Below are 56,282 nucleotides of genomic sequence, written 5' to 3'. Positions count from 1 at the left end.
ATTCCACCAGGATTCGCCCATGGATTCGTGGTGCTGAGCGAGTCAGCCGATTTTCTCTACAAGACCACCGATTACTACGCCCCATCAGCCGAACGCTGCATTCGCTGGGACGATCCGGAACTGGCGATCGACTGGGAACTGCAGGGCGCGCCGATCCTGTCCGCCAAGGATCAGGCCGGCAGCGCCCTTCGCGAGGCCGACCTGTTCCCATGAATTCCTCCTTGCGCATCCTGATCATCGGCCAGAACGGCCAGGTCTCCCAGGCCTTGCAAAAGCGCCTCGCGGCCGTGGGCGAATTGATCGTGCTGGGCAGTAGCCAGCTCGACATGGCGCGCACGGATGACATCCGCGCGCCTATCGATGCATTGCGGCCCGACCTGATCATCAATGCCGCCGCCCACACCGCCGTCGACCAGGCCGAAAGCGAAGCGGAGCGGGCGTTTGCCATCAACGCCACGGCACCGGGCGTGCTCGCCCGGGCGGCGCTTGGGCTGGGCGTTCCACTGTTTCACTACTCCACCGACTATGTCTTTGACGGTCGCAAGCCCGAGCCCTACACCGAAGACGATGCGCCCAACCCCCTGAGCGTCTACGGTCGCAGCAAACTGGCGGGCGAAGAGGTCATCCGCGAGGCTGGCGGGCAGCATCTGATCCTGCGCACCAGTTGGGTGTATTCCAATGCGGGGCGTAACTTCCTGCTGACCATGCAACGCCTGCTCCAAGAAAAACCCCACCTGCGGGTGGTGGCCGATCAGATCGGCGCACCGACCTGGGCCGGTACCATTGCCGACAGCACCGCAAAGTTGATAGAGCGCTGGCAGGCCGGACAGTGCGGAGCCTGGGGCACTTATCATCTGACGGCCCAGGGCCAGACGTCATGGTTCGGCTTCGCCCAGGCCATCGGTGAAAACCTGGTGGAGCAGCACAAACCTTGCGCCGTGCTTGAGCCAATCCCCTCCAGCGAGTACCCGACACCGGCACCGCGCCCGCTGAATTCGCGACTCGATTGCACGCGCCTGCTCCGGGAATGGGGCGTGAGCCAGCCAGGCTGGCGAAGCGCTTTGCGACAGTGCCTTGCCGGACAAGCCTAGGCATAATGCGCCTGTAACCACAGGCGCATCCTGCTCATGAATTCCACCCTCCCCCGCAGACCCCGTTGGCGCAGCCTGGCCTTGCTCGCATTGTGCCTGGCGCCTTTGCTGTGGCCGCTGGAGCATCTGGCCGAGCGATATTACCGCAGCGAGCTGGCCGGACAGAATCGCCAGACGCTCGATCTTTACGTCGCGAACCTGCTGGGCACCCTGCATCGCTACGAAGTGCTGCCGCAGATTCTCGGTGAACTGCCGGCCCTGCGCTCGGCCCTGTCGGCACCGGACGATGGCGTCACCCAGGGCAACGCCAACCGGCTGCTGAAAAACATCAGCGCCCAGACCGGCGCCGAAGTCATGTACTTGATGGACACCACGGGCAAGACCCTGGCGGCGTCGAACTGGGACAAGCACGACAGCTTCGTCGGCCGCAATTTCGCTTTTCGCCCTTACTACATCGAAGCCATGGCCGGGCGCCTGGGACGCTTCTTCGGCCTGGGCACCACATCGGGCAAACGCGGTTATTTCTTTGCCGCCGCCGTCCGCGACCGTGAGAAAGTCATCGGCGTGCTGGTGGTCAAGGTTGACCTGGACCACACCGAAAGCCTCTGGGGCAAGACGCCGGAGCAACTGCTGGTGACTGACCCCAATGGCGTGGTCATCCTCACCTCGCGCCAGGAATGGCGCTTCCGCTCGACCCGCCCCTTGAGCGATGCGGAAAGCAAGGCGATCAGCGCGATACAACCCTACCCGACACGCGACCCCAAGCCGCTGAACCTCGACGCCAGCGCCTGGCTGCCCCAGACCCAGACCATCGAAGAAACAGGCTGGAGCGTCAGCATCCTCGCCCCGCGCACCCTGATCGATCGTCCGGTGCGCACGGTGGTGATCATCGGCGGCGCAGCGCTCCTGGTCTTGATGCTGTTGCTCGGCCTGATGATGCAGCGCAGGCGCCATTACTTGGACCGCATCGCCTTCGAGGCCAAGGCTCGCCACGAACTGGAAGGCCGGGTCGCGGAACGCACCAGCGACCTTGAAGGCCTTAACCGGCGCCTAAAGCAGGAGGTCCTGGAGCGCGAGCACGCCCAGCAGGAACTGGTCCGGGCCCAGGATGACCTGGTCCAGGCCGGCAAGCTGTCGGCACTCGGCACCATGTCGGCCAGCATCAGCCATGAACTCAACCAGCCGTTGGCGGCGATTCGAAGCTATGCCGAAAACGCCGAGGTATTGCTCGACCACCAGCGCACCGAGGACGCCCGTGGCAACCTCAGGCTGATCAACGAACTGACCGGGCGCATGGCGTCGATCATTGCCCACTTGCGCGCCTTCGCCCGTCGCGACCGCCATGCGCCAGAAAGTGTCGCCTTGCAACCGGCGCTGGACGATGCCTTGGCGTTACTCGCCAAACGGCGGCGGAGCATGGAAGTGGAACTGATCCGCGACCTGCCGGCCGCCACACTGTGGGTCGAGGCCGGCGAAACGCGCTTGCGCCAGGTGCTGGGTAACCTTCTGGCAAACGCCCTGGATGCGCTGACCGAAAAAGGCCCGCCACGTAAACTCTGGCTCAGTGCCCAGGCGACCGAAACCGGCGTCAACCTGTACATCCGCGATAACGGCCCGGGGTTTTGCATGGAAGCCCTCGGCCGCGCCGGCGAGCCGTTCTACACCACCAAGACCCGTACCCAGGGGCTTGGCCTGGGGCTGGCGATCTGCGACACCCTGATGCGCGCCTTTGGCGGCGAGCTGTTGTTCGCCAACCACAAGGAAGGCGGCGCCCTGATCACCCTGAAGCTGCGCGCGGGCGCGCCCGGGGTAAGCCTGCAACCCTCCGAGGACCGTAGTGTATGACCATCGACAACCAGATTGAGGTGGTGCTGATCGACGACGATCCCCATCTGCGTCAGGCCTTGAGCCAGACCCTCGACCTGGCCGGGCTGAAAATCCTGCCCCTGGGCGAGGCCAATGGCCTGGCCGGGCAATTGCCCCGCGACTGGCCGGGTGTGGTGGTCAGCGACATTCGCATGCCGGGCATGGACGGACTTGAGCTATTGAGCCAACTGCACGCCCAGGACCCAGAGCTGCCGGTGCTGCTGATCACCGGTCATGGCGACGTGCCGCTCGCCGTGCAGGCCATGCGTGCTGGCGCGTACGACTTCCTGGAGAAACCGTTCGCCAGCGATCATCTGCTCGACAGCGTTCGCCGAGCCCTGGCCTTGCGCCGCCTGGTCCTGGACAACCGCAGCCTGCGGCTGGCCCTGAGCGACCGTCACGAACTCAGCGCCCGGCTGGTGGGCCAGTCATCGCCCATGTTGCGCCTGCGCGAGCAGATCGGCGCCTTGGCAGCGACCCGCGCCGATGTGCTGATCCTCGGTGAAACCGGCGCCGGCAAGGAAGTGGTGGCCCGCGCCCTGCACGACCTCTCCAGCCGGCGCAACGGGCCATTCGTGGCCATCAATGCCGGCGCCTTGGCTGAGTCGGTGGTGGAGAGCGAATTGTTCGGCCACGAACCCGGCGCCTTTACCGGCGCGCAGAAACGCCGCATCGGCAAATTCGAGTTCGCCAACGGTGGCACGTTGTTCCTCGATGAAATCGAAAGCATGAGCCTGGACGTACAGGTCAAGTTGCTTCGCCTGCTGCAAGAACGCGTGGTGGAACGGCTGGGTGGCAATCAGCAGATCCCGCTGGATATCCGCATCATTGCCGCGACCAAGGAAGACCTGCGCCAGGCCGCCGATCAGGGGCGGTTCCGCGCCGACTTGTATTACCGCCTGAACGTCGCGCCACTGCGCATACCACCGTTACGCGAACGAGGTGAAGACGTGTTGTTGCTGTTCCAATATTTCGCCGACGAGGCCAGCGCCCGCCACGGCCTGCCGCCCCACGAGCTGCAACCGGCCCATCGGGCGCTGCTGCTGCGCCATGGCTGGCCGGGCAACGTGCGCGAGTTGCAGAACGCCGCCGAACGTTTCGCCTTGGGCCTGGAATTGGCCCTGGATAACAGCGCGCCGGAAAGTCATCCGGGCACGCCGGTGGAAGTGGTCAGCGGCGGCTTGAGCGAGCAGGTGGAGAACTTCGAAAAGACCCTGATTGCCGCCGAGCTGGCCCGCCCACACAGTTCGGTACGCAGCCTTGCCGAAGCATTGGGCATCCCGCGCAAGACCCTGCACGACAAGCTGCGCAAGCATGGGCTGGCCTTCGATAGCAGCCATGGCCCGGCCGAAGAGTCTGATTGAATGCCCGCCCATCTTCCCTTTCAAGCAAGAGGCCCAGCATGAACCGCGACAGCACCTACCTGGAATCGATTCTGCACCGGGACATCCCGTTGACGCGGGACATGGGCCTGAAAGTGCTCGATTGGCAGGGCCGGCGACTGCGCCTGTTCCTGCCCCTCGAGGCCAACGTCAACCACAAGAGCACCATGTTCGGCGGCAGTCTGTACTGCGGCGCGGTACTGGGCGGCTGGGGCTGGCTGCACCTGGCCTTGCGCGAGGAAGGGATCGAGGACGGACACATCGTGATTCAGGAGGGGCAGATCAGCTATCCGCTGCCGGTCACCCGGGATGCGCACGTCGTCTGCGAAGCGCCTGATGAAAAAACCTGGAAGCGCTTCCTGGCCACGTATCGGCGCTACGGACGGGCACGGCTGGCCCTGCAGACTCAGGTGTTGAACGTGGACAGCGAGGACGTGGCGGTGCAATTCGAAGGGCAGTACGTGCTGCACCGTTGAGCCAGGTAGCCAGATTCTCTGTGGCGAGGGGATTTATCCCCGCTGGGTTGCGAAGCGACCCCAACAGCGGCTAACGCGTTTTGACTGGTGTATCGGCAGCAGCCCAGCGGGGATAAATCCCCTCGCCACAAGTGGTATCCGATCCTAGGCGCGGGCAAGCTCCAACAACTTCCCACGCCAAGCCGCCTTCGCCGGCAAAGCCAGGAACGAAGCATTCAACAGCGACGCCCGTGGCGGATAGCAGAACGGTTCGCCGCCCAGGTCCAACACCTCGCCCCCGGCACCTTCCAACACACCCTGGGCGGCGGCGGTGTCCCACTGGGACGTTGGCGCCAACCGTGGATAGCAATCCGCCGCACCTTCGGCCAGCAGGCAGAACTTCAACGAACTGCCGATATTGGTCAATTGCAAGGCGCCAAGGCTCTCGCTCAAGCCGGCCAACAAGCGCTCCTGCTCCGCACTGGTGTGGCGGCGGCTGGCGACGACGGTAAACACTTCCCCTGGCGCCAATACGTTACGCACGGCGATGGGCAAAGGCTCGGCATTTTTATCGCCACGCCAGGCGCCAAGCCCAGCGCCGCCGACATAAAAGCGCCCGTTGGTAGGCATCGAAACCACGCCGAACACCACCCGCCCCTCTTCGACCAAGGCGATGTTGACGGTGAACTCTTCGCTGCCGGAAATGAATTCCTTGGTGCCATCCAGCGGGTCCACCAGCCACCAGCGTTTCCAGGTCGCGCGCACGCTTTGTGCAATATTGGCGTCCTCTTCGGAAAGGATCGGGATATCCGGCGCCAGCGCAGTCAATCCAGCGACGATGACATCGTGAGCGGCCATGTCGGCGGCGGTGACGGGTGATTCGTCAGCCTTTTGCACGACTTCCACATTGGCTCGCCAGAATGGCAGGATCGCCGCGCCGGCCTTGAGCGCCAGCTCGATCACCGGGGCGATCAGGGGATGTGGGTAATTCATGGCAGGTAGGCTCCACGCTGGGTCAGCAGGTCGCGAGCCAGATACAGCGCCGCCAGCGCCCGGCCTTCGGTGAATTGTGGATTCTGCGCCAGGGCCCAGAGCTCGCCCAGGTTGACCTTCTCGACGCGCATCGCCTCGGGCTCGTCGCCCTCCAACCGTTCTTCATACAGATCGGTCGCCAACACTACTTGGATTTTCTGGCTCATGTAGCCAGGCGACAATGACAGCTCGGTCAAGTGCTCCAGTTGTCGCGCGCCAAAACCGGCCTCTTCCTTGAGCTCCCGTTCAGCCGCCGCCAGCACGTCCTCCCCGGGCTCGATCAGACCTTTGGGCAGGGACAGCTCGTAGGCATCGGTACCGCCGCAGTACTCTTCCACCAAGACCGCGTGGTCGGCGTCGAGCATCGCCACGATCATCACCGCGCCGTAGCCTGCGCCCTTGCTCGCCAGCCGCTCATAGGTGCGTTCCACACCGTTGGAAAAACGCAATTGCAATTCTTCAACGCAAAACAGGCGGCTGGTGGCGACGATCCGTCGGTCGAGTATGGTGGGCTTCTGGCGCATAAACGGCTCCCTGGGCGATAGCGGGCTACTATACCCGGCCTATCCTGATTGTTTGTGTCGGATATCTGATTACCGCTGGAGAAGTTTGATGGCTTTATTGCCCTGGCACGAGATCGACACGGTGCTGTTGGACATGGACGGCACCTTGCTGGACCTGCATTACGACAACCATTTCTGGCTGGAGCACCTGCCCCAGCGCTACGCCGAACTGCATGGCGTCAGCCGCGCGATGGCCGAGATGGAGCTGCAACCGCTGTTCGAACGCAACGCCGGCCAGTTGCAGTGGTATTGCCTGGACTTCTGGAGCGAGGAACTGAAACTGCCGGTGCGCGAGTTGAAGCTGGAAACCGCGCACTTGATCGCGTTGCGCCCGGACGCCGATACGTTCCTGGCGGCGATCCAAAGGGCCGGCAAACGGGTCGTGATGATCACCAATGCCCACCGAGATTCGTTGTCGTTGAAACTGGAGCGTATCGAACTGGCTCCATATTTCGAGCGCTTGATCAGTTCCCACGACTACGGTTTCCCCAAGGAGAACCCGCAGTTCTGGGATGCCTTGCAAGCCGACCTGGATTTCGACCCGGCCCGCAGCCTGTTTATCGACGACACCCTGCCGGTATTGCGCAGCGCCCGGGACTTTGGCGTCGGCCATCTGCTGGCGGTCAGCGAACCAGACAGCCGCAAGGGGCCGAAGGATACGGGGGAGTTTGAGGCGGTCGGGGATTATCGGGACTTGATTGCCGGACTTTGAACCGCACCGCCTTCATCGCGAGCAAGCTCGCTCCCACAGGGACATGTGGTCAACTGTGGGAGCGAGCTTGCTCGCGATGAAGACACTGCAAGTCTGAAGATTACTCAGGGATACGCAGCACCTGCCCCGGGTAGATCTTGTCCGGGTGTTTCAGCATCGGCTTGTTGGCTTCGAAAATCTTGTTGTACTTGTTCGCATCGCCATAGACCCGCTTGGAAATGGCACTCAAGGTGTCGCCCTTCTCAACGGTGACGAACCTGGCCGCCGCCGCAACCGGCCCGGTGACCGTGATCTGGTCATCCACGCCGCTGATACCGGCAACGTTGCCCAGGGCCAAAAGGATTTTTTCCTTTTCCTCCTGCGTCGCGGCTTCGCCCGTGGCAATGACCTTTTCGCCTTCGACTTTTATCTGGATCCTGGAAGTATCTATACCTGTCAGGGCATCTTGTACGTGCTTGGTCAGCGCCTCGCTGTTGGCTTCGGCCTTGTCGGGCGTCAGCCCATCAAGAATTTTTTCACCGGCATCTTTTAAAAAACTGAAAAGGCTCATGGTTGTCTCTCCCTGGGTTCAAATGTCCAGACGCAAAGCCTAGACCAAGCCCACCGAACCCGCTCCCCAACCGACCGATGACCCCGCCACGCGCAAGCGCTAGAATCCCAACCTTCAAGCGCCCTGGAGCGAAGATGGACATCAAGCAGCTGAAATTTCTCATTGCGCTCGACGAAACCCGTCACTTCGGCCAGGCCGCCGCTCGTTGTCACATCACCCAACCCACCCTGTCGATGCGCTTGCGCAGCCTGGAAGAAGAGCTTGGCCTGCCACTGGTCAACCGCGGCCAGCGCTTCGAGGGTTTTACCGCGCCAGGTGAACGGGTGCTGGCCTGGGCTCGCACGGTGCTGGCCGCCTACGACGGGCTTCAGGCCGAAGCGGCGGCCTGCCGGGGCAATCTGGTGGGCACGCTGCGCCTGGGCGTGGTGCCGCTGTCAAACTTCGATCCGCTGTCGATGATGCAGCGCCTGCACGCCGACCACCCCAGCCTGCGTTTCGAATTGTCGTCCCTGAGCTCCGAGCAGATTCTCGAACAGTTGGCGAACAACCGCATCGACCTGGGCATTTCCTACCTGGAACGCCTGGACAACGATCGTTTCGAGGCGCTGCCGTTCAGCCATACCCGCATGGGCCTGCTTTACGACCAGCGGTTTTTCTTTTTCGATGAACAACCGCTGAGCTGGGAAGCGCTGGTCGAATTGCCCTTGGGCATGCTCACCAGCGGCATGCATTTTCGCCAGTCCATCGACCACAACTTCCACAGTCGGGGATTATCACCCCAGCCGCTGTTGCAGACCGACGCCGTGCATCAGCTGCTACAAGCCGTTCACGGCGGGCTGTGTTGCGCGGTGGTGCCATTGGAGGGCGGCCTGCACGACATGGCCGAAGACCTGCGGATCCAGCCCATCGAAGGAGCGCAGTCACTCGTCCCGCTCGGCCTGATCATGCGTCGCGGCGCCCCGCGTTCGGCGCTGGCGGAGGCTTGTTTCGCGCTTTATCAGAAATCAACAAGCATCTCTTGATCGACGTCATCTATTGGAAGATCAGTAATAGCGATTAGACGTGGCAGATTGCCGCATTTAGTCTTAACACTATTCCTACTTTCAGTGATGCCCATGAACGACAAGCCTCCGGTCTGTCCAACGCCTGACGTGGAACCCTCCACGCCAGCCGCCAGCCAGAGCTATCGCTACTGCAACCTGGACCACTCCGACTCGGACAGCACCGCGCTGGCCGAGGAAGTGGCGTTGGCCATTGCCTATAACGGCATCAGCCAGGCTGTCATGTTGGTCACGCCCACTGATCTCGAAGATTTTATCGTCGGTTTCAGCCTCGGCAGCGGCATCATCGAAGACCCCGCGGATATTTATGATTTGCAACTGAGCGGTGCCGGTTCGGCGCAATATGCCCAGGTCACCATCGCCAATCGCGCCTTCTGGAATCTCAAGCAGCAACGCCGGCAGATGGCCGGCACCAGTGGTTGCGGACTGTGTGGCGTGGAAGCCGTGGAACAGGCGCTACCCGACCTCAAGGCGCTGCCCGGGGCGCCGCTACCACCGGCGCCATGGCTCGATGGCCTGCGCCAACGCATCAGCCAGTTCCAGCCCCTGGGCCAGCACTGCGGCGCGGTCCATGCGGCATTGTTCATGAATGCTCAGGGCGAGCTGCTGCTGGGCCGCGAAGACATTGGCCGACACAACGCCCTCGATAAACTGATCGGTGCGTTGATCCGGCAACAAATCCCGGTAGCCGGCGGCTTGGCGATTGTCACCAGCCGTTGCAGCCTCGAATTGATCCAGAAAGTCCTGCGTGCGGGCATCCAGACCTTGGTCAGCCTGTCGTCGCCCACGGGCCTCGCCGTGCAGTGGGCCCGCCAACACAACCTCAACCTCATCCACCTGCCGCAGAAAAGTGCGCCGCGGGTCTATAGCCCTGCGATGGAGAAACAAGCGTGAGCAACTATCAACAAGCCAACCAGAAACCCGCACCGCGCTACAAGCCCTACAAGGGCCCGGCCGGTGGATGGGGGGCGCTGATCAGCGTTGCCCAGGCCTGGCTGACCAGCGATAACGCGCTGAAGAACATCCGCATGATGCTCAAGACCAACCAGAACGGCGGCTTCGACTGCCCCGGCTGCGCCTGGGGTGATTCGCCGGAAAGCGGCATGGTCAAGTTCTGTGAGAACGGCGCCAAGGCCGTGAACTGGGAAGCGACCAAGCGTCGTGTCGACGCGGCTTTTTTCGCCAAGCACAGCGTGACGTCGTTGCTGGAGCAGAGCGATTACTGGCTTGAATACCAGGGGCGCCTGACGGAGCCGATGAGCTACGACGCCGAAACCGACCGCTACAAGCCCATCAGTTGGGACGCGGCATTCGCACTGATCAGCAAGCATCTGAACGGACTGTCCAGCCCGAACCAGGCGGAGTTCTACACGTCGGGCCGGGCCAGCAACGAAGCGGCCTACCTGTATCAACTGTTCGTGCGTGCCTTCGGCACCAACAACTTTCCCGATTGCTCGAACATGTGTCATGAAGCCAGTGGCGTGGCCCTGTCCCAGAGCGTGGGCGTGGGCAAAGGCACGGTCACTTTCGACGATTTCGAACATGCCGACGCGATTTTCGTCTGGGGCCAGAACCCCGGCACCAACCATCCACGGATGCTCGAGCCGCTGCGCGAAGCCGTCAAACGTGGCGCCCAGGTGGTGTGTATCAACCCGCTGAAAGAGCGCGGCCTGGAACGCTTCCAGCATCCACAGCATCCGCTGGAAATGCTCACCAACGGTGATAAACCGACCAACACCGCCTATTTCCGCCCGGCCCTGGGCGGTGACATGGCTGTGCTGCGGGGCATGGCGAAATTCCTGTTGCAATGGGAACGGGACGCGCAGAACAGCGGCGGCCCTGCGGTGTTCGACCATGGGTTTCTCAACGAACACAGCGCCAACGTCCTGGAATACCTGGCAGTCGTCGATGAAACCCCGTGGGAGCAGATCGTCGAGCAATCCGGCCTGACCCTGGCCGAGATCGAGCAATCCGCGCGTATGTACGCCAAGGCCAACAACGTGATCATGTGCTGGGCAATGGGCATTACCCAGCACCGCCATTCGGTGGCGACGATCCAGGAAATCGCCAACCTGATGATGCTGCGTGGCAACATCGGCAAGCCAGGCGCAGGGCTCTGCCCGGTTCGTGGCCACAGTAACGTGCAAGGCGACCGGACCATGGGAATCAACGAGCGTCCGCCCGTTGCGTTCCTCGACACCCTGGAGCGGCGCTTCCAGTTCAAGGTACCGCGTGAAAACGGCCACAACGTGGTCGAGGCGATCCACGCCATGGCCGAAGGCCGGGCAAAAGTGTTCGTCGCCCTGGGCGGCAACTTCGCCCAGGCCACGCCAGACAGCCACCGGACCTTCCAGGCCTTGGGCAACTGCGACCTGACCGTCCAGATCAGCACCAAGCTCAACCGCAGCCACCTGGCCCACGGGAAGGAAGCGCTCATCTTGCCGTGCCTGGGGCGTACCGACATCGACCTGCAAGCGGAAGGCTCCCAAGCGGTGACCGTGGAAGACTCCTTCAGCATGGTCCACGCCTCCAATGGCCAACTGCAGCCGCTGTCGAACCAGATGCGCTCCGAGCCCTGGATCATCGCCGGCATCGCCGCCGCCACGCTGGGCAGCCGCCCAGTGGATTGGAACTGGCTCGTGGCCGACTACAGCCGCATTCGCGACTTGATCGCCGAGACTGTCCCTGGCTTCAAGGATTTCAACGAAAAACTCAAGAACCCCGGCGGTTTCTACCTGGGCAACAGCGCCGGTGCCCGTCGCTGGAATACCCCTTCGGGCCGGGCCAACTTCAAGCCCAACCGGCTGCCGACGGACCTGATTCATGAGCGCACCCGCGCGACAGGCCAACTGCCGGACCTGATCCTGCAATCGATGCGTTCACACGATCAGTACAACACCACGATCTATGGGTTGGATGACCGTTATCGCGGCGTCAAAGGCCAACGCGACGTGCTGTTCGTGAACGAAGCGGACATCATCCGCCTGGGCTTCAAGCCAGGACAAAAAGCCGACATCGTTTCGCTCTGGGATGATGGCCGTGAGCGTCGGGTCAAAGGTTTTACCTTGCTGGCCTTCGACATCCCCGCCGGGCAGGCCGCCGCCTATTACCCGGAAGTGAATCCTTTGGTGCCGCTGGAAAGCACTGGCGACGGCAGCTTTACCCCAACCTCGAAGTTCGTGGCGATCCGCCTCGAAGCCGCGAGCGAAAACGGGTTGATCCTGGCCAAGTCGGCCTGATACAGCCTTTTGGATCATGATAGCCCTGTGGCGAGGGGTGCGACGTTTCGCTAAATCCCCTCGCCACGAAACACTTTCTTGCAGACACAAAAAAGGCCGTTTTCCTAGGAAAACGGCCTGTCTGAAGTAGCTAAAGACCGGCGAAATTCGGTTAAGTTCCAGCCTAAAAACAATAACTTAGAGAATTGTGCACAAGTCGTGTTACTCGTCGGATTTCGATTGTAACCAAGCGAAGCCAGCCTCAGGATCGCGCCGTCATCCCTTTGAGGCTCCTCTATGAAGTTCTCCTCCATTCTCTTGTTGTCCCTTGGCCTGATCAGTGGCGTCGCGTCTGCCGGCGGTACCGCCGAAGCAGGTGTAGGCGGCGCATTGGGCGGGGTTTTGGGTTCGGTCGTCGGCCAGTCCCTGGGCGGCAACACCGGCTCCACTATCGGCGCAGCCCTTGGCGGCGCGGGCGGTAGCGCAGTCGGTGCAGACAGACACAGCCGCGGCGAAGCGGCGATCGGCGGCGCGCTGGGCGCAGCCGGTGGTAACGTGGTTGGCCGCAGCGTAGGCGGCACCACCGGTAGCCTGATCGGTGCCGCAGCGGGCGGTGGCGCCGGTGGCGCACTGGGCAACTACATGGGCAAGGACGACGATGACGACCGTTATGAAGGTCGCCGCGGTGATCGCCGCTACTATCGTGACGGGCACCCGGGTCGCGGCCATGCCTACGGGCATCGCAAGAAGCATCACCGCTACTACCGCGACTAACGGCTGACTTTTCTACCAGCCGGTAAAAGATCGCAGCCTTCGGCCGTTCTCTTCAGAGACTGACCGGAGGTTGCGATTTTTCGTTTCAGGCCACTAACCGTTCCAACGCTGCGCGTAATCGATCAGGAATCGCCACGGGCCGATTCGATGCCCGATCCACGAAAACATGCACGAAGCGTCCCGCCGCGCAGGCTTCGTCCTCGTCCACCTTGAACACCGCCAGCTCGTACTGCACCGAACTGTTGCCCAGTTTGCCGACCCGCAGGCCAACCTCGATCCGGTCTGGAAAAGCGATCGAGGCAAAGTAATCGCAGGCCGAACTCACTACGAAGCCCACCACTTCTCCTTCGTCGATATCCAACCCGCCGGTTTCGATCAGGTAGGTGTTCACGGCCGTATCGAAAAAGCTGTAGTAGGTGACGTTATTGACGTGACCGTACACATCGTTGTCGTGCCAGCGCGTGGTAATGGGCTGGAAGTGCAAGTATTCCGTGCGTTGGGGCATCAGTTGTCCTTGGGTAATCCGGTTTTGGAACGCAGGGCAAGGCTCGGCATTATCGCTGGGAGAATCCTTTGCCTTGCGCAGCCAGCTCGCCGATCAAACGGGCGGGTTTCCATTGGTCGCCCTGCTTGGTTTCAAGCGCCAACAAGCGCGCATGGATGTCGTCAAGCCCTTGCTGGTCAGCCCAGGCCATCGGGCCGCCCTTGTCTGCGGGGAAGCCATATCCGTTGAGGTAAACCAGATCGATGTCGTGAGACGACTCGGCGATGCCTTCCTGGAGGATCTTCGCACCTTCGTTGACCAGGGCCAGCAAGCAGCGCTCGAGGATCTCCTCGGTACCAATGTCACGCCGCTGGAAACCCAGCCCCTCGCTGACCCGCTGCACCAGCGCATCGACCTCGACATCGTGTTCAGCCTGGCGACTGCCTGGCTCATAGTGATAGTACCCGTTGCCGCTCTTCTGGCCGAACCGGCCCAACTCGCACAGGCGGTTGTCCACTTGCACCTCGGGCGCGTCCTGGCCCTGGCCCGCCAGTTCCCGGGCACGCCATTCCAGATCGATCCCGACCACGTCGTACATGCGAAACGGCCCCATGGCGAAGCCGAAGCCTTGCAGCGCCGCATCGACCTGATGGGGGAGCGCCCCCTCCAAAAGCATCTTGCGCGCCTCCAGCACGTAGGGATGCAGCATCCGGTTGCCAATGAACCCATGACAATTACCCGATACCACGCTTACCTTGCCCATGCGTTTGCCCAACGCCAGCGCTGCGTCCAGCACCGCTTTCGACGTCTGTGCGCCGCGGACGATTTCCAGCAGTTTCATGATGTGCGCAGGGCTGAAGAAATGCAGGCCCAGCACCTGGGTTGGCCGACGCGTGGCGGCGGCAATGGCATCGATGTCCAACGCCGAAGTGTTGCTTGCCAGCAGCGCCTCGGGTTTGAGCATGCCGTCTAGCTCGCGGAATATCTTTTGCTTGAGTTCCAGATTCTCGTAGACCGCTTCGATTACGAGGTCCACATTGCGGATCGCCGCGTAGTCATCCGCCCTCGTTACCCGGGCGATCCGCGCGTCGGCTTCGCTTTGTTCGAGTCGGCCCTGGCGTACGTTATGGGCATAAGTCTCGGCCACCGTGGCCAAGGCCTGCTCAAGCATTTGCGGGTTGTTATCGACCCATTGCACAGTGACGCCGGCGTTGGCCAGGCACATCACGATGCCACGGCCCATGGTGCCTGCACCGACCACGGCGGCGCGCTGGATATCGAAGGTTGTCTGGCTCATGTTTGCTCTCTTGTCGGCGATCCAAGGACAGCCATCACCATAGCCAGCCACTGACTTTTTTTGAAATTTATTCGTGTGATGCCGGGCATTCAGCGGATGGATGCAGCTCAGAGGTAAATGAGCACAGTCACGGGCCGGGTCATTCGGTTGACGTTAGATAAAAATCAAGCTCTGCGGGAAAAGCCAACGACGCCAAGCGCCCAATTTCGATAATTTGTGTCTTGGAAAGCTTGAAATCAGCGCCGATATAATCGGTGTTGTCAGTCCAAAGCATCAATGGCATCAAGTCCTTTATAGACAGGTTGATGCTCTGTTCAAATACCAATTCGTCCTTGCCTGGATAAAATCCCAACACAGCAAAATTCATGGCTCTACCTCTCTCGCTGTATACGCTTTTTTCGGGAGCGTTATCGCTTTGCCACGAAGCGATCCAGGCGCTTTGATGTCTCGTCTCCGGTCATTAGACGCGTTAAGGTGCGCCGTCGATCCATGAATCGGCTGCATCGGACCAGCAAAAGACAGGATTCCCTTTGCTCATTAGACAAGGAGAAAAATCATGTTGAGCAAACTGACGTTACCTACCGTCCTGATCACAAGCTTCTTGCTAGGCGGTTGCATGAGGCTATCTGAAGTGCCACCGATGCTTGCCGGGGTCGAAAAGCCGGCCGTAATTGCCTCGACCTCGTGATCTTACGCTCACCACTCATCTCGATAGTCAAAAGATACTTGATAGTCGTACCTCGACAAATCCAGATAATGTTTGAAATGTGGCTGGAGGATTCCAACCCATTCGCCGACGACATCAAGATTTCCGTTATTAATATTATTCCCCGAAGGAATATTGAGTTCATCCAGAATCTCGGTGTCGCTTCCGAAATCCTTTGAATACTCTTTCTCGACCAATAGCTCGGATACTTTATCAAACCACCTCAGCCTAATTTTCAAACCCATGGCGTCCTCATAAATACTTCTTGATGTTACGTTTCGGATTTCGTTTTTTCTTTTGCTCACCCGTAAGGTGATCGAATGCACCGAGATGGCCCCCATCGCTTGAACGATACACTTCTAACTCGGCGTGGCTAGAGTCCCACTCGTAAATTCTCCTGCCCTTAGCATCAATCCAACGCTCCCGGAAACCGCCGCCACCTTGACGGGGAGTCTTTGCTTTAACTTCAGTAAGACCAGCGAAGCCTGAAATTTCGTTTGTCTGAGGTGCGTGATGATACTTATGCGCTGGCTCCGGCAACCCTTTGCGCCGAACATTCAAAACTACATATAACGGCGAAACCCCAGCCCCCACCGGAAACACAAGAATGAAATCCTTGTACTCCGGTGGATAGATCGGATTGACGATGATGCTGTCCGCCATGGGCGTCGGCGGGAAGATCCAGATGCGCGGCGCCTGTGGCGCAGCTTCCAACGCTGGAATGCCCAACGTCGCGGAAGGGTCCACTGCCGGCGTCCAGATCAACTCGACCCCGTCGCCGAAGTCTGCCACTTGCTGCTCGCCGCGGGCCTGGAATGTCACCACCGGGATCATCTCCCAGTCGCGTCTTGACTGGGTGTTGTAGCCGTAACCTTTAAGCGTCCCGTCGGGCTGGGTTTCGACATGTAGGCGAACCCGGCTGCGCGCTTGTTCAAGGGACCTTAGTTGCTCTTCGGTGTACAGCGAACCGTCGCCCAGGTTCGAGGGCATCAGCAGCCCCACCAATCCCACCAGTGCGCCTGCCGCTACCGGCGCCGTGATCGCCGCGCCGGCGCCAAGGGAGGCCAAGCCGGTTCCACCCAGTGCCAGCGTGCCAACACTTGCGGGTAATGCTCCGCTGATCGTCTTCAGCGGTACACAGCCTGACGCGTCAACCTCACGGCCGCCCAACAATGTGAAGGCGCCATAAGCGCTCAGCAGTTCCGTCGGGATGTAACCGGTTGGATTGTGATAATCGATGATTGCATCGGGCAGTTCGCAAGATTTGGTGAACACACAGCCCTTGATGCGCGGGGCTTCCTTCTGATGTATCTGGCTCAGCCGTTGGGTCATGTACGCCTCTTGCCGAGCGAGCATGTCCTCATGGGCTTTATAATCGGCGTCTCGTTTTGCCAGCTCGTCCGGGGTCATGTCCCGCAGGACTCTGTGGCGCCAGTCATCACCTCGGTACTCCCAGACTTGGGGAATATCGCCTTTTCCTTTCGCCATGCTTCGTCCTTGCTCGGTCAGCGCCAACTCAATGCAAGCGGCGCGGAGAACCTTACCGAGTAAGCGGGGCAATGCTCACCAGACGATTCCGAGCATGACGTGAGACTTTTCTTCTTTTTGAGAAACGATTTCGCCCTAAACTTGCCAACCGTACAGCCCTGCCATTCCTACCAGTCGGATCCCCCAACATGCACTTCGCCCCAGACTTCCCCGACGATGCCGTCATGCGCCAACTCATGGAATTGCTCCACGAAGAGATCGGCCTGCCGGAACGCAAGACCCTTCGGCTGGAAACCGCGATCAATCACGATCTAGGCTGCGACGGCGCGGATGCGCGGCATTTGATGGAAACATTGGAAGAGCGGTTCGCCGTCGAGCTCATCGACTATGACGCCTATCGCTATTTCCAACCGGAAGGATTCGATGTATTTCAAAAGCGCAGGGCCAAGGGGCGCGCAAACAAGATGCCGCTGACCATCGGCATGCTGTACAAGGCAATCAAGGTGCAGCGATGGGATACGCAGGCATTGGAAGAAAACTAGTCGCGCACAAAAAAGCCGCCCTTGAAGAGCGGCTTTTTCATCTATCAACCAAGCCTTACAGCTGCGGACCTGCCGCCTTGATCGCGTCGCTCACTTCGAACTTCTTGAAGTTCTCGATGAACAGCCCGGCCAATGCCTTGGCGGCTTCGTCGTAGGCGGCTTTGTCGGCCCAGGTGTTGCGTGGGTTCAACAGGCCAGTCTCGACGCCTGGAACAGCCAGCGGCACGTCCAGGTTGATGATGTCCAGGTGTTCGGTTTCAGCACCGATCAGCGCGCCGCTCTGGATGGCTGCGATCACCGCACGGGTGGTCGGGATGTTGAAGCGCTTGCCGACGCCGTAGCCGCCGCCGGTCCAGCCGGTGTTGACCAGGTAGACCTTGGAGCCGAAGCCACGGATGCGCTTGATCAGCAGCTCTGCGTATTCACCGGCTGGACGCGGGAAGAACGGCGCGCCGAAGCAAGTGGAGAAGGTCGACTTGATGCCGCTGCCCGAGCCCATTTCGGTCGAGCCCACCAGTGCGGTGTAGCCGGACAGGAAGTGGTAGGCAGCTTGTTCTTCGCTGAGGATCGACACGGGCGGCAGTACGCCGGTCAGGTCGCAGGTCAGGAAGATCACGGCGTTTGGCTCGCCACCGAGGTTCTTCGGTGCGCGTTTTTCGATCAGCTCACGCGGGTAGGCGGCGCGGCTGTTCTGGGTCAGGCTGTCGTCGGCGTAGTCGGCTTTCTTGGTGACCGGGTCCAGGACGACGTTCTCCAACACGGCGCCGTGCTGGATGGCTTTCCAGATGACCGGCTCGTTCTTCTCGGACAGGTCGATGCACTTGGCGTAGCAACCGCCTTCGATGTTGAAGACCACGCCTACGCCCCAGCCGTGTTCGTCGTCACCGATCAGGTAGCGGCTTTCGTCGGCGGACAGGGTGGTCTTGCCGGTGCCCGACAGACCGAAGAACAGGGTCACATCGCCCTCTTCGCCCATGTTGGCGGCGCAGTGCATCGGCAGCACGTCAACGGCTGGCAACAGGAAGTTCTGCACGGAGAACAGGGCTTTCTTCATCTCACCGGCGTAGCGCATGCCGGCGATCAGCACTTTCTTGGCCGCGAAGTTGATGATCACGGTGCCGTCGGAGTTGGTGCCGTCACGCTCAGGCTCGCAGACGAAGTTCGGCGCGTTGAGGATCTGCCACTCGTCCTTGCCGCCGGCGTTGTACTGCTCGGGGTTGATGAACAGGCAGCGGCCGAACAGGTTGTGCCACGCGGTCTCGGTGGTCATCTTGACCGGCAGGTAGTGCGCAGGATCGGAACCTACATGCACGTGGGAAACAAAACGCTCGCGCTCGCCCAAGTAGGCTGCGACGCGGTTCCACAGGGCGTCGAACTTGTCGGCCGGGAACTTGCGGTTGATCGGGCCCCATGCAATGGCGTGCTGGGTGGTTGGCTCTTCCACGATGAAACGGTCGACTGGCGAGCGACCGGTACGATGACCGGTACGTACAACCAGCGCGCCAGTATCGGCAAGCTCGCCTTCACCGCGATTCAGGGCTTCTTTGACCAGATCATCGACACTCAGATCGGTGTACACGGCGTTATTGGCTTGCGTCATGAGATTCCCCGTCGGCCCGTGGCCGAGTGCTCCAAACGTTTTGTAGTAGGAAGTCGCGCACTACTACCCGAAAAAAGTGGGCCGGATTATGCCAGAAAAGCCCAAAAAAAGTAGGGCCCTCCCGTCAGTACGGCGTAAATCCGGCGTTTGCCAGGAGATTTACCTGCGCTGAACCGATTTAGTGACGAGTATCTGACGGTGTGTCGACACCCGCACCGGCGAACAATTGGGCAATGTCCGCGGCATCGAACAGGTAGCGCTCATTGCAAAACTGGCAATCGATTTCAATGGCGCCGCCATGTTCGATCACCAGTTGCTGTGCATCTTCCAGACCCAGACTGACCAGCGCATTGCCGGAACGTTCACGGGAGCAACTGCATTTGAAGCGCAACGGCTGGCCATCGAACAAGCGAACCTGCTCTTCGTGGTACAGGCGATGCAGGACGGTTTCGTTGTCCAGGCCCAGCAATTCATCAGCGCTCAAGGTGCTGGCCAGAGCGGTGACGTGCTGCCAGCTGGCGTCGCGCTCTTCCGGATCACGGATGCGGTCGGCAGGCAGTTGCTGCAGCAGCAATCCACGGGCGCGCCGCCCGTCGGCATAGAGCCAGAAGCGGGTGTTGGTCTGCTGGGACATGACGAAGTAATTGGTGAAGCACTCGGCCAGGGTCGCGCCGTCGAGATCGACGATGCCCTGATAGCGCTTGCCGTGGCTCGGGTCGACCGTCAGGGCCAGCACGCCGTTGGGCATCAGGTCGGCCAAGGTTGCGTCGGGCGCGATCTGCTCCGCGTGATAACGGGCCAGGCCACGGATCTCTCGCTCGCTGGAGCATTCGATCATCAGCAGAGGCACCGGACCTTCGGAGCGCGCCTGGAGGATCAGCAAGCCATCGAATTTCAAGGTACCCACCAGCAGCGCCGCGGCGGCCATCAACTCGCCGAGCAATTGCGCGACCGGCTCCGGGTAGGCGTGCTTGGCAAGGACTTCGGCGTAGCTACGCTCCAACGCCACCAGCTCGCCACGGGCGTCGCTGTCATCGAAGATGAAACGTTGGGTGTAGTCGGTATCCGGTAAATCAGTCATAGGGTCTGGTATCTGAGGTGATGGCAATTGATGACAGGCATTTTATGGGCATTCAGGGTGGGTTCCAAGCAAGCCATGATTTTGCTTTGTGGGAAGACTGAGCATCTATCTGCATGTGCAGCGCTGTTGTGGCGAGGGAGCTTGCTCCCGCTCGGTTGCGTAGCGACCGCAAGATTCTGGGGCCGCTACGCCCGAGGCGTCGGACCGGCCCAGCGGGAGCAAGCTCCCTCGCCACGGGTTACCGGTGTGGCCGATGCTTTACTCGCTGTTGCTGCCATGAAACTTGAACAGGTCCCGACGCTGCTTCTTGCTCGGCTTGCCGTCGGTGCTGACGCCCAGGGCACCGGCCTTGCGCTGGGCGGCAGCAGCTTCGCGCTTGGCGACGCTGGCTTCGGTCTCGCGGTATAGCGTTTGAGCTTCCGGCGCGCCGCGACGCACGATGGACAAGGCTTCGACAACCACGGTTTTTTCATCAAAACCGGTACGGATGACGTATTCGTCACCGATACGTGGCTCTTTGCCAGGCTTGCAACGCTCGCCCCGGTGATGGACCTTGCCGCTTTCAATGGCGGCCTTGGCCAAGGCTCGGGTCTTGTAGAATCGTGCCGCCCACAACCATTTATCGAGACGGACCTTGTCATCCTCTTCGCTTTTTTGTGCCACTGGAATTCCTCTTTCTAACGAATAGCTGGAACTGTACTACCGTTTTTGTCGGGCGCACGAATCCGTCGCGACGGATAGAATGCCCGCCGAACCGCCCGTTCATAGGGCGAGCGTCGGCATCGGCTACACATTCAAACGGGTGCGTAGATAACTGTCGCCATTTTGTGATTATTCTGCGTGAATACCGCGATTCGCGGAGTCCACGATCCGATGTGCCAATTTCAGGTTGTTTTTATTGAAGACATTTGACCATCTGACCGTCGTCGGTCTGCGCGAATGGGTGGCGCTCCCGGACTTGGGAGTCGCCGGCCTGCGCGCAAAAATCGACACCGGAGCCAGTACTTCCAGCCTGCACGCTACCGACATCGAGCCATTCGAGCGCGACGGCGAAAAATGGGTGCGTTTCACCGCGCACCTGGGCACGGTGGTGCAGTTGCGCCATCGCCGCTGCGAAGCGCCGCTGGTAGCGCGCAAGACCATCAAGAGCTCCAACGGCCACGCCCAGGTCCGCTACGTGATCAGCACCACGCTGGCGCTGGGCGATCGGTTCTGGCGGGTCGAGTTCACCCTCGCCTGCCGCAAATCCATGCGTTATCGCCTGTTGCTGGGTTCCAAAGCTCTGATTGACGGCCAGTTGGTGGTCAATCCAGGCATCAAATACGTCCAAGACAAGCCGGCATACCCGGTGTCCACTACCTCTGCCACAGGTGTTGCATGAAGATCGCTGTGCTGTCGCGAAATCCGCGTCTGTATTCCACCCGTCGCCTGGTCGAGGCCGGGACCGAACGTGGCCATGAAATGGTGGTGATCGATACCCTGCGCGCCTATATGAACATTGCCAGCCACAAGCCGCAGATCCATTACCGCGGCAAACCGCTGGAAGGCTTCGATGCGGTCATCCCGCGCATCGGCGCATCGGTGACCTTCTACGGCTGCGCGGTATTGCGCCAGTTTGAAATGATGGGCGTGTATCCCCTCAATGAGTCCGTCGCGATTGCCCGCTCGCGAGACAAGCTGCGTTCCCTGCAATTGCTGTCTCGGCGCGGCATCGGCCTGCCCGTGACCGGTTTTGCCCACTCGCCGGATGACATTCCCGACCTGATCGCGATGGTCAATGGCGCCCCCCTGGTGATCAAGGTGCTGGAGGGTACCCAGGGCATTGGCGTGGTGCTGTGTGAAACCGCAACGGCGGCGGAATCGGTGATCGAGGCGTTCATGGGCCTGAAGCAGAACATCATGGTCCAGGAATACATCAAGGAAGCCGGCGGTGCGGACATTCGTTGCTTCGTGGTCGGCGACAAAGTGATTGCCTCGATGAAACGCCAGGCCCGGCCCGGTGAGTTCCGCTCCAACTTGCATCGGGGCGGCAGTGCGAGCCTGATCAAGATCACCCCCGAAGAACGCATGACCGCCCTGCGTGCCGCCAAGGTCATGGGGCTGGCCGTGGCTGGCGTGGATATCCTGCGTTCCAATCACGGACCGCTGGTGATGGAGGTCAACTCCTCGCCAGGCCTGGAAGGTATCGAGACCACCACCAGCAAGAACGTGGCAGGGATCATCATCGAACACCTGGAAAAGAATGGCGGGCCGAACATGACCCGGACCAAGGGCAAAGGCTAATCCATTTACAAACACTGTGGGAGCGAGCTTGCTCGCTCCCACAGGTCCTCTGCCTGACCTGAAAGAAATCGCTACACCGCATCCCGAGGCAGCATCAAGCCCAACGGCAAGCGCACCCGTGCTTCCAACCCGCCACCGACGCGGTTGCGCAGTTCGACGTTGCCGCCGTGCATCGAGGCGATGCGCTTGACGATCGCCAGGCCCAGTCCGGTGCCCTTTCCTCCTCGGGCGCGATCGCCCCGGGTAAAGGGATTGAAAATGGCCTCAAGCTCCGACGGATCAATACCAGCGCCACGGTCCATGACGCTCAGCACCACGTAAGGCGCACTGGTGTCGCCGGAGACATAGGCCGCGACTTCAACACCGGCGCCCGCATGGTTCAGCGCATTGCCGATCAGGTTGTTCAACAAACGCTTCATTGACACCCGGCGCAACGGGAACGGCTGGATCGGCTCCAGGCGCAACTGCACTTTTTCGTCGTTCTGGTTATAGGGCGCAACCACTTCCCGCACCAACTCACTGAGGTCCACCTCCTCCACGGACTCATCACGACCGTCTCGAATGAACGCCAGGAACTGGTCGAGAATCGCGTCCATGTCTTCGATGTCACGGACCATCTCGTCGGTCAGGTCGGTGTGCTCGCCCATCAACTCCAGCGACAACCGCAGCCGGGTCAGCGGCGTACGCAAGTCGTGGGAAACGCCCGCAAGCATCAGCTCGCGCTCGCGTCCGGCCTGCTCGACATCCTCGGCCATCTGGTTGAAAGCGCGATAGACCTCGGTCATCTCGCTCGGGGTATCGCTGATGGGCAATCGTACGCTTCGACCCTGGCCCAATTGCCGGGCGGCATACACCAGGCGCTTGAGCGGTTGGTTGAGCTGGCTGACGAAGATCCATGCCGATGCCGTCGATAACAGGCCGATCGCCAGGAACCAACCCAGCACGTTCCAGATTTTCTGGCCACGCAATGGATGCGGGTACAGCGGCACCTTCAACCAACCGTCACCCAGGCTCGGGGCACGCACCCACAATGCCGGAGGCGAATGCATGCGCAGTCGCACCTCGGTGTCGGCGCCCAGTTCGGCCTGCATCTGCCGTTGATAGATTTCGCTGTACGGCCAGTGCTGCTCCCCTTCCGGCACGCCGGCGCCAACGACCCGAATCAATGTCGCCGCCTCGGCAATCTTGGCTCGATTGGTTTCGTCAGCCGCCCAATAGGCCCGCAGGGTCAAGGCCACGCCGTGACTGTATTGGCGGTCCACCAACACGTCTTCGTTCATCAGCAGGTAGACCAGCGTCAGCGCCTTGGAAAAAAGCACGACGATCAGCACCAGCCAGAGGGTGCGGGAGAAAAAACTCTGGGGGAACCAAACGGGGGTTTTCATGAATAGCCGCTACACACTTGCAGGAGCGAGCGATGCTCGCACAATGACGGACCGCGAGTCGCCTGGAAGAAGACATTTCAACCAGCCAGGCTACCCGCTCCTACAAATCGCCAATCACTTGCTGGCGGCGCCATCCGGCACGAACACATAACCCACGCCCCAGACGGTCTGGATATAACGCGGCTTGGATGGATCGGGCTCGATCATCCGTCGCAGACGGGAAATCTGCACATCGATGGAGCGCTCCAGCGCATCCCATTCGCGGCCACGGGCCAGGTTCATCAGCTTGTCCCGGGTCAACGGCTGGCGGGCGTTCATCACCAGGGCCTTGAGCACGGCGAACTCACCGGTGGTGAGCATGTGGATCTCGTCGCCACGCTTGAGCTCGCGGGTGGCCAAGGACAGTTCATAGTCGCCGAAGGTCACGCTTTCGTCTTCGCTGCCCGGCGCGCCCGGCACCGGGGCCGATTGGCGACGCAAGACCGCCTTGACCCGGGCCATCAACTCGTCCGGGTTGAACGGCTTGGCCAGGTAATCGTCGGCGCCCAACTCCAGCCCCTTGATGCGGCTCAGTTCGTCGCCCTTGGCAGTGAGCATGATGATCGGGATCTGGTTGTTCGCGCCACGCAGGCGACGGCAAGCGGTCAAGCCGTCCTCACCCGGCAGCATCAGATCGAGGACCACGAGGTTGAACACCTCACGGGCCAGCAGGCGATCCATTTGCTCGGTGTTCGGTACGGTACGGGCGCGATAGCCCTTGCTGACGAAAAAACGCTCCAGCAGGCTGCTCAGCCCGGGATCGTCGTCAACAATCAGAATTTTTTCGCCTTCAGCAGTTTGTGCAGTGCTGCTCATAGGAAGCTCCTTTGATCTTGGCGCGCATTATGGCCTAGCTGCCGTTATACGCACCGTGTGCATTGTTAGCAGATTTTTCCTCTATCTCCAGCAATCCACCCATCAAACCCTCGGTTCACGACACCCCCGAACAACGGAACGCTGGTTATAATGCGCGGCCTTTGTGCCAGGACCAGGCCGGATCTCTATAACGGCGCAGCACTTTTTTTACCCCTGGCCAGGCAGCACTTTTTGAATTTCGCGGGTCAACAGGCAGCCTTTTGACCCAGGCAGCGGCGCATGCCAGGCCGCTCAACCAGTCTCGCCGAGCCCGGCTTCTGCGGCGGCGAGCCTGATTTCACAATTTGTCAGGTGGTTTTATGGACAGCATCAACAGCCGCATCGCCGAGGAACTCGGCGTCCGCCCACAACAGGTCGAAGCGGCCGTCGCGCTACTCGATGAAGGCTCCACGGTCCCTTTCATCGCCCGTTACCGGAAAGAAGTGACCGGCAGCCTCGATGACACCCAGTTGCGTCATCTGGAAGAGCGCCTGCGCTACCTGCGCGAACTCGACGAACGGCGCATCAGCATCCTGGCGAGCATCCAGGAGCAGGGCAAGCTGACCCCGCAACTCGAGCGCGACATCAAGCTGGCCGATACCAAGACCCGCCTCGAAGATTTGTACCTCCCCTACAAGCAGAAGCGCCGCACCAAGGGCCAGATCGCCTTGGAAGCCGGCCTCGGCGAGCTGGCCGATGGCCTATTCAACGATCCAACCCTGGCCCCTGAAACCGAGGCCGCACGCTTTGTCGATGCCGAAAAAGGCGTGGCGGACGTGAAGGCCGCGCTGGAAGGTGCCAAGTACATCCTCATGGAGCGTTTCGCCGAAGACGCCAACCTGTTGGAGAAACTGCGCAACTTCCTCAAGCAGGAAGCCATCCTCAGCGCCCGCGTCATCGCCGGCAAAGAAGAGGAAGGCGCCAAGTTCCGCGACTACTTCGAGCATGACGAACCGCTCAAGAGCATGCCGTCCCACCGTGCCCTGGCGATTTTCCGTGGCCGCAACGAAGGCATTCTCAGTTCAGCCCTGAAGGTCGGTGAAGAACTGCCCGGCACCATGCACCCGTGCGAAGGCATGATCGGCCAGCAATTCGGCATCCAGAACCAGAACCGCGCCGCCGACAAATGGCTGGCCGAGGTGGTGCGCTGGACCTGGAAGGTCAAGCTCTACACCCATCTGGAAACCGACTTGCTCGGTGAGCTGCGCGACAACGCCGAAACCGAGGCGATCAACGTATTCGCCCACAACCTGCACGACCTGCTGCTGGCCGCACCGGCCGGCCCGCGCGCCACCCTGGGCCTCGACCCAGGCCTGCGCACCGGTTGCAAGGTGGCGGTGGTGGACTCGACCGGCAAACTGCTGGACCACGCCACGGTCTACCCGCACGTGCCGCACAACAAGTGGGACCAGACCATTGCCGTACTCGCCGCCCTGTGCGCCAAGCATTCGGTGGACCTGATCGCCATCGGCAACGGCACCGCCAGCCGCGAGACCGACAAGCTGGCCGCCGAGCTGATCAAGAAATACCCGGCCATGAAAATGACCAAGGTCATGGTCTCCGAGGCCGGTGCTTCGGTTTATTCGGCGTCGGAACTGGCTTCCAAGGAATTCCCGGACCTGGACGTGTCGATTCGCGGCGCGGTGTCGATCGCCCGTCGCCTTCAGGATCCGTTGGCGGAACTGGTGAAGATCGATCCGAAATCCATCGGCGTCGGCCAATACCAGCACGACGTTTCCCAACTGAAACTCGCCCGTGGCCTGGACGCCGTGGTGGAGGATTGCGTGAACGCCGTGGGCGTGGACGTGAACACCGCCTCGGTGGCGCTGCTGGCGCATATTTCCGGCCTGAACGCCACCCTGGCGCAGAACATCGTCACCCACCGTGACGAACATGGCGCGTTCAAGACCCGCGCCGCGTTGAAGAAAGTCCCGCGCCTGGGTGAAAAAACCTTTGAACAGGCCGCCGGCTTCCTGCGCGTCATGAACGGCGACAACCCGCTCGACTCTTCCGCAGTCCACCCGGAAGCCTACCCGCTGGTGCAACGCATCGCCGCCCAGACCGACCGCGACATCCGCTCGCTGATCGGTGACGCCGCGTTCCTCAAGCGCCTGGACCCGAAGAAATTCACCGACGAAACCTTCGGCCTGCCCACCGTGACCGACATCCTGCAAGAGCTGGAGAAACCGGGACGCGACCCACGCCCTGAGTTCAAGACCGCCGAATTCCAGGAAGGCGTCGAAGACCTCAAGGACCTGCAACCGGGCATGATCCTCGAAGGCGTGGTGACCAACGTGACCAATTTCGGCGCGTTCGTCGACATCGGCGTACACCAGGACGGTCTGGTGCACATTTCGGCGCTGTCGGAAAAATTCATCAAGGACCCACGCGAAGCCGTGAAGGCCGGCGATGTGGTGAAAGTGAAGGTCATGGAAGTCGATATCCCGCGCAAACGCGTTGGCCTGTCGATGCGCATGAGCGACACGCCCGGTGAGAAAGTCGACGGGGCCCGTGGTGCTCGCCCAGGCGCCGCGCCGCGCCAGTCGCAGAACACCGCGCCGCGCAAGGAGACCGCCACGGCAGCCCCGGCCAACAACGCCATGGCCTCGCTGTTCGCCAACGCCAAGCAACTGAAGAAACGCTGATGGACGCGCCGGCCGGGCTGGTTCAGAGCGCGTTCTTCAAGCTGCTCGGCTGTCGGCTGCAAAGCCTCGAGAACGGGGTGGCGCAAGTCGCCCTGGGCCTCGAACCCGAGTTGCGCAATCGTGGCGGCAAGCTGCACGGCGGTGCGCTGTTCAGCCTGGTGGACATCGCCATGGGCCTGGCTTGCTCCAGTGTCCATGGCTTTGACCAGCAGAGCGCGACCATCGAGTGCAAGATCAACTACATCCGCGCCGTCTCAGACGGCGAGGTGTTGTGCACCGCCCGGGTCATCCACCCGGGCCGGCGCACGCTGGTGGTCGAGGCCGAGGTGATGCAGGGCGACAAGCTGGTCGCAAAAGCGCAAGGCACGTTCGCTGTCCTATAGCTCCCTGTCATCGATTTGGGGTAATTTCGACGCCATGAATGCGGTGTCGAAATTTCTCTGTGGGAGCGGGCTTGCTCGCGAAGGCGGTGTATCAGGCGACTCCAATGCTGACTGATACGCCGCTTTCGCGAGCAGGCTCGCTCCCACAGGGGCCGTGGCGACCTGTCGTTAGCCGTATGAAAACCAGGCGAAAACGCCAGTTTTAACTTCACCCTTGTAGACCGTCTTGCCCACCCCCATATTGGGGCGACTGACGCGTGAAGGAATTCAACTTGAGCGACCTTTTAAACCGCCGCCTGGCCCTGCTCGGCGAGCGCGCCAACCTCTCCCTGCTCGAGCAGTGCCTGCACGGTATCGAACGTGAATGCCTGCGCGTCACCGACGACGGGCGCCTGGCGCAGACCCCGCACCCGCAAGCCCTGGGCTCGGCGCTGACCAACGAACAGATCACCACCGACTATTCCGAGTCGTTGCTGGAGTTCATCACCCCGGCCCTGGCCAACCCGGCCGATACCCTGCGCAGCCTCGACAGGATCCACCGGTTCGTCTACAGCAAGCTCGGCGACGAATACCTGTGGAGCCCTTCGATGCCGTGTCCGTTGCCGGCCGAGGAAGAGATTCCGATCGCCTATTACGGCACCTCGAACATCGGTCGACTCAAGTACGTCTACCGCAAGGGTTTGGCCCTGCGTTATGGCAAGACCATGCAATGCATCGCCGGGATCCACTACAACTTTTCCCTGCCGGAAAAGCTCTGGCCCCTGCTCCGGCAGGACGAAGCCATCGACGCGAGCGACCGGGACTTCCAATCGTCGGCCTACATCGCCCTGATCCGTAATTTCCGTCGCTACAGTTGGCTGCTGATGTACCTGTTCGGTGCCTCGCCGGCCCTCGACGTCGGTTTCCTGCGTGGCCGGCCGCACCAGTTGGAACAGCTGGATCCGGACACCTTGTACCTGCCCTACGCCACCAGCCTGCGCATGAGCGACTTGGGTTACCAGAGCAACGCCCAGGCCGGCTTGACGCCTTGCTACAACGATCTGGCAAGCTACACCGACAGCCTGCGCAAAGCGGTGGCAACGCCGTACGGGCCGTACGTCGAAGTCGGCACCCACCAGAACGGCGAGTGGGTGCAGCTCAACACCAACATCCTGCAGATCGAAAACGAGTACTACTCCAATATCCGTCCCAAGCGCGTGACCTACACCGGCGAGCGGCCAATCCAGGCCCTGATGGCTCGCGGGATCCAGTACGTCGAAGTGCGTTGCCTGGACATCAACCCGTTCCTGCCGATGGGCATCGACCTCACCGAGTCGCGGTTCCTCGACGCGTTCCTGCTGTATTGCGGCCTCAATGACAGCCCGCAGCTGGAAAACAACGAATGCAGCAACGCCACCAGCAACTTCCTGACCGTGGTCAAGGAAGGCCGCAAGCCGGGCCTGCAACTGCAGCGCCAGGGGCAAGCCGTGGATATGCAGGCATGGGCCCTGGAATTGCTCGAGAATATCGCTCCACTGGCAGCGCTGCTCGACCAGAGCCAGGGTGGCGACGCCCACCGTCAGGCGCTGGACGCGCAACGAGCGAAAGTCCGCGATCCATCGCTGACGCCGTCCGCCCAGGTACTGGCCGCCATGGCCGAGCATCAGGAAAGCTTCGCTCAGTTCTCCCTGCGCCAGAGCAAGGCCCACGCCGAGTTCTTCCGCGCCGAGCCGTTGGCGACCGAAGAGCAAGCCGCGTTCGAACAAACCGCTCGCCAGTCCCTGGTCCAGCAAACCGAGCTGGAGCAGAACGAGGTGGGGGATTTCGACGTGTTCGTGGGTTCGTATCAGGCGAGCATTTTGGCGATCAGTAACTGACCGAGCATTCCCATGATTCCTTCGTGGGAATGCAGCTGTGGCGAGGGGATTTATCCCCGCTGGGTTGCGAAGCGACCCCAAAACGGCGGTAAGTGACCTGTCTGACACACCGAAGAGGAGCTTTAGGGCTGCTACGCAGCCCAGCGGGGATAAATCCCCTCGCCACAAAAGCCATGTACAACTCCAATTTCTGCCCCTTGCATAGACTTTTTCGCAGATAAGCTAATTCTAAAAAGTTATTTATTTCTTAATTCTTAGATCATTTAGTCTCCTCCAACGCCGACTCTCCGGCGGCCTGTTGAGGAGCTACACCATGTCTTTGAGTTTCCCCCTTCGCCTTCTCGCGGCCGCCTCCCTGGCTGCGGCGAGTCTTTTTGCCCAGGCGGCCGACCTGACCGTCGCCTACCAGACCACCGTTGACCCGGCGAAAGTCGCCCAGGCCGACGGTGCCTATGAAAAAGCCACCCAGGCGAAGATCGCCTGGCGCAAGTTCGACAATGGCGCCGACATCATCGCCGCCATCGCCTCGGGCGATGTGCAGATCGGTTACCTCGGTTCCAGCCCGCTGACCGCCGCCATCACGCGTAAGGTTCCAGTGGAAACTTTCCTTATCGCCACCCGGATCGGCGCCGCTGAAGCCTTGGTCGCCCGTGACGGCTCCGGCATCAAGACCCCGCAAGACCTGATCGGCAAGAAGATCGCCGTGCCGTTTGTCTCCACCGGCCATTACAGCCTGCTCGCCGCGCTGAAGCACTGGAACATCGACCCGTCGAAAGTCACCGTGCTCAACCTCGCCCCGCCAGCCATCATCGCCGCCTGGAAACGCGGCGACATCGACGCCACCTACGTCTGGGACCCGGCCCTCGGCGTCGCCAAGGAAAACGGCAAGGTGCTGATCACTTCGGCTGAACTGGCCCAGTTCGGCGCACCGACCTTCGACGCCTGGATCGTGCGCAAGGATTTCGCCCAGCAGCATCCCGAGATCGTCACGGCGTTCGCCAAAGTCACCCTGGATGCCTACGCCCAGTACCGCAAGGATCCGCAAGCCTGGCTGGCCGATGCCTCCAACATCGACAAGCTGGTGAAGCTCTCCGGCGCCAAGGCCAGCGATATCCCGCTGCTGTTGCAAGGCAACGTCTTCCCGCTGGCCGCAGACCAGGTGGTGAGCCTCGGCGCTCCAACCACCCAGGCGATTACCAACACTGCCACGTTCCTCAAGGAGCAAGGCAAGGTCGAAGCGGTGCTGCCGGATTACGCGCCGTACGTCAGCGCCAAATACATCACTCGCTGATCGAAAAAGGAGACGCCGAGATGGCCTTGCTACAGCTGGAGCGCATCAGCGCACAGTACCTCGGTGCAACGAAACCGGTACTGGCGGATATTTCGTTGACCCTGGGCCCGCAGCAGTTGTTGGTCGCCCTCGGCCCATCCGGCAGCGGCAAGACGTCGCTGCTCAACCTGATTGCCGGGTTCGTCGAGCCCAGCGCCGGGCAAATCACCCTCGACGACGTTCCGGTGTCAGGCCCCGGCGCCGAACGTGGCGTGGTGTTCCAGGACGATGCGCTGTTGCCCTGGCAGGACGTGCTGGCGAACGTCGCTTTCGGCCTGGAACTGGCCGGAGTCGCCAAGGAAAAACGCGAGGCTCGCGCCCGGGAGATGCTCGCCTTGGTGGACTTGGCCGGTTTCGAAAAGCGCCGCGTCTGGCAGCTGTCCGGCGGCCAGAAGCAACGCGTAGGCCTGGCCCGCGCGTTGGCAGCCGATCCGCGATTGTTGTTGATGGACGAACCTTTCGGCGCCCTGGACGCTTTCACCCGCGAGCAGATGCAGGAGCTGTTGCTGCAAGTCTGGCAACGCACCGCCAAACCAGTGTTCCTGATTACCCACGACATTGAAGAAGCCGTGTTCCTGGCAACCGATCTGATCCTGCTGGCACCCGATCCCGGGCAGATCGTCGAGCGCCTGAGCCTGGATTTCGGCCGCCGCTACGGCGCGGGTGAATCGGCCCGCTCCATCAAGTCCGATCCACGCTTCATCGAGACCCGCGAGCACGTGCTCGCCAAGGTGTTTTCCCAACGCAGCGCCACTCGACAACAGGAGCGCGCATGAGCAGTTATGAAGTTCCAGCCGTGGCCGGCGATGCCGTGAGCTCGCACGCGGCAGCACCCGTACGACGCAGCCTGGGCACACGCTGGATCAGCGGGCTGACGTTGGTCGTGTTGCTGTTTCTCTGGTGGGCGATCACCGCCAGCGGGCTGATCGAACCGCTGTTCCTGCCGCCGCCCTCCGCCGTTATGCAAAAGGGATGGCTGCTGGCAACCAGCGGCTACATGGACTCGACACTCTGGCAACACCTGGGCGCAAGCCTCGGGCGGATTGGCCTGGGCCTGTTGTTCGCAGTGCTCACGGCGGTGCCGGTGGGCATCGCCATCGGCGCCAACCGTATCGCCCGTGGGGTGCTCGATCCGCTGATCGAGTTCTATCGACCGATTCCGCCCCTGGCCTACCTGCCGCTGATCGTGATCTGGTGCGGCATCGGCGAGCTGTCGAAAGTCCTGCTGATCTACCTGGCGATCTTCGCCCCGATCGCCATCGCCACCGCCACCGGCGTGCGCACCGTTGACCCGGCGAAACTGCGGGCGGCGCAATCCCTCGGTGCCACCCGGGCGCAACTGATCCGCCACGTGATCGTGCCCAGCGCCCTGCCGGACATCCTCACCGGTATCCGCATCGGCCTGGGCGTGGGTTGGTCGACGCTGGTCGCCGCTGAATTGATCGCGGCCACCAGCGGCCTGGGGTTCATGGTGCAGTCGGCGGCGCAGTTTCTGGTCACCGATGTGGTCGTGCTGGGAATCCTGGTGATCGCCCTGATCGCCTTCGCCATGGAAATGGGCCTGCGCGCCCTGCAACGCAAGCTGGTGCCATGGCACGGCCAGGCCCATTGATACGTAATGACCACGCCGACCATTCGGCGCCCATCCGAGAGACCATCATGAGCCGCCCGACCATTACCCCGTTGAGCATTGCCCTCGCCGCGCAGATCAGCGGGATCGACATCAGTCATCCGCTGAGCCTGGAAGACCGGGATTTCATCGAGCAGGCGCTGCTGGAACATCAGGTGCTGTTTTTCCGCGACCAGCCGATCGAACCGCCGCAACAGGCACGTTTCGCTGCGTATTTCGGTGACCTGCACATTCATCCGATCTATCCCAACGTACCGGAGCAGCCCGAAGTGCTGGTGCTCGACACCGCCGTCACCGACGTTCGCGATAATGCCGTATGGCACACTGACGTGACCTTCCTGCCGACTCCTGCCATGGGCGCCGTGCTCAGCGCCAAGCTGCTGCCGGCGTTTGGCGGCGACACGTTGTGGGCCAGTGGCATCGCTGCCTACGAAGCCTTGTCGGCGCCATTGAAAAGCCTGCTGGAAGGCCTGACGGCGACTCACGACTTCACCCGTTCGTTTCCGCTGGAGCGCTTTGGCAACTCCGCCGAGGACTTGGCGCGCTGGGAAGAAGCACGACGGAAAAATCCACCGTTGTCCCATCCAGTGATTCGTACACATCCGGTGAGCGGTCGTCGCTCGCTGTTCGTCAACGAAGGCTTTACCACTCGCATCAACGAGCTGTCGGAAAGCGAAAGCGAGGCGATCCTGAAACTGCTGTTTGCCCACGCCACGCGCCCGGAATTCACCGTTCGCTGGCGCTGGCAGGCCAATGACGTGGCGTTCTGGGACAACCGCGTGACCCAGCATTTCGCCGTGGACGACTACCGCCCAGCCCGACGCGTCATGCATCGGGCGACGGTGTTGGGGGATGTGCCGTTTTTCAGGTGAGTGCCTTGCCCGAATGGTTTTCCGGGGTAACGCATATCCCCGTGGCGAGGGAGCTTGCTCCCGCTCGACTGCGCAGCAGTCGCAAAACCTGTCCCACTGCTTTTCCTGATACGCAGTGTTTGAATGGGTTTGGGGCCGCTTCGCGGCCCAGCGGGAGCAAGCTCCCTCGCCACAGGGGTGTTCGGTATTACTCAGCCGTCGAAGGCTTCTCCCACAGGTTGATCCCGCCCTCCTGGGCAAAGCGGTCGATCTCGGCCAGTTCTTCGGCGCTGAAATCGAGATTGCGCAGGGCGCCGACGTTCTCGACGATCTGCTCCGGCCGGCTCGCGCCGATCAGGGCGGAGGTGACCCGTGGATCGCGCAACGTCCAGGCCAGGGCCATTTGAGCCAGGCTCTGGCCGCGACGCTGGGCGATTTCGTTGAGCGCACGGACGTGGGCGATGTTTTCCTCCGACAGATGCGACGCTTGCAACGAGCCGCCCCCCGGGCGATTCACCCGCGCATCGGCGGGAATGCCCTTGAGGTATTTGTCGGTCAGCAAGCCCTGGGCCAGCGGCGTGAAGGCGATGACGCCCGTGCCGAGTTCCTCGGTGGCGTCCAGCAGGTCTTTTTCCACCCAGCGATTGAGCAGGTTGTAGGCCGGCTGGTGGATCAGCAGTGGGACTTTCCATTCCTTGAGCAGCGCGGCCATTTCCCGGGTCTTCACGCCCGAATACGAAGAGATGCCGATGTACAAGGCCTTGCCCTGCTGCACGGCCGTCGCCAGCGCGCTGGCCGTTTCCTCCAGTGGCGTGTCGGGGTCGAAACGGTGGGAATAGAAAATGTCCACGTAATCCAACCCCAGGCGCTGCAGGCTCTGGTCGAGACTGGCGAGTACGTATTTGCGTGAACCGCCACCCTGGCCATACGGGCCGGGCCACATGTCCCAGCCAGCCTTGCTGGAGATGATCAGTTCATCGCGGTACTGCTTGAAGTCTTCACGCAACAGCCGGCCGAAATTGATTTCGGCGCTGCCGTAGGGCGGGCCGTAGTTGTTGGCGAGGTCGAAGTGATTGATGCCCAGGTCAAACGCCGTGCGCAACAAGGCTCGCTGGGTATCGATCGGCGTGCTGTCGCCGAAGTTGTGCCACAAGCCGAGTGACAGGGCTGGCAGCACCAGCCCGCTGCGACCGACGCGGCGATAGGGAATGGACTCGTAGCGGTTTTGCGCAGCGGTGTAGGTCATCGAAAAGGGCTCTCTGTTCGGATGGCGGGTGGCAAAAGCTAACATTTCACAGACGCATCGGTCAGGCCGAAAGTTCGCGGATCCCTGTGAGAGCGAGCTTGCTCGCGAAGGCATCTACAAACTCAACAGTTGCGCTGGCTGACCCACCGCCTTCGCGAGCAAGCCCGCTCCCACAAGGTATTAGCGGTGCCATGGAAATCGAAAACTACATCAACGCGCCTGCGCAAACACCTCCGCCACCCAGTCCACGAACACCCGTACCCGTGGCGACATGTGTCGGTTGTGCGGATAAAGCACCGACACTGGCATGGAGGGTGGCGGCGTCGCCGCGAGCACCTCCTGGATCAGGCCCTGCCGGATCGGCTCCTCCATCCGGTAATGCGGGCACTGGATCAGGCCCATGCCGGCAATGGCCGACGCGGCGTAGATTTCCGCGCCGGACACCGACAACGTCCCCCCGATCTGCACTTCCTTCAGTTCGCCGTCGACCATGAATTCGAACGGATACAGCTTGGCGGTGGTGCGCGAGACGTAATTCACTGCCTTGTGATGCCGCAAGTCATCGAGGTTTTTCGGTTCGCCGTATTGGCGCAAGTAACCAGGGCTGGCGCAGGTGACTTGCCGAAGATTGGCGACACGCCGGCCAATCAATGACGAATCCGCCAACGTACCGGAGCGCACGACGCAATCGACGCCCTCGGCAATCAGGTCGACGAAACGATCCGCCTCACTGATGAACAGTTCTATTTCCGGATAGCGGGCCATGAACTGCGGCAACGCCGGAATCACGAAATATCGCGCCTGTGTTCCGTGCAGGTCCACCCTCAGCTTGCCTTTGGGCGCAACGCCGCGAAACGCCAGTTCGGCTTCTTCCAGCTCGGCCAGCAATTGTACGCAGCGCGGGTAATAGGCTTCGCCATCGAGGGTCGGGCGCACCTTGCGCGTGCTGCGCTCGAGCAAACGCACACCCAACCAGGCCTCGAACTGATTGAGCGTATGGGTCAGCGTGGCCCGTGGCATGTTCAAGTCTTCAGCAGCCAGGGTGAAACTGCTGCGCTCGTAGATGCGGACAAACACCCGCATGGCCTTGACCTGATCCATTGAAATCCTGCGCTCCGATTGTTGGAGATTATTGAACAGTCAAGGCAACTTTCCGGCATTTATCGGCGAGAGTAAACATGTGAATCTGCCTGCAACCATCACTACATCCCAAGGGGATTCTCGCCATGACTGCTTCAAACTCCAAAGTTGCCATCGTGACCGGCGCCTCCCGTGGCATCGGCGCAGAGATTGCCAAGCAACTGGCCAGCGACGGCTTTGCCGTTGCCGTCAACTTTGCCAGCAGCGCCAACGAAGCCTCCAAGCTGGTGGTGCAGCTGCGTCAGGCCGGTCACCAGGCCATAGCGGTGAAAGCCGACGTGTCGGTTGCCGCCGACGTCAGCCGGATGTTCGATGAAGTCGAAGCACAACTGGGCAAGATCGATGTGTTGATCAACAACGCCGGCATCCTCCAGGTCATGCCCTTGGCGCAGCACAACGACGAGTTGTTCGACCGTACGTTCGCCATCAACACGCGCGGTACCTTCAACACCCTGCGCGAGGCCGCGACTCGGCTGAACGATGGCGGCCGCATCGTGAATTTTTCCAGCAGTACCGTAGGGCTGAACCTGCCTGGCTATTCGGTGTACATCGCCAGCAAAGCCGCGGTGGAGTCACTGACCCAGGTGTTCGCCAAGGAACTGCGCGGTCGCCAGATCACGGTCAACGCCGTGGCGCCGGGGCCGGTCGCCACCGAACTGTTCATGCACGGCAAAAGCGAGGAGCAGGTCCAGCACTACGCGAAGATGCCGCCCCTGGAGCGCCTCGGCCAGCCGGAAGACATCGCCAGCATCGTGTCTTTCCTGGTGAGTCCGGCTGCCGGTTGGGTCAATGGGCAGATCCTGCGGGCCAATGGTGGGCTGGTCTGAGGCTTCACTCGATCAACGCACCAGATGCAAGAACTGCATGTGCCGCTCGTACTGGTCGAGGATGTCGTTGATGACCTGCTCCTTGGAATAGCCCACCAGGTCGTAATCCTGGCTGCCTTCACTCAGGTGCACTTCGGCACGGTAGTAACGCCGGTTGTTGATTTGCTTGGAGCCCATGCCACCCCGGGCGAAGGACGGTGTGAAGTAACCGCGCATCTGCACTTGGTAGATGAACGGATGCTGCTCGCCATGGCCGATTTCCAGGCTGACACTGTCGGCCGCCGGGTCGGGTTGGGTCATTACGGTCAGGCCCTTCTCGATGAACACCGCTTTCACATCTTCGATGGCCGGGCGCACCGTGCTATCCAGAAAGCGGTACACCTCATCGCGAGAAGGAAAATGCACCGCCTGGCTCAGGCGCTGGCGCCAGCCGCCAGTGCCCCGTCGCGAAGCCGAAACGGGCGCCAACGAATGCAGTTGCGCAATCTGCTTCTGGGATTCGAGGTAGAACGCCTTGTGCAGGCCCCACATCATCAGCAAGAGAATCAGTGAAAAGGGCAAGGAGGTCAGCACCACCGCCGACTTGAGCGCATCGATACTGCCGGAAAACAGCAAGGCGCTGGTCACCAGGGCGGTCATCGCGCCCCAGAACACCCGCAGCCATTTCGGTCCGTCTTCATCCGGACTGCCGCCCTTGGCCGAAAGCGTGGACAGCACCACGGTGCCGGAGTCGGCGGAGGTGACGAAAAACACAAAGCTGATAAACACCGTGACAGCGATGACCGTCTTGCTCCACGGGTAGGTCTCCAGCAGCAAGTAAAGGCTCATCGACGGGTTATCCACCGCCGACATCCCCAAGGCGCTCATGCCATGGTTCAACACTTGGTCGAGGGCGCTGTTACCAAAGATCGACATCCACGCCAGGGTGAAACCGAGGGGAATCAACAGCACGCCAAAGACGAATTCGCGAATCGTCCGGCCACGGGAAATACGTGCGATGAACAGCCCCACGAACGGCGACCACGCAATCCACCATGCCCAATAGAACACCGTCCACCCGCCCAGCCAGTCGCTCGGTTTGTCGTAGGCGTACAGGTCAAAACTTTTCATTGGCAAGGCGCCGAGATAGTCACCGACGTTCTGGATCAACGTGTTGAGCAAATGCTGGGTCGGGCCGGCAAACAGCACAAACAACAGCAACGCGCAGGCCAGCAGCATGTTGATGTCGGACATCACCCGCACGCCTTTGTCGACCCCGGCCACCGCGACGATGATCGCCGCGCCCATCATCAGCACGATCAGGCCGACCTGGATCCATTGGGTGTGAGCGATGCCGAACAGGTAATCCAACCCGGAATTGAGGTGCAGCACACCAAACCCCATGTCCGCACCGAGGCCGAACACCGTTGCGATAATGCCGAAGCCATCCACGGCATAACCGATCGGACCGTTGATGCGCTTGCCAATCAACGGATACAACGCCGATCGCAACGCCAGCGGCAAATTGTGCCGGTAGGCGAAGTACGCCAAGGCCATGCCGACAAAGGCAAACACCCCCCAGCCGTGCAGGCCCCAGTGCAAGAAGAGGATCTGCATGGCCTGGCGCGCCGCATCGGCAGTACCGGCTTCGCCTTGGGGCGGCTGTGCCAGATGGGTCAGCGGCTCGGAAACACAAAAGAAAAACAACGTGATGCTGATCCCGGCGGCGAACAACATGCCGGCCCAGGATAAGTAGCTGAATTCGGGCTCGTCATGGTCGGCACCGAGCTTGATCTTGCCGTAGCCCGACAACGCAGTGACCACCACGAAAATCAAATACAGGGTCATCGCCAGCAAGTAGTACCAACCGACTGTATTGGCCGCCCAGTTCTGGGCCGCCAGCAGCCAGGCGCCGGCTTGCGCGGGCATGGCGATCACCACCAGGCCGAACAGCAGGATGAAAGTCGCGGCGAAGTAAAACACCGGCGGATTCATGCGGACCAAGCCGCTGGGTGAAAGGGACGAAGTACTCATCGACGAAGCACCTCGCAAAGCGAAATCGTGACGTGTGCAAACGGACTCGGCAAAGGCAAGCCTCCTGTTGTGAGCGGGCAGCAAACCAATGGTTTAACTTGAATGAACGTTCAAGTTAAACATGAATAGCTAGCTAAGGACTAATCGCAGGGCTCAACGGCACGTTTCCTACACTAGCCCATGGCTGGGTATGACGGTGCCTGGCGGGCATTCGTTCATTAACGCAGGCCCAGATTGTGGGAGCGGGGGGGGGGGGGGGGGGGGGGGGGGGGGGGGCCGCAGAGGGAGCAAACCCAAGCGGGGGGGCGGGACGACCCCCCCCCCCGGGCTTGCTCGCGAAGGCGTCGGCCTATCCGACATCATCGGTACAGACAGATCGCTTTCGCGAGCAAGCCCGCTCCCACAGGTGAAGTGCAGGGCAATCCGACAATGGCGTCGCCAGATCCGCACTCGGACAGAAACATGCCGGTTGCCCCTGAATATCCACGTGCCTATAGTCCAGGCATCGCCTACAACCAGTACGGACCCATGATCAAAGAACAGCTGTCTCGCTTTCATCGTCTTGACCTGCTCGGCCACCCGACCCCCCTGGAAAAACTCGACCGCCTCTCCGCCTGGCTAGGCCGGGACATTTACATCAAGCGCGACGACCTGACGCCACTGGCCCTGGGCGGCAACAAGCTGCGCAAGCTCGAATACCTGGCCGCCGACGCCATCGCCCAAGGCGCCGATACCCTCATCACCGCTGGGGCGATCCAGTCCAATCATGTACGCCAGACCGCAGCCCTGGCCGCGAAGCTGGGCCTGGGCTGCGTGGCGCTGCTGGAAAACCCGATTGGTACCGAGGACAGCAATTACCTGGGTAACGGCAATCGTCTGTTGCTGGAGCTTTTCGACACCAAGGTCGAGCTGGTAGACAACCTGGACAACGCCGATGACCAATTGCAGGCCCTCGCTGGCCGTCTGCGCAGCAACGGCAAAAAACCGTACCTGGTGCCGATTGGTGGTTCCAATGCCTTGGGCGCGCTGGGTTATGTACGCGCCGGCCTGGAGCTGGCCGAACAGATCAAGGACACCGGCGTCGATTTCGCCGCGGTGGTACTGGCCTCGGGCAGTGCCGGCACGCACAGCGGCCTGGCGCTGGCCTTGAGCGAAAGCCTGCCTGCGCTTCCGATCATTGGCGTAACGGTTTCGCGCAGCGAAGAGGACCAGTTTCCAAAGGTACAAGGCCTGGCCGAGCGCACCGCCGAGCTGCTTGAAGTGGCCCTCCCAGAGGCATTCAAGGTGAACCTGTGGGACGAATATTTCGCCCCTCGCTATGGCGAACCGAATGCCGGGACACTGGCAGCGGTCAAGCTGCTGGCGAGCCAGGAAGGTCTGCTGCTCGATCCCGTCTATACCGGCAAGGCCATGGCCGGCTTGCTCGATGGCATCGGCCGCGACCGTTTCGATGACGGTCCGATCATTTTCCTGCACACCGGCGGCGCGCCGGCGTTGTTCGCCTATGACGCGACGTTCTCGGCTTAGTGGAAGACTCAATGGAGGGCTTTTGTGGGAGCGAGCTTGCTCGCGATAGCGATAAATCAGCCGACAATTGTTTAACTGACACACCGCTATCGCGAGCAAGCTCGCTCCCACAGGTCTTCATTCCAAATTAGCATAGATGCTTGATTTAATATTATTTTCCAATCTATAAAACCCACCCTATAGTCTCGCCGCAAGCGCATTTGCCGCGAGACGTCCAGGCTGCTTTAAGGCAGGATGTGGCAATCTTTTCGGATCGCGGCTACGCCTTATCTCAGCCAAATAACGTCGTCATAAGAAAACACAGGGGCTTGTCATGAATTTTTCCGCATTACGTCGCAACCTGCTGGTGGGTTCGCTGGGCCTGGCATTGAGCGCTGGCCTGCTGGGGCAAGCGGTTGCCGGTGAGCAACTGCAAAAAATCAAGGACGCTGGTGAAATCAAGATCGGCCTGGAAGGCACTTATCCACCGTTCAGTTTCGTTGATGACAGCGGAAAACTGACCGGCTTCGAAGTGGAGTTCTCCGAAGCCCTGGCCAAGGAGCTGGGTGTGAAGGTCAAGCTGCAGACCACTCCATGGGCGGGCATTCTCGCGGCGCTGGAATCCAAGCGTCTGGACGCTGTAGTCAACCAAGTGACTATCTCCGAGGAACGTAAGAAGAAGTACGAATTCTCCGAGCCGTACACCATTTCCGGGATTCAAGCGCTGGTCCTGACCAAGAAGGCCGACGAGCTGAACATCAAGAAAGCCGCTGACCTGGACGGCAAGAAAGTTGGTGTGGGCCTGGGCACGAACTACGAACAATGGGTCAAGGCCGAAGTGCCGGGCGCCCAAGTCAAGACCTATGACGACGATCCGACCAAGTTCCAGGATCTGCGCGTCGGCCGTATCGACACCATCCTGATCGACCGCCTGGCCGCGCTGGAATACGCCAAGAAAGCCAAGGACACCACCGTTACCAGCGAAGCCTTCTCTCGCCAGGAGTCCGGTATCGCCCTGCGTAAAGGCGAGCCTGAGCTGCTGGCCGCCGTGAACAAGGCCATCGAAAAACTGCGCGCCGACGGCACGTTGAAAAAACTCTCGGAAAAATATTTCAGCGCTGACGTCACCCAATAATGGAAGCAGCTCTTCAACTCGCGCTGGACTCCGCGCCCTTCCTGCTCAAGGGCGCGTATTACACGGTCATCCTCAGCCTGGGCGGCATGTTCTTCGGCTTGTTGCTGGGGTTCGGCCTGGCGCTGATGCGCCTGTCGCGTTTCGCCCTGGTGAACTGGATCGCCCGCATCTACGTGTCGTTCTTTCGCGGCACGCCGTTGCTGGTGCAATTGTTCGTGATCTATTACGGGTTGCCGCAATTGGGCATCGAGCTGGACCCGCTGCCAGCGGCGCTGATCGGTTTCTCGCTGAACATGGCCGCCTATGCGTGTGAAATCCTGCGGGCCGCCATCAGTTCCATCGAGCGCGGCCAGTGGGAAGCGGCGGCGAGTATCGGCATGACCCGTGCGCAGACGCTGCGCCGGGCCATCCTGCCACAAGCCGCGCGCACCGCCCTGCCACCGTTGGGCAACAGTTTCATTTCCCTGGTGAAGGACACCGCGCTGGCGGCGACCATCCAGGTACCGGAGCTGTTCCGCCAGGCGCAGTTGATCACCGCCCGCACCTTCGAAATCTTCACCATGTATCTTGCCGCCGCGCTGATCTATTGGGTTCTTGCCACCGTGCTTTCGCACCTGCAGAACGTACTGGAAGCCCGGGTCAATCGGCACGACCAGGAGTCCTGACCCATGATTGTCGTGGAAAAACTGACAAAGCAGTTCAAGGGTCAGGTGGTGCTCAACGGCATCGACTTGAAGATCGAAGAAGGCGAAGTGGTTGCAATCATCGGCCCCAGCGGCTCGGGCAAGACCACCTTCCTGCGTTGCCTGAACTTCCTGGAAGAACCCAGCAGCGGCCGGATCAAGGTCGGCGACATCGAGATCGATGGCAGTCGCCCGTTGAACCAGCAGCAGGGCCTGGTGCGTCGCTTGCGCCAGCAGGTGGGCTTCGTGTTCCAGAACTTCAACCTGTTCCCCCATCGCACGGCATTGGAAAACGTCACCGAAGGCCCGATCGTGGTGAAAAAGACGCCGCGCGCGGAGGCCGAGACGTTGGGTCGCAAGTTATTGGCCAAGGTCGGATTGGCCGGTAAGGAAAACGCCTATCCGAGGCGCCTGTCGGGCGGTCAGCAACAGCGCGTGGCGATTGCTCGCGCACTGGCAATGGAACCGGCGGTGATCCTCTTCGACGAGCCGACCTCAGCCCTGGACCCAGAACTGGTGGGCGAAGTACTGGCGACGATTCGCGGCCTGGCCGAAGAAAAGCGCACCATGGTCATCGTGACCCATGAGATGAGCTTCGCCCGGGATGTGGCCAATCGCGTGGTGTTTTTCGACAAAGGCGTAATCGTCGAACAAGGCGAAGCCAAGGCTTTGTTCGCAAACCCTAAGGAAGAGCGCACTCGACAGTTCCTCAGCAAGTTCCTCTCTGCCGGACACGGCGCGCAATAACTTACCCCTGTCGAAACTTTCATGGAATGAAAGCTTCGACAAATCCTATAAATATCTCTGCCAACTTCCAGCCCAAGCAAACTGGGTAATCACTCATGCTCGAATGAGTCGCCAAAACCAACACGATTATCGCAAAAATAAGTTACCGCCTTGACCTGACCTGCTCCCGACCCAACCACCCGGACACCTCACAAGCCTAGGAAAAGGGCATCAAAGGCCGCGCATTAGTATCTTCGGCGCGTAGGATATTTCTGAAGACTTGCACAACTTGCTATTAAGCTCGCTGCTCTATTGACATTAAAACTACTGACCCTTTATCTAGGGGCGGACAGACCAAGCTTATCGTTCCGAAGTACCCATACAAGTTAACGACTTATTTGCCGAGCGATTGATCACGCTGAATAAGCAGGCACCCTGTTTCCACGAGAAAGGGTTCGTTTAATAAAATCAAAGGAGTAACAACATGACATGTACGTCAACTATTCCTGGACTGGCCGCGCCCACCTTGGCGAACGCACAGCGCGCCGGAATCAACATTACCAGCGCCACCCATCTGGAGATCATCATTGCCGCCTACCCGGGCATGGACGTCGGCGATGTGGTCGAACTGTATTGGGACAACTGCTATGTCGGCTCTCGCCTGCTGTCACATGAGGATACGCAGGGCAGCATCACGTTGCGGGTACCGGAGAGCTTTATCGTCAATGGGACCTCACGCATACACTATCGCGTCATGCAAATTGGCCGAGGGCCAGCGCTGTCGGCCACGCAACAGGTCCAGGTCAAGCTCGATTGCCCCGGTGGCCGACCCTCGACCTTGACCGGTGATGAGAACCAGAGCCTGGCGCCGGTGCGGATTCCTCAGACCATCCGCCGCCAGGGTGTGAACCCGAACCAGGTCAAACGTGGCGTGCCGCTGACCATCGAGCCCTACCTGAACATGGCCGCCGACGACGCGATTACCGTGCGTTGGGGCGATGTGCGCATGGACCTGCCGAGAATAACGCCTGGCGAAGTGGGCCAGCCGATCCACGTCTGGGTGCCGCCGGAAATCATCATGGAAGCAGGCGAGGACCTGCGCCTGGAAGTGACCTATTGCATCATCGACCGGGTGGGCAACAATTCCCGTTGGGCGCCACCGCGAACATTGAAGATCGGGGGCGCCCATCCCTGCCTGAAAAACCCGCCGAAAGAAGTGCAGCCCGCACAGGGAATCAAATCCAACCTATGATTATTCCTAAAAGTTAGTTCAAAAACGGTTTATGCACGTTTAGGGTATATCAACCGGACCACCGGACATTCTTGATTTTCGCTCGCCGCATTCATCGCGGTGTTTTCTTGAGATGTGAGGTGGGTATGGTACGGAACACAATCACCCCAGTGCAGAGCGCCAAGGCCCTGCACACAGCCACGGAGCGGCGGTGATGTCCGATTTGGCCCAGGCAAAGGTCCAGAGCGACCAGGACATCGCGCCGCTGTTATTGCCGGCACAGGTATTGCGCAACGATGCGGAGGCGATCGAGGCCGCTCATCAATTGGCACAGGTCGCGCGCCAGCAAGCCGCGCGTCGCGACCAGCAACGCAAGTTGCCTTGGTCGGAAATCGAGCAATTCACCCGTAGCGGCCTCGGCAGCATTGCCGTTCCCCGCGAATATGGCGGACCGCAAGTCTCCTCGGTCACCGTTGCCGAAGTGTTCGCAATCATCTCCGCAGCAGACCCGGCCCTCGGCCAGATTCCACAGAACCAGTTCGGCGTGCTCCAGTTGATTCTCGCGACGGGCACCGAGCGACAAAAGAAGATTCTCCTGCAGAGCCTGCTCGAAGGCTGGCGCATCGGTAACGCCGGACCGGAACGCGGCACCCGCAATACCTTGGAACTCAAGGCGCGGATCACGGCCGACGGCGACGGCTTTGTCATCAACGGGCAGAAGTTTTATTCCACCGGTGCGCTGTTCGCCCATTGGGTCGCCGTCAAGGCTTTGGATGACGAGGGTCGCCAGGTGTTGGCGTTCGTTCGACGCGGCACTCCCGGCCTGCGCATCGTCGATGACTGGTCGGGCTTCGGCCAGCGCACCACGGCCAGCGGCACGGTCCTGCTGAACAATGTGCGGGTCGACGCAGAGTTGGTGCTGGACAACTGGCGCATCAATGAAGTGCCAAACGTGCAGGGGGCGTTTTCGCAACTGATCCAGGCCGCGATCGACCTGGGCATCGCCCGGGGCGCCATCGATGACGCGATCGCCTTCGTTCGTGAACGCGCACGGCCCTGGATCGAGGCCAAGGTCGAGCGTGCCAGCGATGACTTGTACGTCATTGCCGACGTCGGCAGGCTGAAGATCGAACTTCACGCCGCCGAGGCGTTGCTGCGCAAGGCCGGGCAAATCCTCGATCAGGTCAACGCCGCGCCAATCACCGAACAGTCCGCCGCCCGCGCCTCGATAGCCGTCGCCGAAGCCAAGGTGCTGACCACCGAAATCGCCCTGAACGCCAGCGAAAAACTCTTCGAACTGGCCGGCAGCCGCGCCACCCTCGCCGAATTCAACCTTGATCGCCACTGGCGCAACGCGCGGGTCCACACCCTGCACGACCCGGTGCGCTGGAAATACCACGCGGTCGGCGACTACCGCCTGAACGGCACCTTGCCGGCCCGACATTCCTGGATCTGACGACCCGACCTCTGGAGCAGCACATGACGCTTTCCCAACACGTCGCGGTGATTGCCAGCGATGAACAAGCCCTGATTGTCGCCAGCGACCTGGCCGAAGACTTCAAGCGCGACAGTGCCCTGCGCGACCGCGAACGGCGCCTGCCGCACCCGGAACTCGAGGCGTTCTCGCGCTCCGGCCTATGGGGCATCAGCGTGCCCAAGGCCTATGGCGGCGCGGGTGTATCCAACGTCACGCTGGCCAAGGTCGTTGCGCTGATCTCCCAAGCCGACGGCTCGCTCGGCCAGATTCCGCAAAATCATTTCTACGCATTGGAAGTGCTGCGGGTCAACGGCAGCGAAGCCCAGAAGCAGCGGCTTTACGCCGAGGTGCTGGCCGGCCAGCGGTTCGGCAATGCCCTGGCGGAGCTCGGGACCAAGACGGCCCATGACCGCATCACCCAGCTGCGCCGTGACGGCGACGGCCATCGCATCAATGGCCGCAAGTTCTACGCCACCGGGGCGATCTATGCCCAGCGCATCCCCACCTCGGTGGTGGATGAGAACGGCGTGCAGCAGTTGGCGTTCGTCCCACGCAACAGCCAAGGCCTGACGGTGATCGACGACTGGAGCGGTTTCGGCCAGCGCACCACGGGCAGCGGCTCGGTGGTCTTCGAGGATGTCCATGTTTGTGCCGAAGACATCGTGCCCTTCCAGAGCGCCTTCGAACGCCCCACCCCGGTCGGCCCGCTGGCACAGATCCTTCACGCCGCGATCGATACCGGCATCGCCCGCGCCGCCTATGAAGACGCCTTGCATTTTGTCCGCCACAAAACCCGGCCATGGATCGACGCCACCAGTGACGTCGCGACCCAGGACCCACATACCCTCAAGAGCTTCGGCCACCTGAGCATCCGCCTGCACGCCGCCGAAGCCTTGCTGGAACGCGCCGGAGAATTCCTCGATCGCGCCCAGGCTGACACGAACGCAGAAACGGTAGCAGCGGCCTCGATTGCGGTGGCGGAAGCCCGGGCGATCAGCACGGAAATCTCCCTGGCGGCTGGCAGCACACTGTTCGAACTGGCCGGCAGCCAGGCGACCCTGGCCGAACATGGCCTCGACCGCCACTGGCGCAACGCCCGGGTGCATACGTTGCACGACCCGGTGCGCTGGAAATATCACGCGGTCGGCAATTTCTACCTCAACGATGAAAAACCGCCGCTGCGGGGGACGATCTGATGGCGGCCGGCAAGAAAAAAATCCTCCTCAACGCGTTCAACATGAACTGCATCGGGCATATCAATCATGGCCTGTGGACCCATCCACAGGACACGTCGACCCAATACAACACCCTTGAATACTGGACCGGGCTGGCCCAGTTATTGGAACGCGGGTTGTTCGATGGCTTGTTCATTGCCGATATCGTCGGGGTCTATGACGTCTACCAGCAGTCGGTGGATGTCACGCTGAAAGAGTCGATCCAACTGCCGGTCAATGACCCACTGCTGCTGGTCTCGGCGATGGCCGCCGTGACGAAACACCTCGGTTTCGGCCTCACGGCCAACCTGACCTACGAGCCGCCGTACCTGTTCGCCCGGCGCATGAGCACGCTGGATCACCTGAGTCGTGGCCGGGTCGGCTGGAACATCGTCACGGGTTACCTGGACAGCGCCGCCAAGGCGATGGGGCTCACCGCGCAAGTCGAGCATGACCGTCGCTACGACCAGGCCGATGAGTATTTGCAAGTGCTCTACAAGCTGTGGGAAGGCAGTTGGGAAGACGACGCGGTCATCAACGATCGCGAGCAGCGGATTTATGCCCAGCCAGAAAAGGTGCACAAGGTCCGGCATCAGGGCGAGTTCTATCAGGTCGAGGGCTATCACCTCTGCGAACCCTCGCCGCAGCGCACACCTGTGTTGTTCCAGGCCGGCAGCTCGGAGCGGGGCCTGCTGTTCGCCGGGCGCCACGCCGAATGCGTATTCATCAGCGGCCAGAACAAACCGGCGACCAAGGTCCAAGTGGACAAGGTCCGGGCCAGTGCCATCGAGGCCGGGCGCAACCCCGAGGACATCAAGGTGTTCATGGGCCTGAACGTGATTGTCGGCGAGACCGAAGCAGCGGCCTGGGCCAAGCATGCCGAATACCTTGGCTACGCCAGCGCCGAAGCCGGGGTGGCGCATTTCTCCGCGTCGACGGGCATCGATTTTTCCGAGTACGAATTGGACGAACCGATCCAGTACGTGAAGAGCAACGCGATCCAATCCGCCACCAAGACCCTGCAAAACAACGACTGGACCCGGCGCAAGCTGCTGGAGCAACACGCCTTGGGCGGGCGCTACATCACCGTGGTCGGCTCGCCCGAACAGGTCGCCGATGAGCTGGAGTCCTGGATCGCCGAAACCGGCCTCGATGGCTTCAACCTGACCCGCATCGTCACGCCGCAAAGCTACGTGGATTTCATCGACCTGGTGATCCCCGAGCTGCAGCGACGCGGGTCATACAAGACCGAATACGACAACGGCACCCTGCGGGAAAAGCTGTTCGACGCGGGGGCTCATTTGCCCGGACAACACACCGGCTCCACCTACAGACACTGACCCTGTGGACTAGGCCTGATGAACCTGTGGCGAGGGGATTCATCCCCGTTGGGCCGCGAAGCGGCCCCAAGATCTGATACTGCCGTGTATCAGGTTGATCGCATTGACTGTATTTGGGGCTGCCAAGCAGCCCAGCGGGGATGAATCCCCTCGCCACGAAAGCACATGACTCAATCAATGACTGGAATATCCGACATGACCAAGCACTTCCTCACCCTGCCAGTCAGAACCCTGGCCCTGGCTCTCGGCCTGTTCAGCTCGGCGCTGTTCGCCGCCGACGCCCCGCTGAAAATCGGCACCACCGCCGCCTTCGCCATTCCCTTGGAAGCAGCGGTGCAAGAAGCCGATAAACAAGGCCTGAAGGTCGAGCTGGTGGAGTTCAGCGACTGGATCGCGCCCAACGTCAGCCTCGCTTCGGGCGACATCGACGTGAATTACTTCCAGCACATCCCCTTCCTGGAAAACGCCAAGGCCGCCGCCGGTTTCGACCTGGTGCCGTTCGCCCCGGGCATCATCAACAACGTCGGCCTCTACTCGAAGCAATACAAAAGCTTCGCCGAATTACCCGAGGGCGCCAGCGTCGCCATTGCCAACGACCCGATCAACAGCGGACGCGGCTTGCAGTTGCTGGCCAAGGCCGGGCTGATCACGCTCAAGCCAGGGGTCGGCTACAAGGCCACCGAAGATGACATCGTGACCAACCCGAAAAAGCTCAAGATTCTGCAAGTCGAAGCGGTACAACTGGTGCGCGCCTATGAAGACGCCGATCTGGTGCAGGGCTATCCGGCGTACATCCGCTTGGCGAACACCTTCGATGCGACGTCCGCGTTGCTGTTCGACGGCCTGGATCACAAGGAGTACGTCATCCAGTTCGTGATCCAGCCCAAGAGCAAGGATGATCCACGGTTGATCAAGTTCGTCGATATCTACCAGCACTCGCCCGCAGTGCGCGCAGCCTTGGACAAGGCCCACGGCAAGCTCTACCAAGCCGGTTGGGAAGGCTGAACATGAGTGCCGTCAACGCTCGACTCCGTCATGACGCCCCAGCGCCCCACATCGCCGACCAGACCGAGCTGCATCCAGAATTGAACCGTGCCCACGTGCGCTTCATCGGCCTGGGCAAGACCTACGCTGGCACCCAGGGCCCGGTGGCCGCCCTGCAAGGCATCGACCTCGCGATCCAGCGCGGCGAGGTGTTCGGCATCATCGGCCGCAGCGGCGCGGGCAAATCGTCGCTGATCCGCACCATCAACCGCCTCGAACAGCCCACCAGCGGGCGCGTGCTGATCGATCAGGTAGACATTGGCGAATTCGACGAAGATCGGCTGGTGGAGTTACGCCGGCGCATCGGCATGATCTTCCAGCACTTCAACCTGATGTCGGCCAAGACGGTGTGGCAGAACGTCGAGCTGCCGCTCAAGGTGGCCGGCGTGCCCAAGGAACAACGCCAGCACAAGGTGTGCGAACTGTTGGAGCTGGTGGGTCTGCAAGGTAAGCACGGCGCCTATCCGGCGCAGCTTTCGGGTGGTCAGAAGCAGCGTGTTGGGATTGCCCGGGCGCTGGTTCATGACCCGCAGATCCTGTTATGCGACGAGGCCACCTCGGCGCTCGATCCGGAGACGACTCAGTCGATACTCGGTTTGCTGCGTGAGATCAACCAGCGCCTGGGCCTGACCATCGTGCTGATCACCCATGAGATGGCGGTCATCCGCGAAGTCTGTGACCGGGTGGTGGTGCTCGAACAAGGACGAATCGTCGAACAAGGGCCGGTCTGGGAAGTCTTCGGCAACCCGCAGCATGACGTCAGTCGCACGCTCTTGGCGCCGTTGCAGCACGCACTGCCCGAAGAGCTGCAAAGCCGCTTGCAACCTCATCCGGCGTCGGCGGACGCGGCCACGGTGCTGCGCCTGCGCTTCACCGGCATTGATAAGGATGAGCCGGACCTGGCTGCCTTGTTCAGCGCCCTGGGTGGACGGGTGCGACTGCTCCACGGTGGTATCGAACGAATTCAGGGCCATGGATTGGGGCAATTGCTGCTCGCGGTGAGCGGCTCGGCCTGGAGCGCCGAGGAGTTGCGTCAGCGCGCGGGCAATTGGGCACAACAGGTGGAGGTGCTGGGTCATGTGGTTTGATCGGTTATTGCAGGGTTTCATCGACACCTTCCTGATGGTCGGCGTGTCGTCCTTGATCGCTTTGTTGGCGGGCATTCCGTTGGCAGTGATCCTCGTCACGAGCGGCAAGGGAGGGATTTATGAAGCGCCGGCCTTGAACAGGGCTTTGGGCGCGTTCGTGAACCTGTTCCGCTCGATACCCTTCCTGATCCTGATGGTGGCACTGATTCCCTTCACCCGCCTGATCGTCGGCACAACTTATGGCGTGTGGGCCGCCGTGGTGCCGCTGGCCATCGCCGCCACGCCGTTTTTTGCGCGTATCGCCGAAGTCAGCCTGCGGGAAGTCGACCACGGCCTGATCGAAGCAGCCCAGGCGATGGGTTGCCGGCGCTGGCACATCGTTTGGCATGTGCTGCTGCCTGAAGCGCTGCCCGGCATCGTCGGCGGCTTTACCATCACGCTGGTGACGATGATCAACTCCTCCGCCATGGCTGGCGCGATCGGCGCCGGCGGCCTCGGCGATATCGCTTACCGGTATGGTTACCAGCGTTTCGACAGCCAGATCATGCTCACGGTGATCGTATTGCTGGTGGCGTTGGTGGCGGTGATTCAATTGGGCGGGGACCGGCTGGCGCGGGGTTTGAACAAGCGCTGAAGAGCGCTTCATTTGTGTGGGCGAGCTTGCGGTATAGTCGTCGAACACTCCTATCCAAAGCCAGCGACCATGAAACACAGCGCCGACGACCTGCACACCATCACCGCCACCACACTGGGGCATTACAACACCGTGGCGGAAAGCTTTCGCGAAGGTACCCGCGATCATGATGTCAGCCAGAACATCGACGCCTTGCTGCGACACATCCAGGGACAGGCACCGTTTCATATCCTGGATTTTGGCTGCGGTCCCGGGCGCGATTTGCGCACCCTCACCGGCCTGGGCCATGTCGCGGTCGGCCTCGACGGTTCCGAAGCGTTTGCGCGCATGGCCCGTCAGGACAGCGGCTGCGAGGTCTGGCAACAGGATTTCCTGCAACTGGACCTGCCGGAGGAACGCTTCGATGGGATCTTCGCCAACGCCGTGCTGTTTCACATTCCCGTGCAGGAACTGCCCCGCGTCCTCAAGCAATTGCACGCCACGCTCAAGCCCGGCGGCGTGCTGTTCAGCTCAAATCCCCGGGGCGAAAACCAGGAAGGCTGGAACGGCCAGCGCTTCGGCGCGTATCACGACCTCGACGCCTGGCGCACGCTGCTCACGGCGGCGGGTTTTGAGGAGTTGGAGCATTACTACCGGCCAGCGGGGCTGCCGCGGGAGCAGCAGCCTTGGTTGGCGAGTGTTTGGCGTAGACCTTGAATTTCCACTGTGGCGAGGGGATTTATCCCCGCTGGGGGGCGAAGCGCCCCCAATAGCCGCTGCCTCGGTGTACCTGACTGATTGTATCGCTTGCATGGGGGCGCTTCGCACCCCAACGGGGATAAATCCCCTCGCCACAACGAACAGCGCTTGAGTCCGATTCTTTATCGCCTGTCACTCTTGCTTGACCAACCACTTCTGCGTCAGCTGCTCCAAGCGCCCATCGTCCTTGATACGCCCCAAGGCATTGTCCACGCTGGCCTTGAACGCCGGGTTGCCCTTCTGGAAGGGAATCACCAGGTTCGGCGCCGGCTCCTTCTTCTCCTCGGGCTGGAAAGACTGCGCCAGGACCAGCGGACGTTGCGCCTCTTCCTTGCTCGCCAGTAATTGCGCATCCGGTTGGCTATAAGTCGCGCTGGTGTCGAAACGTTCCGCCAGTTCCGGGGTCATTGCTATGTGGTTGATGGCGACGTCGTACTTGCCGCTCTCCACACCGGACAACAGATCCGCAGCATCGGTAACGACGAAATCAGGCCGGACATCGAGTTCCGCCGCGAGCATCTCGCCCAGCTCCACTTCGAAACCGGTGAGCTTGCCCTCTTCCTTGAAATTGAACGGGGCGGTGTTGGCCTCCAGGGCGATTCGCAACTCGCCACGGTCGTTGACGTCATCGATCAGTTCCGCATGGGCCAGAGGGCTCAACAGGGGTAGCAGGCAGATCAGGCCAGGCAGGAAACGCATGGTCACTCCTAGGTTTTTATACAAGCGAGGCTCGTTTCAGGCTCGCTTTGCTATGGTTATTGCAGCCTTCGACAACGATTGGTCATGAAGTTGTCATGACCAGACGGATTTCATGGAAAAACTGGAGAAAAAAATGAAAAGCTTTATGTCACGTGCCGCGTTGACCGGTCTGTTGCTGGGAGCCTCGATGCTGGCAACAGCCGCAACCCCGGCACCCAAGGGCGCAGAAGTGTTCATCGTTTCCCCTGAAGACGGCGCCACCGTCAGCCAAGAGTTCAAGGTCAAATTCGGCGTCAAGGATATCGCCCTGGCCCCGGCGGGTGACATGACCAAAAACACCGGCCATCATCACCTGCTCATTGATGTGGACAAACTGCCCGCCGCAGGCGCGCCGATTCCGACCGACGCCAACCACATGCACTTCGGCAAGGCGCAAACCGAGGCCACCATCAAACTGGCGCCGGGCAAGCACACCTTGCAGCTCATCCTGGGCGACAGCGGCCATATGCCGTTCGATCCATCGATCGTGTCCAAGAAGATCACGGTGAATGTGAAATAACACAAAAATGCTGTCCCCCTGTGGGAGCGAGCCTGCTCGCGATAGCGGTAGTTCAGTCGATGGATCTTTTTCTGACGCACCGCGATCGCGAGCAAGCTCGCTCCCACAGGGTTTCAAGGTTGTGTCAGGCAAAAAAACGGGAGCCCCCTGCGGGGCTCCCGTTTTTTTATTGCAAGCCCAGCCTGATCAGAACAACACGCGGCAACGAATGGTGCCGTTGATGTGCTGCAGCTTCTCTTGCGCCAGGTCCGAGTACTCGGCATCGACGTCGATCACGACGTAGCCGACTTTCTCGTTGGTTTGCAGGAACTGACCGGAAATGTTGATGCCGTTTTCGGCGAAGACCTTGTTGATCTCGCTCATCACACCCGGGATGTTCTCGTGGATGTGCAGCAGGCGGTGCTTGCCAGGGTGTGCCGGCAGGGCCACTTCCGGGAAGTTCACCGACGATACCGAGGTACCGTTGTCGCTGTACTTGACCAGTTTCTCCGCCACTTCCAGGCCGATGTTGGCTTGGGCTTCAGCGGTGGAACCGCCGATGTGCGGGGTCAGGATCACGTTATCCAGGCCACGCAGCGGGCTTTCGAAGATGTCGTCGTTGGAGCGTGGCTCCACCGGGAATACGTCGATGGCGGCGCCGATCAGGTGCTTGTCCTTGATCGCTTCGGCCAGGGCATCGAGCTTGACCACGGTGCCACGAGCGGCGTTGATCAGGATCCCGCCTTTCTTGATGGCGCGAATTTCCTTCTCGCCGATCATCCACTGGGTGGCAGCGGTTTCCGGTACGTGCAGGGTCACGATGTCGGACATGCCCAGCAACTCGTGCAGATTGTTGACCTGGGTGGCGTTGCCCAGGGGCAGCTTGGTCACGGTGTCGTAGAAGAACACCTGCATGCCAAGGCCTTCAGCCAGTACCGACAATTGGGTGCCGATCGAGCCGTAACCGACGATACCCAGCTTCTTGCCGCGGATTTCGAAGGAGTTGGCCGCGCTCTTGATCCAGCCGCCACGGTGGCAGGAAGCGTTTTTCTCAGGGATGCCGCGCAGCAGCAGGATCGCTTCAGCCAGTACCAGTTCGGCAACGGAACGGGTGTTGGAATACGGCGCATTGAACACTGCGATGCCGCGCTCGCGCGCCGCGTTGAGGTCAACCTGGTTGGTGCCGATGCAGAAGCAGCCGACCGCGACCAGTTTCTTGGCGTGGTCGAAGATCTCTTCGGTCAGTTGAGTACGGGAGCGAATACCGATGAAGTGAGCATCGGCGATCTTTTCCTTGAGCTGGGCTTCCGGCAGAGAACTGGTGATGTACTCGATGCTGGTGTAGCCCGCCGACTTGAGGACGTCGACAGCCGATTGGTGGACGCCTTCGAGAAGAAGGAACTTGATCTTGCTCTTATCGAGAGAAGTCTTGCTCATCTGCGTAAACCTGTGTCCCGGAGAAAAATGGCAGGGAATCGGACAGCGTGGGCTGGCCCGACCGGCGTGACAGCCGTCGCCGCAGAACAGCCGTTGGGCACTACGCTGCGGGGTCGGTATGCTAGCATATGCCCCCCGCAAACACCCATTCCTGCGACGTGAAGCGTTCTCAGGATGACCATGAATTGTTCGAGAGTTCTGTCGATGACCAATCCTGCCGTGATAGATGAGCTGAAGACCCTGGTTGAGCCTGGCAAGGTCCTGACCGATGCCGACTCCCTGAATGCTTACGGCAAGGATTGGACCAAGCATTACGCGCCCGCCCCGACCGCCATCGTTTTCCCCAAGACCACCGAGCAAGTCCAGGCCATCGTGCGCTGGGCCAACGCGCACAAGGTCGCGCTGGTGCCATCAGGCGGGCGTACCGGGCTTTCCGCCGCCGCCGTGGCGGCAAATGGCGAAGTCGTGGTGTCATTCGACTACATGAACCAGATTCTCGACGTCAACCTGACCGACCGCACCGCCGTGTGCCAGCCGGGCGTGGTCACCGAACAATTGCAGAACAAGGCCGAAGAGCACGGCTTGTATTACCCGGTGGACTTCGCTTCCGCCGGTTCCAGCCAGATTGGCGGCAATATCGGCACGAATGCCGGCGGAATCAAGGTCATTCGCTACGGCATGACTCGTAACTGGGTGGCGGGCATGAAGGTCGTCACCGGCAAGGGTGACGTGCTGGAACTGAACAAGGACCTGATCAAGAACGCCACCGGCTACGATCTGCGGCAATTGTTCATCGGCGCCGAAGGGACCCTCGGCTTCGTGGTCGAGGCCACCATGCGCCTGGACCGCGCCCCGAAGAACCTCACCGCCATGGTGCTCGGCACGCCGGACTTCGATTCGATCATGCCGGTATTGCATGCCTTCCAAGGCAAGCTCGACTTGACCGCCTTCGAATTTTTCTCCGACAAGGCCCTGGCCAAGGTCCTCGGTCGTGGCGATGTTCCCGCGCCGTTCGAAACCGACTGCCCGTTCTACGCTCTGCTGGAATTCGAAGCCACCACCGAAGAAGTCGCCAACCATGCCCTGGAAACCTTCGAACACTGCGTCGAGCAGGGCTGGGTGCTGGACGGTGTGATGAGCCAGAGCGAAACCCAGCTGCAGAACCTGTGGAAGCTGCGCGAGTACATCTCCGAAACCATCTCGCACTGGACGCCGTACAAGAACGACATTTCGGTGACCGTTTCAAAAGTCCCAGGCTTCCTGCGGGAAATCGACGCGATCGTCGGCGAACACTATCCAGATTTCGAAATTGTCTGGTTCGGCCATATCGGCGACGGCAACCTGCACCTGAACATCCTCAAGCCGGAAAACCTGAGCAAGGATGAATTCTTCGCCAAGTGCGCGACCGTGAACAAATGGGTCTTCGAAACCGTCGAGAAATACAACGGTTCGATTTCCGCGGAACATGGCGTGGGCATGACCAAGCGCGACTACCTGACCTATAGTCGTTCGCCAGTGGAGATTGAATACATGAAAGCCGTGAAGGCGGTGTTCGACCCGAACGGCATCATGAACCCGGGCAAGATTTTCGCGGTTTGACCAATAACACCTGAAATCGAAAAGGCAGGAGTCGGTAAATGAGCTATCAGCACCAGTATGTCGACGGTACGCGCATTCATTTCCCGGTGGGAAAAGTAGTCTGCATCGGGCGTAACTACGCCGAACATGCAAAGGAATTGGATAACCCGGTGCCCACCGAACCCTTGCTGTTCATCAAGCCAGGCAGTTGCGTGGTGCCGCTGGAGGGTGGCTTCAACATCCCGGCCGACCGCGGCGCGGTGCACTACGAGGCGGAAATCGCGGTGCTGATCGGCAAGCCGTTGTCCACCCGGCCCAGCGCTGAAGAAGTGCTGGACGCCATCTCCGGCTTCGCCCCGGCCCTGGACCTGACCCTGCGGGACAAGCAGGCCGAGCTCAAGGCCAAGGGCTTGCCGTGGGAAGTCGCCAAGTCTTTCGACGGCGCGGCAGTGGTCGCCCCGTTTGTCTCGAAGGATACCTTTGCCGACCTGGCGGACATCCCGGTTCGCCTGACCATCAATGGTGAAGTGCGCCAGGACGGCAACAGCAACCTGATGCTCAACCCCATCGTGCCGATGATCCAATACATGGCCGGTTGCTTCTCGCTGCAGGCCGGCGACGTGATTCTCACCGGCACCCCGGCGGGCGTCGGGCCGCTGAATGCAGGGGACGAACTGGTCCTGGAATTGCCAGGGGCAAGCCGCTTCGAGAGCAGCGTTCGCTAACGGCCAACCTGTACCATCACTCCTGTGGGAGCGGGGGGGGGGGGGGGGGGGGGGGCGCGGGGGGGGGGGGGGGTGTGGGGGGCGGCCGCACACCCCGCGCGCGC

Annotated in this window: 54 protein-coding genes (1 of these 54 running past the window's edge); 36 read left to right on the top strand and 18 right to left on the bottom strand. The window is 61.0% G+C overall.

Translation table 11 applies throughout. From position 1 onward, the window contains the following. The 5 genes in view from rfbC to JMN22_RS14600 are tightly spaced (at most 38 nt apart) and all read left to right on the top strand, a layout consistent with a single transcriptional unit that may run on beyond the window. Positions 1–213 carry the 3' end of a dTDP-4-dehydrorhamnose 3,5-epimerase gene (gene rfbC / locus JMN22_RS14620; protein WP_030141527.1) on the top strand. Its footprint begins 333 nt before the window's first position, so the window shows 213 of its 546 coding nt (coding positions 334–546); its start codon lies beyond the left edge, outside the window; its stop codon occupies positions 211–213. Continuing rightward, positions 210–1,091 (top strand): dTDP-4-dehydrorhamnose reductase, encoded by an 882-nt coding sequence (gene rfbD, locus JMN22_RS14615; RefSeq protein WP_198797054.1) that lies wholly within the window; start codon positions 210–212, stop codon positions 1,089–1,091. The genes rfbC and rfbD overlap by 4 nt, the downstream gene beginning before the upstream one ends. Before the next feature lie 36 nt (positions 1,092–1,127). Then, the gene (locus JMN22_RS14610; protein ID WP_198797053.1) at positions 1,128–2,936 is read left to right on the top strand and encodes a sensor histidine kinase; all 1,809 of its coding nucleotides are present in this window, start codon (positions 1,128–1,130) and stop codon (positions 2,934–2,936) included. Beyond that, the gene (locus JMN22_RS14605; protein WP_181290223.1) at positions 2,933–4,321 is read left to right on the top strand and encodes a sigma-54-dependent transcriptional regulator; all 1,389 of its coding nucleotides are present in this window, start codon (positions 2,933–2,935) and stop codon (positions 4,319–4,321) included. Before JMN22_RS14610 ends, JMN22_RS14605 begins: the two co-directional genes overlap by 4 nt. 38 nt (positions 4,322–4,359) lie before the next feature. Continuing rightward, complete coding sequence (locus JMN22_RS14600; RefSeq protein WP_198797052.1) at positions 4,360–4,815, top strand: YiiD C-terminal domain-containing protein; 456 nt, start codon at positions 4,360–4,362, stop codon at positions 4,813–4,815. A 144-nt stretch (positions 4,816–4,959) separates the two neighbouring features. On the opposite strand, the gene cysQ is transcribed toward JMN22_RS14600, so the two are convergent. After that, positions 4,960–5,787 carry a 3'(2'),5'-bisphosphate nucleotidase CysQ gene (gene cysQ, locus JMN22_RS14595; protein ID WP_030141532.1) on the bottom strand — a complete coding sequence of 276 codons (828 nt, stop codon included), beginning with the start codon at positions 5,785–5,787 and terminating at the stop codon, positions 4,960–4,962. Next, entirely contained in the window at positions 5,784–6,350 is a 567-nt protein-coding gene (gene nudE, locus JMN22_RS14590; RefSeq protein ID WP_030141533.1) for an ADP compounds hydrolase NudE, read from the bottom strand. Before nudE ends, cysQ begins: the two co-directional genes overlap by 4 nt. 88 nt (positions 6,351–6,438) lie before the next feature. On the opposite strand from nudE, the gene yrfG reads away from it, so the two are divergent. After that, complete coding sequence (yrfG, locus tag JMN22_RS14585; protein WP_030141534.1) at positions 6,439–7,101, top strand: GMP/IMP nucleotidase; 663 nt, start codon at positions 6,439–6,441, stop codon at positions 7,099–7,101. Positions 7,102–7,201: 100 nt separating this feature from the next. Here yrfG and lysM read toward each other — a convergent pair whose 3' ends face one another. Next, positions 7,202–7,651: a peptidoglycan-binding protein LysM gene (gene lysM / locus JMN22_RS14580; protein WP_198797051.1), complete on the bottom strand. Its 450-nt coding sequence runs from the start codon at positions 7,649–7,651 to the stop codon at positions 7,202–7,204. Positions 7,652–7,785: 134 nt separating this feature from the next. On the opposite strand from lysM, the gene JMN22_RS14575 reads away from it, so the two are divergent. From JMN22_RS14575 to JMN22_RS14560, 4 genes are all read left to right on the top strand, one after another. Then, a complete protein-coding gene (locus tag JMN22_RS14575) occupies positions 7,786–8,673 on the top strand; it encodes a LysR family transcriptional regulator (protein ID WP_030141536.1) in 888 nt (295 codons plus the stop codon). 93 nt (positions 8,674–8,766) lie between these two features. Further along, positions 8,767–9,606 (top strand): formate dehydrogenase accessory sulfurtransferase FdhD, encoded by an 840-nt coding sequence (gene fdhD / locus JMN22_RS14570; protein ID WP_030141537.1) that lies wholly within the window; start codon positions 8,767–8,769, stop codon positions 9,604–9,606. Beyond that, positions 9,603–11,951 (top strand): FdhF/YdeP family oxidoreductase, encoded by a 2,349-nt coding sequence (locus tag JMN22_RS14565; protein ID WP_198797050.1) that lies wholly within the window; start codon positions 9,603–9,605, stop codon positions 11,949–11,951. The genes fdhD and JMN22_RS14565 overlap by 4 nt, the downstream gene beginning before the upstream one ends. Before the next feature lie 276 nt (positions 11,952–12,227). Beyond that, positions 12,228–12,704: a glycine zipper domain-containing protein gene (locus JMN22_RS14560; RefSeq protein WP_198797049.1), complete on the top strand. Its 477-nt coding sequence runs from the start codon at positions 12,228–12,230 to the stop codon at positions 12,702–12,704. A gap of 85 nt (positions 12,705–12,789) precedes the next feature. Here the strand turns inward: JMN22_RS14560 and JMN22_RS14555 are convergent, their stop codons facing one another. The 5 genes from JMN22_RS14555 to JMN22_RS14535 all read right to left on the bottom strand — a co-directional run bounded on the left by JMN22_RS14555 (position 12,790) and on the right by JMN22_RS14535 (position 16,679). Continuing rightward, positions 12,790–13,209: an acyl-CoA thioesterase gene (locus JMN22_RS14555; protein WP_030141540.1), complete on the bottom strand. Its 420-nt coding sequence runs from the start codon at positions 13,207–13,209 to the stop codon at positions 12,790–12,792. Positions 13,210–13,258: 49 nt separating this feature from the next. Further along, positions 13,259–14,485 (bottom strand): 3-hydroxyacyl-CoA dehydrogenase, encoded by a 1,227-nt coding sequence (locus tag JMN22_RS14550; RefSeq protein ID WP_198797048.1) that lies wholly within the window; start codon positions 14,483–14,485, stop codon positions 13,259–13,261. A gap of 139 nt (positions 14,486–14,624) precedes the next feature. After that, entirely contained in the window at positions 14,625–14,852 is a 228-nt protein-coding gene (locus JMN22_RS14545; RefSeq protein ID WP_198797047.1) for a hypothetical protein, read from the bottom strand. 329 nt (positions 14,853–15,181) lie between these two features. Beyond that, a complete protein-coding gene (locus JMN22_RS14540; protein ID WP_198797046.1) occupies positions 15,182–15,436 on the bottom strand; it encodes a colicin E3-like toxin immunity protein in 255 nt (84 codons plus the stop codon). Positions 15,437–15,443: 7 nt separating this feature from the next. After that, positions 15,444–16,679, bottom strand: a complete 1,236-nt coding sequence (locus JMN22_RS14535) for a colicin E3/pyocin S6 family cytotoxin (RefSeq protein WP_198797045.1) — start codon at positions 16,677–16,679, stop codon at positions 15,444–15,446. Between the two features lie 188 nt (positions 16,680–16,867). On the opposite strand from JMN22_RS14535, the gene JMN22_RS14530 reads away from it, so the two are divergent. Next, a complete protein-coding gene (locus JMN22_RS14530; RefSeq protein ID WP_030141545.1) occupies positions 16,868–17,221 on the top strand; it encodes a DUF1493 family protein in 354 nt (117 codons plus the stop codon). Between the two features lie 55 nt (positions 17,222–17,276). On the opposite strand, the gene JMN22_RS14525 is transcribed toward JMN22_RS14530, so the two are convergent. The 3 genes from JMN22_RS14525 to JMN22_RS14515 form a co-directional block, all read right to left on the bottom strand. Then, complete coding sequence (locus JMN22_RS14525; protein WP_030141546.1) at positions 17,277–18,821, bottom strand: phosphoenolpyruvate carboxykinase; 1,545 nt, start codon at positions 18,819–18,821, stop codon at positions 17,277–17,279. Between the two features lie 178 nt (positions 18,822–18,999). Then, positions 19,000–19,902 carry an Hsp33 family molecular chaperone HslO gene (gene hslO, locus JMN22_RS14520; protein ID WP_198797044.1) on the bottom strand — a complete coding sequence of 301 codons (903 nt, stop codon included), beginning with the start codon at positions 19,900–19,902 and terminating at the stop codon, positions 19,000–19,002. 258 nt (positions 19,903–20,160) lie between these two features. Further along, positions 20,161–20,565 (bottom strand): RNA-binding S4 domain-containing protein, encoded by a 405-nt coding sequence (locus tag JMN22_RS14515; RefSeq protein ID WP_030141548.1) that lies wholly within the window; start codon positions 20,563–20,565, stop codon positions 20,161–20,163. A 235-nt stretch (positions 20,566–20,800) separates the two neighbouring features. Between JMN22_RS14515 and rimB the strand changes: the two genes are divergently transcribed. Both rimB and rimK read left to right on the top strand, forming a co-directional pair. Next, on the top strand, positions 20,801–21,283 hold the full coding sequence (rimB, locus tag JMN22_RS14510) for a retropepsin-like aspartic endopeptidase RimB (protein ID WP_030141549.1): 483 nt from the start codon (positions 20,801–20,803) through the stop codon (positions 21,281–21,283). Then, positions 21,280–22,185, top strand: coding sequence for a 30S ribosomal protein S6--L-glutamate ligase (gene rimK, locus JMN22_RS14505; protein WP_030141550.1), 906 nt, complete (start codon positions 21,280–21,282; stop codon positions 22,183–22,185). The genes rimB and rimK overlap by 4 nt, the downstream gene beginning before the upstream one ends. Positions 22,186–22,256: 71 nt before the next feature. On the opposite strand, the gene JMN22_RS14500 is transcribed toward rimK, so the two are convergent. Both JMN22_RS14500 and ompR read right to left on the bottom strand, forming a co-directional pair. After that, entirely contained in the window at positions 22,257–23,570 is a 1,314-nt protein-coding gene (locus JMN22_RS14500) for an ATP-binding protein (protein ID WP_030140494.1), read from the bottom strand. Positions 23,571–23,684: 114 nt separating this feature from the next. Continuing rightward, positions 23,685–24,425 (bottom strand): osmolarity response regulator transcription factor OmpR, encoded by a 741-nt coding sequence (gene ompR / locus JMN22_RS14495; RefSeq protein WP_025211284.1) that lies wholly within the window; start codon positions 24,423–24,425, stop codon positions 23,685–23,687. A gap of 359 nt (positions 24,426–24,784) precedes the next feature. Here ompR and JMN22_RS14490 point away from each other — a divergent pair, with 359 nt between their 5' ends. From JMN22_RS14490 to tauD, 7 genes are all read left to right on the top strand, one after another. Beyond that, positions 24,785–27,109: a Tex family protein gene (locus JMN22_RS14490; protein WP_198797043.1), complete on the top strand. Its 2,325-nt coding sequence runs from the start codon at positions 24,785–24,787 to the stop codon at positions 27,107–27,109. Beyond that, positions 27,109–27,492 (top strand): PaaI family thioesterase, encoded by a 384-nt coding sequence (locus tag JMN22_RS14485; RefSeq protein WP_051065981.1) that lies wholly within the window; start codon positions 27,109–27,111, stop codon positions 27,490–27,492. The genes JMN22_RS14490 and JMN22_RS14485 overlap by 1 nt, the downstream gene beginning before the upstream one ends. A 272-nt stretch (positions 27,493–27,764) precedes the next feature. Continuing rightward, positions 27,765–29,348: a glutamate--cysteine ligase gene (gene gshA / locus JMN22_RS14480; RefSeq protein WP_030140497.1), complete on the top strand. Its 1,584-nt coding sequence runs from the start codon at positions 27,765–27,767 to the stop codon at positions 29,346–29,348. A gap of 313 nt (positions 29,349–29,661) precedes the next feature. Continuing rightward, positions 29,662–30,639 (top strand): taurine ABC transporter substrate-binding protein, encoded by a 978-nt coding sequence (gene tauA, locus JMN22_RS14475; protein WP_198797042.1) that lies wholly within the window; start codon positions 29,662–29,664, stop codon positions 30,637–30,639. A gap of 20 nt (positions 30,640–30,659) precedes the next feature. Further along, positions 30,660–31,454: a taurine ABC transporter ATP-binding subunit gene (gene tauB, locus JMN22_RS14470; protein ID WP_198797041.1), complete on the top strand. Its 795-nt coding sequence runs from the start codon at positions 30,660–30,662 to the stop codon at positions 31,452–31,454. Then, complete coding sequence (tauC, locus tag JMN22_RS14465) at positions 31,451–32,290, top strand: taurine ABC transporter permease TauC (RefSeq protein WP_198797040.1); 840 nt, start codon at positions 31,451–31,453, stop codon at positions 32,288–32,290. Before tauB ends, tauC begins: the two co-directional genes overlap by 4 nt. A gap of 47 nt (positions 32,291–32,337) precedes the next feature. After that, complete coding sequence (tauD, locus tag JMN22_RS14460) at positions 32,338–33,180, top strand: taurine dioxygenase (protein WP_198797039.1); 843 nt, start codon at positions 32,338–32,340, stop codon at positions 33,178–33,180. A 187-nt stretch (positions 33,181–33,367) separates the two neighbouring features. Here tauD and mgrA read toward each other — a convergent pair whose 3' ends face one another. Beyond that, a complete protein-coding gene (gene mgrA, locus JMN22_RS14455; RefSeq protein ID WP_030140502.1) occupies positions 33,368–34,405 on the bottom strand; it encodes an L-glyceraldehyde 3-phosphate reductase in 1,038 nt (345 codons plus the stop codon). A gap of 210 nt (positions 34,406–34,615) precedes the next feature. Further along, positions 34,616–35,506 (bottom strand): LysR family transcriptional regulator, encoded by an 891-nt coding sequence (locus tag JMN22_RS14450; protein ID WP_030140503.1) that lies wholly within the window; start codon positions 35,504–35,506, stop codon positions 34,616–34,618. A 125-nt stretch (positions 35,507–35,631) separates the two neighbouring features. Between JMN22_RS14450 and JMN22_RS14445 the strand changes: the two genes are divergently transcribed. Continuing rightward, positions 35,632–36,372 carry an SDR family oxidoreductase gene (locus JMN22_RS14445; RefSeq protein WP_198797038.1) on the top strand — a complete coding sequence of 247 codons (741 nt, stop codon included), beginning with the start codon at positions 35,632–35,634 and terminating at the stop codon, positions 36,370–36,372. Positions 36,373–36,384: 12 nt separating this feature from the next. Here the strand turns inward: JMN22_RS14445 and betT are convergent, their stop codons facing one another. Beyond that, the gene (gene betT, locus JMN22_RS14440) at positions 36,385–38,346 is read right to left on the bottom strand and encodes a choline transporter BetT (RefSeq protein WP_198797094.1); all 1,962 of its coding nucleotides are present in this window, start codon (positions 38,344–38,346) and stop codon (positions 36,385–36,387) included. Between the two features lie 567 nt (positions 38,347–38,913). On the opposite strand from betT, the gene JMN22_RS14435 reads away from it, so the two are divergent. From JMN22_RS14435 to JMN22_RS14380, 12 genes are all read left to right on the top strand, one after another. Then, positions 38,914–39,912, top strand: a complete 999-nt coding sequence (locus tag JMN22_RS14435) for a D-cysteine desulfhydrase (RefSeq protein ID WP_198797093.1) — start codon at positions 38,914–38,916, stop codon at positions 39,910–39,912. A gap of 313 nt (positions 39,913–40,225) precedes the next feature. Then, positions 40,226–41,026, top strand: a complete 801-nt coding sequence (gene tcyJ, locus JMN22_RS14430) for a cystine ABC transporter substrate-binding protein (protein ID WP_198797037.1) — start codon at positions 40,226–40,228, stop codon at positions 41,024–41,026. Then, on the top strand, positions 41,026–41,691 hold the full coding sequence (gene tcyL, locus JMN22_RS14425) for a cystine ABC transporter permease (protein ID WP_030140508.1): 666 nt from the start codon (positions 41,026–41,028) through the stop codon (positions 41,689–41,691). Before tcyJ ends, tcyL begins: the two co-directional genes overlap by 1 nt. Before the next feature lie 3 nt (positions 41,692–41,694). Next, on the top strand, positions 41,695–42,456 hold the full coding sequence (tcyN, locus tag JMN22_RS14420) for an L-cystine ABC transporter ATP-binding protein TcyN (RefSeq protein ID WP_198797036.1): 762 nt from the start codon (positions 41,695–41,697) through the stop codon (positions 42,454–42,456). Between the two features lie 463 nt (positions 42,457–42,919). Further along, the gene (locus tag JMN22_RS14415; protein ID WP_198797035.1) at positions 42,920–43,687 is read left to right on the top strand and encodes a hypothetical protein; all 768 of its coding nucleotides are present in this window, start codon (positions 42,920–42,922) and stop codon (positions 43,685–43,687) included. Between the two features lie 193 nt (positions 43,688–43,880). Next, positions 43,881–45,122 carry an SfnB family sulfur acquisition oxidoreductase gene (locus JMN22_RS14410; RefSeq protein ID WP_030140511.1) on the top strand — a complete coding sequence of 414 codons (1,242 nt, stop codon included), beginning with the start codon at positions 43,881–43,883 and terminating at the stop codon, positions 45,120–45,122. A gap of 23 nt (positions 45,123–45,145) precedes the next feature. Next, on the top strand, positions 45,146–46,339 hold the full coding sequence (locus JMN22_RS14405) for an SfnB family sulfur acquisition oxidoreductase (RefSeq protein WP_198797034.1): 1,194 nt from the start codon (positions 45,146–45,148) through the stop codon (positions 46,337–46,339). Further along, positions 46,339–47,697 carry an LLM class flavin-dependent oxidoreductase gene (locus JMN22_RS14400; RefSeq protein ID WP_198797033.1) on the top strand — a complete coding sequence of 453 codons (1,359 nt, stop codon included), beginning with the start codon at positions 46,339–46,341 and terminating at the stop codon, positions 47,695–47,697. The genes JMN22_RS14405 and JMN22_RS14400 overlap by 1 nt, the downstream gene beginning before the upstream one ends. 195 nt (positions 47,698–47,892) lie before the next feature. After that, a complete protein-coding gene (locus JMN22_RS14395; RefSeq protein WP_198797092.1) occupies positions 47,893–48,702 on the top strand; it encodes a MetQ/NlpA family ABC transporter substrate-binding protein in 810 nt (269 codons plus the stop codon). Between the two features lie 2 nt (positions 48,703–48,704). Beyond that, complete coding sequence (locus JMN22_RS14390) at positions 48,705–49,829, top strand: methionine ABC transporter ATP-binding protein (protein ID WP_198797032.1); 1,125 nt, start codon at positions 48,705–48,707, stop codon at positions 49,827–49,829. Next, complete coding sequence (locus tag JMN22_RS14385; protein WP_030140516.1) at positions 49,819–50,463, top strand: methionine ABC transporter permease; 645 nt, start codon at positions 49,819–49,821, stop codon at positions 50,461–50,463. Before JMN22_RS14390 ends, JMN22_RS14385 begins: the two co-directional genes overlap by 11 nt. Before the next feature lie 69 nt (positions 50,464–50,532). Further along, positions 50,533–51,159 (top strand): class I SAM-dependent methyltransferase, encoded by a 627-nt coding sequence (locus JMN22_RS14380; RefSeq protein WP_198797031.1) that lies wholly within the window; start codon positions 50,533–50,535, stop codon positions 51,157–51,159. A gap of 174 nt (positions 51,160–51,333) precedes the next feature. Here JMN22_RS14380 and JMN22_RS14375 read toward each other — a convergent pair whose 3' ends face one another. Beyond that, positions 51,334–51,900, bottom strand: coding sequence for a transporter substrate-binding domain-containing protein (locus JMN22_RS14375; RefSeq protein ID WP_030140518.1), 567 nt, complete (start codon positions 51,898–51,900; stop codon positions 51,334–51,336). A gap of 133 nt (positions 51,901–52,033) precedes the next feature. On the opposite strand from JMN22_RS14375, the gene JMN22_RS14370 reads away from it, so the two are divergent. Further along, entirely contained in the window at positions 52,034–52,459 is a 426-nt protein-coding gene (locus tag JMN22_RS14370; protein WP_198797030.1) for a DUF4399 domain-containing protein, read from the top strand. Between the two features lie 186 nt (positions 52,460–52,645). Here JMN22_RS14370 and serA read toward each other — a convergent pair whose 3' ends face one another. Further along, positions 52,646–53,875 (bottom strand): phosphoglycerate dehydrogenase, encoded by a 1,230-nt coding sequence (serA, locus tag JMN22_RS14365; protein ID WP_030140520.1) that lies wholly within the window; start codon positions 53,873–53,875, stop codon positions 52,646–52,648. A gap of 204 nt (positions 53,876–54,079) precedes the next feature. Here serA and JMN22_RS14360 point away from each other — a divergent pair, with 204 nt between their 5' ends. Beyond that, positions 54,080–55,474 (top strand): FAD-binding oxidoreductase, encoded by a 1,395-nt coding sequence (locus tag JMN22_RS14360; RefSeq protein WP_030140521.1) that lies wholly within the window; start codon positions 54,080–54,082, stop codon positions 55,472–55,474. A 38-nt stretch (positions 55,475–55,512) separates the two neighbouring features. After that, entirely contained in the window at positions 55,513–56,178 is a 666-nt protein-coding gene (locus tag JMN22_RS14355; RefSeq protein WP_198797029.1) for a fumarylacetoacetate hydrolase family protein, read from the top strand. The last annotated feature ends 104 nt before the right edge of the window (positions 56,179–56,282 follow it).

Origin of the sequence: Pseudomonas sp. HB05, from assembly GCF_016756915.1 — a bacterium.
Taxonomy (GTDB): Bacteria; Pseudomonadota; Gammaproteobacteria; order Pseudomonadales; family Pseudomonadaceae; genus Aquipseudomonas; species Aquipseudomonas alvandae.
Note: the sequence above shows the minus strand (reverse complement) of the source record. Positions and strands in the feature narration are given on the sequence as shown.

What these genes read in the sequence shown, in the direction of transcription:
- rfbD (WP_198797054.1), top strand. Translation starts at nt 210, where the DNA reads ATGAATTCCTCCTTGCGCATCCTGATCATCGGCCAGAACGGCCAGGTC.
- JMN22_RS14610 (WP_198797053.1), top strand. Translation starts at nt 1,128, where the DNA reads ATGAATTCCACCCTCCCCCGCAGACCCCGTTGGCGCAGCCTGGCCTTG.
- JMN22_RS14605 (WP_181290223.1), top strand. Translation starts at nt 2,933, where the DNA reads ATGACCATCGACAACCAGATTGAGGTGGTGCTGATCGACGACGATCCC.
- JMN22_RS14600 (WP_198797052.1), top strand. Translation starts at nt 4,360, where the DNA reads ATGAACCGCGACAGCACCTACCTGGAATCGATTCTGCACCGGGACATC.
- cysQ (WP_030141532.1), bottom strand. Translation starts at nt 5,787, where the DNA reads ATGAATTACCCACATCCCCTGATCGCCCCGGTGATCGAGCTGGCGCTC.
- nudE (WP_030141533.1), bottom strand. Translation starts at nt 6,350, where the DNA reads ATGCGCCAGAAGCCCACCATACTCGACCGACGGATCGTCGCCACCAGC.
- yrfG (WP_030141534.1), top strand. Translation starts at nt 6,439, where the DNA reads ATGGCTTTATTGCCCTGGCACGAGATCGACACGGTGCTGTTGGACATG.
- lysM (WP_198797051.1), bottom strand. Translation starts at nt 7,651, where the DNA reads ATGAGCCTTTTCAGTTTTTTAAAAGATGCCGGTGAAAAAATTCTTGAT.
- JMN22_RS14575 (WP_030141536.1), top strand. Translation starts at nt 7,786, where the DNA reads ATGGACATCAAGCAGCTGAAATTTCTCATTGCGCTCGACGAAACCCGT.
- fdhD (WP_030141537.1), top strand. Translation starts at nt 8,767, where the DNA reads ATGAACGACAAGCCTCCGGTCTGTCCAACGCCTGACGTGGAACCCTCC.
- JMN22_RS14560 (WP_198797049.1), top strand. Translation starts at nt 12,228, where the DNA reads ATGAAGTTCTCCTCCATTCTCTTGTTGTCCCTTGGCCTGATCAGTGGC.
- JMN22_RS14555 (WP_030141540.1), bottom strand. Translation starts at nt 13,209, where the DNA reads ATGCCCCAACGCACGGAATACTTGCACTTCCAGCCCATTACCACGCGC.
- JMN22_RS14550 (WP_198797048.1), bottom strand. Translation starts at nt 14,485, where the DNA reads ATGAGCCAGACAACCTTCGATATCCAGCGCGCCGCCGTGGTCGGTGCA.
- JMN22_RS14545 (WP_198797047.1), bottom strand. Translation starts at nt 14,852, where the DNA reads ATGAATTTTGCTGTGTTGGGATTTTATCCAGGCAAGGACGAATTGGTA.
- JMN22_RS14540 (WP_198797046.1), bottom strand. Translation starts at nt 15,436, where the DNA reads ATGGGTTTGAAAATTAGGCTGAGGTGGTTTGATAAAGTATCCGAGCTA.
- JMN22_RS14535 (WP_198797045.1), bottom strand. Translation starts at nt 16,679, where the DNA reads ATGGCGAAAGGAAAAGGCGATATTCCCCAAGTCTGGGAGTACCGAGGT.
- JMN22_RS14530 (WP_030141545.1), top strand. Translation starts at nt 16,868, where the DNA reads ATGCACTTCGCCCCAGACTTCCCCGACGATGCCGTCATGCGCCAACTC.
- JMN22_RS14525 (WP_030141546.1), bottom strand. Translation starts at nt 18,821, where the DNA reads ATGACGCAAGCCAATAACGCCGTGTACACCGATCTGAGTGTCGATGAT.
- hslO (WP_198797044.1), bottom strand. Translation starts at nt 19,902, where the DNA reads ATGACTGATTTACCGGATACCGACTACACCCAACGTTTCATCTTCGAT.
- rimK (WP_030141550.1), top strand. Translation starts at nt 21,280, where the DNA reads ATGAAGATCGCTGTGCTGTCGCGAAATCCGCGTCTGTATTCCACCCGT.
- JMN22_RS14500 (WP_030140494.1), bottom strand. Translation starts at nt 23,570, where the DNA reads ATGAAAACCCCCGTTTGGTTCCCCCAGAGTTTTTTCTCCCGCACCCTC.
- ompR (WP_025211284.1), bottom strand. Translation starts at nt 24,425, where the DNA reads ATGAGCAGCACTGCACAAACTGCTGAAGGCGAAAAAATTCTGATTGTT.
- JMN22_RS14490 (WP_198797043.1), top strand. Translation starts at nt 24,785, where the DNA reads ATGGACAGCATCAACAGCCGCATCGCCGAGGAACTCGGCGTCCGCCCA.
- JMN22_RS14485 (WP_051065981.1), top strand. Translation starts at nt 27,109, where the DNA reads ATGGACGCGCCGGCCGGGCTGGTTCAGAGCGCGTTCTTCAAGCTGCTC.
- tauA (WP_198797042.1), top strand. Translation starts at nt 29,662, where the DNA reads ATGTCTTTGAGTTTCCCCCTTCGCCTTCTCGCGGCCGCCTCCCTGGCT.
- tauB (WP_198797041.1), top strand. Translation starts at nt 30,660, where the DNA reads ATGGCCTTGCTACAGCTGGAGCGCATCAGCGCACAGTACCTCGGTGCA.
- tauC (WP_198797040.1), top strand. Translation starts at nt 31,451, where the DNA reads ATGAGCAGTTATGAAGTTCCAGCCGTGGCCGGCGATGCCGTGAGCTCG.
- tauD (WP_198797039.1), top strand. Translation starts at nt 32,338, where the DNA reads ATGAGCCGCCCGACCATTACCCCGTTGAGCATTGCCCTCGCCGCGCAG.
- mgrA (WP_030140502.1), bottom strand. Translation starts at nt 34,405, where the DNA reads ATGACCTACACCGCTGCGCAAAACCGCTACGAGTCCATTCCCTATCGC.
- JMN22_RS14450 (WP_030140503.1), bottom strand. Translation starts at nt 35,506, where the DNA reads ATGGATCAGGTCAAGGCCATGCGGGTGTTTGTCCGCATCTACGAGCGC.
- JMN22_RS14445 (WP_198797038.1), top strand. Translation starts at nt 35,632, where the DNA reads ATGACTGCTTCAAACTCCAAAGTTGCCATCGTGACCGGCGCCTCCCGT.
- betT (WP_198797094.1), bottom strand. Translation starts at nt 38,346, where the DNA reads ATGAATCCGCCGGTGTTTTACTTCGCCGCGACTTTCATCCTGCTGTTC.
- JMN22_RS14435 (WP_198797093.1), top strand. Translation starts at nt 38,914, where the DNA reads ATGATCAAAGAACAGCTGTCTCGCTTTCATCGTCTTGACCTGCTCGGC.
- tcyJ (WP_198797037.1), top strand. Translation starts at nt 40,226, where the DNA reads ATGAATTTTTCCGCATTACGTCGCAACCTGCTGGTGGGTTCGCTGGGC.
- tcyL (WP_030140508.1), top strand. Translation starts at nt 41,026, where the DNA reads ATGGAAGCAGCTCTTCAACTCGCGCTGGACTCCGCGCCCTTCCTGCTC.
- tcyN (WP_198797036.1), top strand. Translation starts at nt 41,695, where the DNA reads ATGATTGTCGTGGAAAAACTGACAAAGCAGTTCAAGGGTCAGGTGGTG.
- JMN22_RS14415 (WP_198797035.1), top strand. Translation starts at nt 42,920, where the DNA reads ATGACATGTACGTCAACTATTCCTGGACTGGCCGCGCCCACCTTGGCG.
- JMN22_RS14410 (WP_030140511.1), top strand. Translation starts at nt 43,881, where the DNA reads ATGTCCGATTTGGCCCAGGCAAAGGTCCAGAGCGACCAGGACATCGCG.
- JMN22_RS14405 (WP_198797034.1), top strand. Translation starts at nt 45,146, where the DNA reads ATGACGCTTTCCCAACACGTCGCGGTGATTGCCAGCGATGAACAAGCC.
- JMN22_RS14400 (WP_198797033.1), top strand. Translation starts at nt 46,339, where the DNA reads ATGGCGGCCGGCAAGAAAAAAATCCTCCTCAACGCGTTCAACATGAAC.
- JMN22_RS14395 (WP_198797092.1), top strand. Translation starts at nt 47,893, where the DNA reads ATGACCAAGCACTTCCTCACCCTGCCAGTCAGAACCCTGGCCCTGGCT.
- JMN22_RS14390 (WP_198797032.1), top strand. Translation starts at nt 48,705, where the DNA reads ATGAGTGCCGTCAACGCTCGACTCCGTCATGACGCCCCAGCGCCCCAC.
- JMN22_RS14385 (WP_030140516.1), top strand. Translation starts at nt 49,819, where the DNA reads ATGTGGTTTGATCGGTTATTGCAGGGTTTCATCGACACCTTCCTGATG.
- JMN22_RS14380 (WP_198797031.1), top strand. Translation starts at nt 50,533, where the DNA reads ATGAAACACAGCGCCGACGACCTGCACACCATCACCGCCACCACACTG.
- JMN22_RS14375 (WP_030140518.1), bottom strand. Translation starts at nt 51,900, where the DNA reads ATGCGTTTCCTGCCTGGCCTGATCTGCCTGCTACCCCTGTTGAGCCCT.
- JMN22_RS14370 (WP_198797030.1), top strand. Translation starts at nt 52,034, where the DNA reads ATGAAAAGCTTTATGTCACGTGCCGCGTTGACCGGTCTGTTGCTGGGA.
- serA (WP_030140520.1), bottom strand. Translation starts at nt 53,875, where the DNA reads ATGAGCAAGACTTCTCTCGATAAGAGCAAGATCAAGTTCCTTCTTCTC.
- JMN22_RS14360 (WP_030140521.1), top strand. Translation starts at nt 54,080, where the DNA reads ATGACCAATCCTGCCGTGATAGATGAGCTGAAGACCCTGGTTGAGCCT.
- JMN22_RS14355 (WP_198797029.1), top strand. Translation starts at nt 55,513, where the DNA reads ATGAGCTATCAGCACCAGTATGTCGACGGTACGCGCATTCATTTCCCG.